The organism is Polynucleobacter finlandensis (genome assembly GCF_018881755.1).
Classification (GTDB): Bacteria; Pseudomonadota; Gammaproteobacteria; order Burkholderiales; family Burkholderiaceae; genus Polynucleobacter; species Polynucleobacter finlandensis.
Genome location: NZ_JACVPS010000002.1, coordinates 225,615 through 283,045, shown reverse-complemented (window position 1 = coordinate 283,045; position 57,431 = coordinate 225,615). Strand labels below are relative to the sequence as shown.

Annotated in this window: 55 protein-coding genes and 1 tRNA gene (2 of these 56 cut by a window edge); 27 read left to right on the top strand and 29 right to left on the bottom strand. The window is 47.2% G+C overall.

Annotated elements, in window-relative coordinates:
• Positions 1-616 carry the 3' portion of a 3-deoxy-7-phosphoheptulonate synthase gene (locus ICN49_RS02055; RefSeq protein WP_216165173.1) on the top strand. The gene continues 509 nt to the left of window position 1, outside the view, so only the last 616 of its 1,125 coding nucleotides appear in the window; the start codon falls outside the window, past its left edge; the stop codon is at positions 614-616.
• A gap of 71 nt (positions 617-687) precedes the next feature.
• Here the strand turns inward: ICN49_RS02055 and ICN49_RS02050 are convergent, their stop codons facing one another.
• Positions 688-1,269 carry a cob(I)yrinic acid a,c-diamide adenosyltransferase gene (locus ICN49_RS02050; protein WP_216165169.1) on the bottom strand — a complete coding sequence of 194 codons (582 nt, stop codon included), beginning with the start codon at positions 1,267-1,269 and terminating at the stop codon, positions 688-690.
• Positions 1,270-1,310: 41 nt separating this feature from the next.
• Here ICN49_RS02050 and ICN49_RS02045 point away from each other — a divergent pair, with 41 nt between their 5' ends.
• From ICN49_RS02045 to proC, 5 genes are read left to right on the top strand one after another with little or no spacing between them, the layout of a single operon-like run.
• Entirely contained in the window at positions 1,311-2,801 is a 1,491-nt protein-coding gene (locus tag ICN49_RS02045; RefSeq protein WP_439650839.1) for an FAD-linked oxidase C-terminal domain-containing protein, read from the top strand.
• Positions 2,801-3,952 (top strand): glycolate oxidase subunit GlcE, encoded by a 1,152-nt coding sequence (glcE, locus tag ICN49_RS02040; RefSeq protein WP_216861068.1) that lies wholly within the window; start codon positions 2,801-2,803, stop codon positions 3,950-3,952. Before ICN49_RS02045 ends, glcE begins: the two co-directional genes overlap by 1 nt.
• A gap of 8 nt (positions 3,953-3,960) precedes the next feature.
• Positions 3,961-5,241: a glycolate oxidase subunit GlcF gene (gene glcF / locus ICN49_RS02035; RefSeq protein ID WP_216165166.1), complete on the top strand. Its 1,281-nt coding sequence runs from the start codon at positions 3,961-3,963 to the stop codon at positions 5,239-5,241.
• Positions 5,238-5,963: a YggS family pyridoxal phosphate-dependent enzyme gene (locus ICN49_RS02030; RefSeq protein WP_216165163.1), complete on the top strand. Its 726-nt coding sequence runs from the start codon at positions 5,238-5,240 to the stop codon at positions 5,961-5,963. The genes glcF and ICN49_RS02030 overlap by 4 nt, the downstream gene beginning before the upstream one ends.
• Complete coding sequence (proC, locus tag ICN49_RS02025) at positions 5,960-6,820, top strand: pyrroline-5-carboxylate reductase (protein WP_216165160.1); 861 nt, start codon at positions 5,960-5,962, stop codon at positions 6,818-6,820. The genes ICN49_RS02030 and proC overlap by 4 nt, the downstream gene beginning before the upstream one ends.
• On the opposite strand, the gene ubiA is transcribed toward proC, so the two are convergent.
• The 3 genes from ubiA to recG are packed head-to-tail and all read right to left on the bottom strand — an operon-like array spanning position 6,817 to position 10,695.
• Positions 6,817-7,686, bottom strand: coding sequence for a 4-hydroxybenzoate octaprenyltransferase (ubiA, locus tag ICN49_RS02020; protein WP_216165157.1), 870 nt, complete (start codon positions 7,684-7,686; stop codon positions 6,817-6,819). The two genes, proC and ubiA, sit on opposite strands and share 4 nt — an antisense overlap.
• Positions 7,686-8,612 (bottom strand): LysR substrate-binding domain-containing protein, encoded by a 927-nt coding sequence (locus ICN49_RS02015; RefSeq protein WP_216165154.1) that lies wholly within the window; start codon positions 8,610-8,612, stop codon positions 7,686-7,688. Before ICN49_RS02015 ends, ubiA begins: the two co-directional genes overlap by 1 nt.
• Positions 8,613-8,622: 10 nt before the next feature.
• Positions 8,623-10,695, bottom strand: coding sequence for an ATP-dependent DNA helicase RecG (recG, locus tag ICN49_RS02010; protein ID WP_216165151.1), 2,073 nt, complete (start codon positions 10,693-10,695; stop codon positions 8,623-8,625).
• 30 nt (positions 10,696-10,725) lie between these two features.
• Between recG and queA the strand changes: the two genes are divergently transcribed.
• From queA to secF, 5 genes are all read left to right on the top strand, one after another.
• Positions 10,726-11,772, top strand: coding sequence for a tRNA preQ1(34) S-adenosylmethionine ribosyltransferase-isomerase QueA (gene queA / locus ICN49_RS02005; RefSeq protein WP_216165148.1), 1,047 nt, complete (start codon positions 10,726-10,728; stop codon positions 11,770-11,772).
• On the top strand, positions 11,769-12,926 hold the full coding sequence (gene tgt, locus ICN49_RS02000) for a tRNA guanosine(34) transglycosylase Tgt (protein WP_216165146.1): 1,158 nt from the start codon (positions 11,769-11,771) through the stop codon (positions 12,924-12,926). The genes queA and tgt overlap by 4 nt, the downstream gene beginning before the upstream one ends.
• Before the next feature lie 133 nt (positions 12,927-13,059).
• Positions 13,060-13,386, top strand: a complete 327-nt coding sequence (yajC, locus tag ICN49_RS01995) for a preprotein translocase subunit YajC (protein ID WP_216165143.1) — start codon at positions 13,060-13,062, stop codon at positions 13,384-13,386.
• Between the two features lie 25 nt (positions 13,387-13,411).
• Positions 13,412-15,271, top strand: a complete 1,860-nt coding sequence (secD, locus tag ICN49_RS01990) for a protein translocase subunit SecD (protein WP_216165140.1) — start codon at positions 13,412-13,414, stop codon at positions 15,269-15,271.
• 3 nt (positions 15,272-15,274) lie between these two features.
• Entirely contained in the window at positions 15,275-16,249 is a 975-nt protein-coding gene (secF, locus tag ICN49_RS01985) for a protein translocase subunit SecF (RefSeq protein WP_216165137.1), read from the top strand.
• Between the two features lie 8 nt (positions 16,250-16,257).
• On the opposite strand, the gene ICN49_RS01980 is transcribed toward secF, so the two are convergent.
• On the bottom strand, positions 16,258-17,619 hold the full coding sequence (locus tag ICN49_RS01980) for a 3-deoxy-D-manno-octulosonic acid transferase (RefSeq protein WP_216165134.1): 1,362 nt from the start codon (positions 17,617-17,619) through the stop codon (positions 16,258-16,260).
• Positions 17,616-18,995 carry an adenylosuccinate lyase gene (gene purB, locus ICN49_RS01975; protein ID WP_216165131.1) on the bottom strand — a complete coding sequence of 460 codons (1,380 nt, stop codon included), beginning with the start codon at positions 18,993-18,995 and terminating at the stop codon, positions 17,616-17,618. Before purB ends, ICN49_RS01980 begins: the two co-directional genes overlap by 4 nt.
• Positions 18,996-19,089: 94 nt before the next feature.
• Between purB and ICN49_RS01970 the strand changes: the two genes are divergently transcribed.
• The gene (locus ICN49_RS01970; protein ID WP_216165292.1) at positions 19,090-19,704 is read left to right on the top strand and encodes a glutathione S-transferase N-terminal domain-containing protein; all 615 of its coding nucleotides are present in this window, start codon (positions 19,090-19,092) and stop codon (positions 19,702-19,704) included.
• Here ICN49_RS01970 and mnmA read toward each other — a convergent pair whose 3' ends face one another.
• Positions 19,705-20,820 carry a tRNA 2-thiouridine(34) synthase MnmA gene (gene mnmA, locus ICN49_RS01965; protein ID WP_255535359.1) on the bottom strand — a complete coding sequence of 372 codons (1,116 nt, stop codon included), beginning with the start codon at positions 20,818-20,820 and terminating at the stop codon, positions 19,705-19,707.
• Between the two features lie 175 nt (positions 20,821-20,995).
• On the opposite strand from mnmA, the gene ICN49_RS01960 reads away from it, so the two are divergent.
• The 4 genes from ICN49_RS01960 to ICN49_RS01945 all read left to right on the top strand — a co-directional run bounded on the left by ICN49_RS01960 (position 20,996) and on the right by ICN49_RS01945 (position 24,983).
• Complete coding sequence (locus ICN49_RS01960; RefSeq protein WP_216165128.1) at positions 20,996-22,126, top strand: Re/Si-specific NAD(P)(+) transhydrogenase subunit alpha; 1,131 nt, start codon at positions 20,996-20,998, stop codon at positions 22,124-22,126.
• A 25-nt stretch (positions 22,127-22,151) separates the two neighbouring features.
• On the top strand, positions 22,152-22,490 hold the full coding sequence (locus tag ICN49_RS01955) for a proton-translocating transhydrogenase family protein (RefSeq protein WP_216165126.1): 339 nt from the start codon (positions 22,152-22,154) through the stop codon (positions 22,488-22,490).
• A gap of 33 nt (positions 22,491-22,523) precedes the next feature.
• The gene (locus tag ICN49_RS01950) at positions 22,524-23,891 is read left to right on the top strand and encodes an NAD(P)(+) transhydrogenase (Re/Si-specific) subunit beta (RefSeq protein ID WP_216165123.1); all 1,368 of its coding nucleotides are present in this window, start codon (positions 22,524-22,526) and stop codon (positions 23,889-23,891) included.
• Between the two features lie 111 nt (positions 23,892-24,002).
• Entirely contained in the window at positions 24,003-24,983 is a 981-nt protein-coding gene (locus ICN49_RS01945) for a Bug family tripartite tricarboxylate transporter substrate binding protein (RefSeq protein WP_216165121.1), read from the top strand.
• 62 nt (positions 24,984-25,045) lie between these two features.
• On the opposite strand, the gene oxlT is transcribed toward ICN49_RS01945, so the two are convergent.
• The 3 genes from oxlT to ICN49_RS01930 form a co-directional block, all read right to left on the bottom strand.
• On the bottom strand, positions 25,046-26,314 hold the full coding sequence (oxlT, locus tag ICN49_RS01940; protein ID WP_216165118.1) for an oxalate/formate MFS antiporter: 1,269 nt from the start codon (positions 26,312-26,314) through the stop codon (positions 25,046-25,048).
• Between the two features lie 210 nt (positions 26,315-26,524).
• Entirely contained in the window at positions 26,525-28,174 is a 1,650-nt protein-coding gene (gene groL / locus ICN49_RS01935; RefSeq protein ID WP_216165115.1) for a chaperonin GroEL, read from the bottom strand.
• Between the two features lie 27 nt (positions 28,175-28,201).
• The gene (locus ICN49_RS01930) at positions 28,202-28,492 is read right to left on the bottom strand and encodes a co-chaperone GroES (protein WP_216165112.1); all 291 of its coding nucleotides are present in this window, start codon (positions 28,490-28,492) and stop codon (positions 28,202-28,204) included.
• A gap of 315 nt (positions 28,493-28,807) precedes the next feature.
• Between ICN49_RS01930 and ICN49_RS01925 the strand changes: the two genes are divergently transcribed.
• The 4 genes from ICN49_RS01925 (at position 28,808) to ICN49_RS01910 (ending at position 34,310) form a co-directional block, all read left to right on the top strand.
• Complete coding sequence (locus ICN49_RS01925; protein WP_216165109.1) at positions 28,808-29,644, top strand: diguanylate phosphodiesterase; 837 nt, start codon at positions 28,808-28,810, stop codon at positions 29,642-29,644.
• On the top strand, positions 29,641-30,264 hold the full coding sequence (locus ICN49_RS01920; protein ID WP_216165106.1) for a response regulator transcription factor: 624 nt from the start codon (positions 29,641-29,643) through the stop codon (positions 30,262-30,264). The genes ICN49_RS01925 and ICN49_RS01920 overlap by 4 nt, the downstream gene beginning before the upstream one ends.
• A gap of 7 nt (positions 30,265-30,271) precedes the next feature.
• On the top strand, positions 30,272-32,719 hold the full coding sequence (locus tag ICN49_RS01915) for an ATP-binding protein (protein ID WP_216165103.1): 2,448 nt from the start codon (positions 30,272-30,274) through the stop codon (positions 32,717-32,719).
• A gap of 82 nt (positions 32,720-32,801) precedes the next feature.
• A complete protein-coding gene (locus tag ICN49_RS01910; protein ID WP_255535358.1) occupies positions 32,802-34,310 on the top strand; it encodes a D-alanyl-D-alanine carboxypeptidase/D-alanyl-D-alanine-endopeptidase in 1,509 nt (502 codons plus the stop codon).
• On the opposite strand, the gene ICN49_RS01905 is transcribed toward ICN49_RS01910, so the two are convergent.
• From ICN49_RS01905 to ICN49_RS01875, 7 genes are all read right to left on the bottom strand, one after another.
• Complete coding sequence (locus tag ICN49_RS01905; RefSeq protein WP_216165100.1) at positions 34,256-35,350, bottom strand: L-threonylcarbamoyladenylate synthase; 1,095 nt, start codon at positions 35,348-35,350, stop codon at positions 34,256-34,258. The two genes, ICN49_RS01910 and ICN49_RS01905, sit on opposite strands and share 55 nt — an antisense overlap.
• A gap of 3 nt (positions 35,351-35,353) precedes the next feature.
• Positions 35,354-36,538 carry a 5-(carboxyamino)imidazole ribonucleotide synthase gene (locus ICN49_RS01900; RefSeq protein WP_216165097.1) on the bottom strand — a complete coding sequence of 395 codons (1,185 nt, stop codon included), beginning with the start codon at positions 36,536-36,538 and terminating at the stop codon, positions 35,354-35,356.
• A gap of 4 nt (positions 36,539-36,542) precedes the next feature.
• Complete coding sequence (gene purE, locus ICN49_RS01895; protein ID WP_216165094.1) at positions 36,543-37,037, bottom strand: 5-(carboxyamino)imidazole ribonucleotide mutase; 495 nt, start codon at positions 37,035-37,037, stop codon at positions 36,543-36,545.
• Positions 37,038-37,117: 80 nt separating this feature from the next.
• Positions 37,118-38,014: a phosphoribosylaminoimidazolesuccinocarboxamide synthase gene (locus ICN49_RS01890; RefSeq protein ID WP_216165091.1), complete on the bottom strand. Its 897-nt coding sequence runs from the start codon at positions 38,012-38,014 to the stop codon at positions 37,118-37,120.
• A gap of 7 nt (positions 38,015-38,021) precedes the next feature.
• On the bottom strand, positions 38,022-39,086 hold the full coding sequence (fba, locus tag ICN49_RS01885) for a class II fructose-bisphosphate aldolase (RefSeq protein WP_216165088.1): 1,065 nt from the start codon (positions 39,084-39,086) through the stop codon (positions 38,022-38,024).
• A 62-nt stretch (positions 39,087-39,148) separates the two neighbouring features.
• Positions 39,149-40,585 (bottom strand): pyruvate kinase, encoded by a 1,437-nt coding sequence (gene pyk, locus ICN49_RS01880; protein WP_216165085.1) that lies wholly within the window; start codon positions 40,583-40,585, stop codon positions 39,149-39,151.
• Between the two features lie 2 nt (positions 40,586-40,587).
• Entirely contained in the window at positions 40,588-41,799 is a 1,212-nt protein-coding gene (locus tag ICN49_RS01875) for a phosphoglycerate kinase (protein ID WP_216165083.1), read from the bottom strand.
• A gap of 203 nt (positions 41,800-42,002) precedes the next feature.
• Here ICN49_RS01875 and ICN49_RS01870 point away from each other — a divergent pair, with 203 nt between their 5' ends.
• Genes ICN49_RS01870 through ICN49_RS01850 form a run of 5 tightly spaced genes read left to right on the top strand, consistent with a single transcriptional unit; the run spans position 42,003 to position 45,333 of the window.
• On the top strand, positions 42,003-42,926 hold the full coding sequence (locus tag ICN49_RS01870) for a branched-chain amino acid transaminase (RefSeq protein WP_216165080.1): 924 nt from the start codon (positions 42,003-42,005) through the stop codon (positions 42,924-42,926).
• Between the two features lie 26 nt (positions 42,927-42,952).
• Positions 42,953-43,141, top strand: coding sequence for a zinc-finger domain-containing protein (locus ICN49_RS01865; RefSeq protein WP_216165077.1), 189 nt, complete (start codon positions 42,953-42,955; stop codon positions 43,139-43,141).
• 51 nt (positions 43,142-43,192) lie between these two features.
• Positions 43,193-44,236 carry a lipopolysaccharide heptosyltransferase II gene (gene waaF / locus ICN49_RS01860; protein ID WP_216165073.1) on the top strand — a complete coding sequence of 348 codons (1,044 nt, stop codon included), beginning with the start codon at positions 43,193-43,195 and terminating at the stop codon, positions 44,234-44,236.
• A 28-nt stretch (positions 44,237-44,264) separates the two neighbouring features.
• Positions 44,265-44,699 carry a YybH family protein gene (locus ICN49_RS01855; RefSeq protein WP_216165070.1) on the top strand — a complete coding sequence of 145 codons (435 nt, stop codon included), beginning with the start codon at positions 44,265-44,267 and terminating at the stop codon, positions 44,697-44,699.
• Positions 44,700-44,706: 7 nt separating this feature from the next.
• Positions 44,707-45,333 carry a DUF2946 family protein gene (locus tag ICN49_RS01850; protein WP_216165067.1) on the top strand — a complete coding sequence of 209 codons (627 nt, stop codon included), beginning with the start codon at positions 44,707-44,709 and terminating at the stop codon, positions 45,331-45,333.
• 3 nt (positions 45,334-45,336) lie between these two features.
• On the opposite strand, the gene ICN49_RS01845 is transcribed toward ICN49_RS01850, so the two are convergent.
• Positions 45,337-47,067: a M48 family metalloprotease gene (locus ICN49_RS01845; protein ID WP_216165064.1), complete on the bottom strand. Its 1,731-nt coding sequence runs from the start codon at positions 47,065-47,067 to the stop codon at positions 45,337-45,339.
• A 23-nt stretch (positions 47,068-47,090) separates the two neighbouring features.
• Here ICN49_RS01845 and moaC point away from each other — a divergent pair, with 23 nt between their 5' ends.
• Positions 47,091-47,567 (top strand): cyclic pyranopterin monophosphate synthase MoaC, encoded by a 477-nt coding sequence (gene moaC / locus ICN49_RS01840; RefSeq protein ID WP_216165061.1) that lies wholly within the window; start codon positions 47,091-47,093, stop codon positions 47,565-47,567.
• 73 nt (positions 47,568-47,640) lie between these two features.
• Here moaC and ICN49_RS01835 read toward each other — a convergent pair whose 3' ends face one another.
• The 10 genes from ICN49_RS01835 to ICN49_RS01790 all read right to left on the bottom strand — a co-directional run bounded on the left by ICN49_RS01835 (position 47,641) and on the right by ICN49_RS01790 (position 55,746).
• The gene (locus ICN49_RS01835; RefSeq protein WP_216165060.1) at positions 47,641-48,159 is read right to left on the bottom strand and encodes a pilin; all 519 of its coding nucleotides are present in this window, start codon (positions 48,157-48,159) and stop codon (positions 47,641-47,643) included.
• Positions 48,160-48,295: 136 nt separating this feature from the next.
• Positions 48,296-49,003, bottom strand: coding sequence for a TerC family protein (locus ICN49_RS01830; protein ID WP_216165057.1), 708 nt, complete (start codon positions 49,001-49,003; stop codon positions 48,296-48,298).
• Positions 49,004-49,078: 75 nt separating this feature from the next.
• Positions 49,079-49,972, bottom strand: a complete 894-nt coding sequence (gene sucD, locus ICN49_RS01825) for a succinate--CoA ligase subunit alpha (protein ID WP_216165053.1) — start codon at positions 49,970-49,972, stop codon at positions 49,079-49,081.
• A 15-nt stretch (positions 49,973-49,987) separates the two neighbouring features.
• The gene (gene sucC / locus ICN49_RS01820; protein ID WP_216165051.1) at positions 49,988-51,157 is read right to left on the bottom strand and encodes an ADP-forming succinate--CoA ligase subunit beta; all 1,170 of its coding nucleotides are present in this window, start codon (positions 51,155-51,157) and stop codon (positions 49,988-49,990) included.
• Positions 51,158-51,344: 187 nt separating this feature from the next.
• Positions 51,345-51,869 (bottom strand): regulatory protein RecX, encoded by a 525-nt coding sequence (locus ICN49_RS01815; RefSeq protein WP_216165048.1) that lies wholly within the window; start codon positions 51,867-51,869, stop codon positions 51,345-51,347.
• Between the two features lie 4 nt (positions 51,870-51,873).
• Positions 51,874-52,965: a recombinase RecA gene (recA, locus tag ICN49_RS01810; protein ID WP_216165045.1), complete on the bottom strand. Its 1,092-nt coding sequence runs from the start codon at positions 52,963-52,965 to the stop codon at positions 51,874-51,876.
• A gap of 119 nt (positions 52,966-53,084) precedes the next feature.
• A complete protein-coding gene (locus ICN49_RS01805) occupies positions 53,085-53,618 on the bottom strand; it encodes a DUF2878 domain-containing protein (protein ID WP_216165041.1) in 534 nt (177 codons plus the stop codon).
• Between the two features lie 60 nt (positions 53,619-53,678).
• Positions 53,679-53,755: transfer RNA gene (locus tag ICN49_RS01800), tRNA-Met, on the bottom strand.
• Between the two features lie 43 nt (positions 53,756-53,798).
• Positions 53,799-55,250 carry an MmgE/PrpD family protein gene (locus tag ICN49_RS01795; RefSeq protein WP_216165038.1) on the bottom strand — a complete coding sequence of 484 codons (1,452 nt, stop codon included), beginning with the start codon at positions 55,248-55,250 and terminating at the stop codon, positions 53,799-53,801.
• 88 nt (positions 55,251-55,338) lie between these two features.
• Positions 55,339-55,746 (bottom strand): hypothetical protein, encoded by a 408-nt coding sequence (locus ICN49_RS01790; protein WP_216165035.1) that lies wholly within the window; start codon positions 55,744-55,746, stop codon positions 55,339-55,341.
• Positions 55,747-55,795: 49 nt separating this feature from the next.
• Here ICN49_RS01790 and ICN49_RS01785 point away from each other — a divergent pair, with 49 nt between their 5' ends.
• Positions 55,796-56,407, top strand: a complete 612-nt coding sequence (locus tag ICN49_RS01785; protein ID WP_216165033.1) for an MOSC domain-containing protein — start codon at positions 55,796-55,798, stop codon at positions 56,405-56,407.
• Between the two features lie 65 nt (positions 56,408-56,472).
• Here the strand turns inward: ICN49_RS01785 and ICN49_RS01780 are convergent, their stop codons facing one another.
• Positions 56,473-57,431 carry the 3' portion of an MFS transporter gene (locus ICN49_RS01780; protein WP_216165030.1) on the bottom strand. The gene runs 712 nt beyond the window's last position, so only the last 959 of its 1,671 coding nucleotides appear in the window; its start codon lies beyond the right edge, outside the window — the gene reads right to left on this strand; the stop codon is at positions 56,473-56,475.

Below are 57,431 nucleotides of genomic sequence, written 5' to 3'. Positions count from 1 at the left end.
TGCTGACCTGATTTCTTGGGGCGCCATCGGCGCGCGTACAACTGAGAGCCAAGTTCATCGCGAACTTGCTTCTGGTTTATCCGCACCTATTGGCTTTAAGAACGGTACTGATGGCAATATCAAAATTGCTACCGATGCTATTCAAGCAGCAAGTCGTCCACATCACTTCTTATCTGTTCATAAGAATGGTCAAGTATCGATCGTGGAAACAAAAGGTAATAAAGATTGCCACGTCATTTTGCGCGGCGGCAAAGAGCCAAATTACGAAGCCAGCTTTGTCGATGCAGCATGCGCAGAGCTTGCAGCAGCAAAGCTTCCAGCCAGTCTGATGGTCGATCTATCCCATGCAAACTCGAGCAAGAAGCATGAGCGTCAAATTGTGGTTGCTGACAATATTGCCGAGCAAATTGAATCTGGCTCACGCAAAGTGTTTGGTGTGATGATTGAAAGCCATCTCAATGATGGGGCTCAGAAATTCACGCCAGGCAAAGATGATCCAAACAAACTGGAATACGGCAAGAGCATTACAGATGCCTGCATTAACTGGGAAGACTCCGTTAATGTATTGCAACGCTTGGCTACTGCCGTGAAAGCTCGTCGTAAAAACAAGAAGTGATCTAAAAATAAGTTCAGAAATAAAAATGGCGCCCTAAGGCGCCAACGCTGTATCAAACAAATGAGGCTAAATTACTTGGCCTCATTTGTTTTGTCAGCCTTTTGATGGTTCCAAAGAATATCTGTGCCGCCAGCTGCCCGATTTAAAACTCGTGACAATACAAATAACAAATCCGATAGGCGATTAACGTATTGACGTGGGGCATCATACAAAGGCTCAGCCCAGCCAAGTCGCACAATAGAGCGTTCTGCTCTTCTGCAAACCGTTCGACATACGTGGGCTTGTGCTGCAGCTCGCGTTCCACCGGGCAGAATGAATTCAGTCAGCGGGGGCAAAGTCTCGTTGTATTTCTCAAGCCAAACATCGAGCTGTGCAACATGCTCTGGTTTGAGCAAGGTGTAATTCGGGATGCAAAGTTCACCACCCAAATCAAAAAGATCATGCTGCACCTGCAAAAATAGTGCTTGCAGCTCTTGGGCAACGCTCTCAGGCAGGTTTTCAGTCATCAGAACGCCAATTTCAGAGTTCAACTCGTCCACGTCGCCCATGGCGCAGATCCGCAGATGGTCCTTCTCCACGCGGCTGCCATCACCCAATCCGGTCATTCCAGCGTCACCAGTTCTGGTGGCAATTTTTGAAAGTCGATTTCCCATGAAGTCATTATAGGTAAATGGCTAAAATGAATCATATGAACATGGTTACCACGCCCCCAGATCAAGCAGCTATTAGCGCCCTGCAATCAAAGCTCGTAGCTGCCCTTAAGCCCATCCTCCCTGAGCATGCCTTACTTTGGGAGCCTGAAGATACTATTCCTTATGAATGTGATGGCTTAGCAGCCTACCGCCGAATGCCTTTAGCGGTTGCCCTGCCTGAAACCGAAGAGCAGGCAGCCCAGATTCTGAAGATTTGTTACGCCATGCAGGTGCCGGTAGTTCCCCGCGGATCTGGCACCGGCTTATCCGGTGGTGCAATGCCCATAGCGCAAGGATTAGTGCTCTCACTTGCCAAGCTCAAAAAGATAGTCAGCATTGATCCATTTACCAGGACTGCAGTAGTCCAGCCCGGCGTTCGCAATTTAGCCATTTCTGAAGCGGTTGCCCATCTCGGCCTGTATTACGCTCCTGATCCCTCTTCGCAAATCGCCTGCTCCATTGGCGGCAATATCAACGAAAACTCAGGTGGCGTTCATTGCCTTAAGTATGGCCTTACCTTACACAATGTTTTAAAAGTACGCGGTCTTCTCATGAATGGCGACGCCGTTGAATTTGGTAGCTTAGCGCCAGACTCCCCAGGTTTAGATTTATTGGCCATCATGATTGGTAGCGAAGGCATGCTCGCCGTCGTTACTGAGGTCACCGTGAAGTTGGTTGCCAAGCCAAAATTAGCACGCGTGATCATGGCAAGTTTTGATGACATTGAAAAAGGTGGTGATGCTGTTGCTGCAATCATTGCAGCCGGCATTATTCCCGCTGGTCTTGAGATGATGGATAAAGCGACAACGCGCGCTGTTGAAGAGTTTGTGCATGCTGGTTATGACCTCAATGCTGAAGCAATTTTGTTATGCGAGTCCGATGGCACGCCCGAAGAGGTTGCTGAAGAAATTGAACGCATGACCAAAGTTCTTGAAGAGGCTGGTGCTAGCGGCATTCAGATTTCTCAAGATGAATCTGAGCGCCTTAAATTTTGGAGCGGCCGAAAGAATGCCTTCCCAGCTGCAGGTCGTTTAGCAGCTGACTACTACTGCATGGATGGCACCATTCCCCGCAGACATATTGCAACTTTGCTAAAGCGCATTCAGGTGATGGAAAAGAAATATGGTCTTGGTTGCTTAAACGTATTTCATGCGGGTGATGGCAATATGCACCCACTAATTCTCTTTAACGGTGCAGATCAAGATGAATGGCATCGTGCCGAAGACTTCGGTACTGAAATTCTGGAAGCCTGCGTTGAGTTAGGGGGCACGATCACTGGAGAGCACGGAGTTGGCATTGAAAAAATTAATTCCATGTGTGTGCAATTTGGTGAAGGTGAACGTGAAGCATTCTGGGGCGTAAAAGAAGCATTTGATCCAGAGCGCCTACTGAACCCCGATAAAGCGATTCCCACATTGCATCGCTGCGCCGAATATGGTCGCATGCGAATTAGCGGTGGCGCTCTGCCTTTTCCAGAATTGGAGCGCTTCTAATGATCCATCTACCAAATTCAAATATTGATGTATTCCGCGAGCAAATTCTAGGAGCCTCTAAAGCTGGCACGCCTCTATCTATAGAAGGTGGCGGAACAAAATCTTGGTATGGCAATCCTAATAACTTTGCAAAGCTAAACACTCATACCTATTCTGGCATTTTGGAATACCAACCTGAAGAATTGGTCATTACCGCTTGCGCTGGCACTCCCTTAAAAGAAATTGAAGCGGCTCTAGCAGAAAAGAATCAGATCTTGCCTTTTGAACCACCACACTTTGGCGATGGCGCTACTTTTGGTGGTGCCGTTGCCGCTGGTCTTGCTGGGCCTGGACGGATCAGTGCCGGCAACCTCAGAGACTTTGTTTTAGGCGCGCGCGTCATGGATGGCAAAGGTCAAGATTTATCTTTTGGCGGTCAGGTCATTAAGAATGTCGCTGGATATGACGTCTCTCGCTTAATGCCGGGCTCCTTGGGAACTCTTGCCCTTCTCCTAGAAGCCTCAGTCAAGGTCTTGCCAAAGCCAGCTGCGACAGCTACTCTGCGTTGCCACATTTCTCAAGCTCATGCACATCAACTCCTGAATGAATGGGCTGGACAACCATTACCCTTATCTGCAAGTTGTTGGATTGGCGTCGCCAATTCTGAAGAACATGGTGAGCTAACCATTCGACTATCTGGTGCAATTGCTGCAGTTCGTGCGGCAATACCTTTGATGAGCGCAGCCATTAATGCAAAAGAACTTGACCCAATAACAGCCGAAACATTTTGGAAGAATTTACGCGAACAACAACTTAATCCATTTACGAATTTGGGTGCTGATGAAACGCTTTATCGCTTAGCGCTTCCTGCAGCATGCGGCCCAATTGGCTTGCCAAACATGTCTAATGAAATTGTGCTGGAGTGGCACGGTCAGCAACGTTGGTGGAAAGGTTCTAGCGATGACGCCACTTTTGCTGCGTTGAAAGCATTAGCTAGCGCCAATGGCGGGCACGCAATCCGTTTTCGACAGGGAAGCAATGTCGACCCAGCAAAAGAGCGCTTCACAAAATTAAGTGAGCAAGCCCACTCGCAAGCCTTGGAAGCAGTCCAAGCACGTCTCCGGGCAGCATTTGATCCAGCAGGTGTTTTTGCCACTAACCGACTACCTTAAGTTTCTATATGCAAACTCAACTTGCCCCTCAATTTATCAATACACCTGAAGGTATAGAAGCCGCTCGCATTTTAGAAAAATGTGTTCACTGCGGCTTCTGTACAGCAACCTGTCCAACTTACCAACTCCTCGGCGACGAATTAGATGGCCCACGCGGACGCATCTATCTCATTAAACAAATTGCTGAAGGCCAAAAACCTACAGAAAAAACACGTACTCACTTAGATCGCTGCCTGACTTGCCGCAATTGCGAGAGCACCTGTCCTAGCGGTGTGCAATATGGCAATCTTGTAGACATTGGTCGCAAATGGACGGAGGACAATACCCCAGCCCGCCCACTAGCTGAGCGTATTACTCGTTGGGCGCTTAAAGAAGGCCTAACTAAGCCAGCATTATTTAATTCGGCAATGGCACTAGGACGTTTTGTGCGACCTATCATGCCATCTAGTATCAAACGCAAGATTCCAGAGGCGAAAAGTAAGGCTTTAGCAAAGACTACTGACCCCTACGCGCGACCTCAAGCAAGCCACACACGCAAGATGCTCTTGCTAGAGGGTTGCGTACAACCTGGCATGCTTCCCAACATCAACTCTGCAACTGCGCGCGTCCTGGATGCACTCAAAATTCAGTTAATTAGCGCACCCAATGCAACTTGTTGTGGTGCTTTACGCTACCACCTGAATGACCAAAATGGTGGCCTTCAGAATGCCAAGCAAAATATTGATGCTTGGTGGCCCCTGGTTGAGCAAGGTGTAGAAGCAATTGTGATGACGGCATCTGGTTGTGGCGTGATGGTAAAAGACTATGGCCATCTCTTTACCCATGATCCAAGCTATTCCATCAAAGCAAAGAAAATTTCCGAATTAACTAAAGATATTGCAGAAATACTTCCCACACTCCAAAGTGAATTGATAAGTCTCATCGGCACAGATCCCAAGCCAGGGGTGGTGTATCACCCACCATGCACTTTGCAACACGGTCAGCAAATTCGTGGCAAGGTTGAGGGCTTATTGGGCAGCATTGGTGTTGGCGTTAATCTCTGTGCCGATAGCCATCTCTGTTGCGGTTCTGCAGGCACTTACTCGGTTACCCAACCTGCATTATCTGAGCAACTCCGCAAAAACAAATTAACCCATTTGCAAACTGCTTGTGAAGAGTCTGGCGCTGAAACGATTGTTTCTGGAAATATTGGCTGCATTACACACTTGCAACAGGATGACACGCCGGTTTTGCATTGGATTGAGATCGTTGACAAACTCATTACCCAAAAAAATTCAGCTACTCAATGAGTCAGATTACCAATAACTTAATGCGGGTGAAACAGCGTCTTGAGTTAGCTGCCCAAGCGAGCAAGCGTGAGCCCGAAGAGATTGAGTTGCTTGCCGTCAGTAAAACCTTCCCTACGCAAGACATTGAAGAAGCGATGCACGCAGGACAAACTGCTTTTGGTGAAAACTATGTCCAAGAGGCAGTTGAAAAGATTACCTTGCTTGCCAAGCTCCGCCCGTGGCTTGTTTGGCATTTCATTGGGCCGCTTCAGAGTAACAAGACTAAAGAAGTGGCAGAACACTTTGACTGGGTTCATAGCGTTGACCGCCTTAAAATTGCAGAACGACTTTCTGCTCAACGTGGCGAGTTCCCTGATGTTGCGGATCTACAAGTGTGCATACAAGTCAATGTCAGCGAGGAAGATAGCAAGAGTGGTATTCCTCTGAATGAGGCTGAGGAATTATGCAGCGCGATTGCCAAACTCCCCCACCTCACCCTCAGGGGGTTGATGGCCATTCCAGCGCCAAGCCCAAACCCTTCTTCACAGCGCCAGGCTTTTGCTACCGTGCGGGAATGTTTTAATCAGATCAAAGCAAAGCATCTGAACGATATCGGTTATGAATTTTTTGACACTCTATCGATGGGCATGTCAGATGATATGGAGTCGGCGATTGCCGAAGGTAGCACCATGGTTCGAGTAGGAACGGCCATATTTGGGAAGCGCGATAAGATAAACGTATGAGCACAAAACAGTTAAATCAAAATACCCGCATCACCTTTATTGGTGGTGGCAATATGGGTCGAGCTTTAATTAGCGGTCTTTTAGCTAACGGCTTTGAAGCCAATCAACTTACCGTGGTGGAGGCCAATGCCGAGACCGCCATTGGTTTACATCGCGATTTTGGTATTCAAGTAATTGGCGCTTTAGATCAAATTGCTTTTGACTTCACCAAGAACAATGCTGTGGTCATGGCTATCAAGCCCCAAGACTTTAATGTGGTTGCTAAAGGATTGAGTGCCAAACTAAAACATGCGACAGCGCCAGGCCCACTGATTCTGAGTATTGCTGCTGGAATTCGTCTTAAGGATATGAGTCGCTGGCTTGATCATGCGCGTTGCGTGCGTGCGATGCCGAACACCCCCGCCCTGATTGGCAAAGGGATTACGGGTCTCTTTGCAGATGCTGCTGTGAATCAAGATGATCGCGTACTCGCAGAAACTATTTGCCATGCCATTGGCCAAGCAGTTTGGGTGGCTGAAGAAAAATTGATGGATGCTGTCACTGCAGTTTCAGGTAGTGGCCCGGCTTACGTCTTTGCTTTTTTAGAGGCTATGCAATCCGCTGGTGAAAAGTTAGGCTTAGATGCTACTACTGCACGTCAGCTTGCTTATGCAACGCTTGAAGGTGCAACACAGCTGGCACATAACTCGGATGAGCATGCTGGCGTATTACGCGAACGCGTGACATCCAAAGGTGGAACGACTGCTGCTGCACTTGAAGTTATGAAACAACATGGTTGGCATGACATTCTGGAAAAAGCCATTGATGCCGCAAGTCAGCGTGGCAAAGCGATGGGCGATGAACTAGGTAAAAGCTAATTCAGCGCTAGACCTAGGACGATTCCAAAAAAGAGGAATCCACCCAACCAGTTGTTGTGACGAAACGCCTTAAAGCACTCAGCCCTGCCACGAGTCAAAACTAATTTGAGGTGATAGATGGCGCATGCCAAAGCACCTAACCAGCCCAACCAAAAATAAGCGCTCAGGTGAGCGAGCTGCGCTACCCAGATTTGACTCAGAAGTAACACGCCGTAGCAAACTCCAATTGCTAAAACATCAAAGCTGCCAAAGGTGATTGCGGATGTTTTTAAACCTAAACGAATATCGTCATCTCGATCAACCATGGCATAGGCAGTGTCATAGGCAATCGCCCAGAAAATATTACCTACAAACAGAATCCATGCCTCTGGTGGAATGAAATCCAGCACAGCCGCATAAGCCATTGGAATACCAAAACCAAATGCAATCCCAAGAATGGCTTGAGGGATGGCGAAGAATCGTTTGGTAAATGGATAAACAATGGCGACTACCAAAGCAAAGACCGAGAGTGCTTTAGTAAAAGCATTCAGTGGCTGAATCAGTAAAAAAGCCATCAGTGCCAAGACGCTTGCTACTCCGAGCGCTTCTTTGCCAGAGATCCTGCCACTTGTCACTGGACGCCCTTGCGTTCTTTGCACGTGACGATCGAAATCTCGGTCCGCATAATCATTGACAGCGCAGCCAGCACTTCGCATCAGGAAAGTGCCAACAGTGAAAATGATGAGGATGTTCCACTCGGGAAAGCCGCCGCTTGCCAGCCACAATGCCCACCAAGTAGGCCACAGAAGTAGTAATGTACCAATCGGCTTATCGAGACGAATCAGATAGCCGTACGCAACAAGACGGGCAATGGCGGGATGACGCATTAAATAAAGCTCACTCCTGGCAAATCACATTTGCGAATAATCTGAGCAAGCTTTTGCATCACTTCAGCGCGAGGGTAGCTCTTGCGCCATACCAAACACACCTTGCGGGTTGGCACAGGTTGATCTAAAGGAATATAACGAATCAACCCCTCATGGGTTTTTGGATCGAGCACTGAGGTTCTAGGCAGGACTGAGATACCAATGCCACCCGCTACCATTTGACGAATCGTTTCTAAAGAAGAACCTTCGAAACTACGCTGCTCGCCAATCGTAGATCCGGAACCAAAACGATTTAACTCAGGACACACACCCAAAACGTGGTCGCGGAAGCAATGCCCAGCACCGAGTAATAAGGTGTTTTGCTCTCTTAATTCTTGATGGGCAATCGACTTACGCTGCTCCCACACATGTCCTTTAGGAACTGCAACCAAAAAGGGTTCTTCATACAAGTCCACTACATCTAGACCAGCACTTGGAAAAGGGTCAGCCAAGACAGCGCAATCCAATACACCTTGACGCAACATTTCTAGTAAACGAACGGTGAAGTTCTCTTCTAAAAATAAGGGTGCATTTGGAATGTCTTCACGTGCAACCCTCACCAAACTGGGCAATAGATATGGGGCAATTGTGTAAATCGCACCCAAACGAATGGGGCCAGATAAAGGATCCTGTCCATGCTTAGCTAAATGCTTTAAGGAATTAGCCTCTTCTAAAACCCGTTGCGCTTGCTCAACAATCAGTACGCCCAAGCTAGTCATCGCCACTTCAGCACTGGTTCTCTCGAAGATCTGTGTGCCAAGCTCTTCTTCTAATTTTTTAATCGCTACAGATAAGGTCGGCTGAGAAACGTGACAGGCCTCAGCTGCGCGCCCAAAGTGGCGCTCGCGAGCAACAGCAACAATGTAACGAAGTTCCGTAAGTGTCATGGTTTAATTATCACGCCTTTAGAAATTCTGTGCGAGACCCGAGCCAGCGTTCAAGATGGCGCTCTACTAAATCAGCATGATCGACCAATAAGCGTTCAGCAACCTGCTGGGCTAGCTCAATCAACCAAGCATCACGCTGCAAATCTACAAAGCGCAACATAGCATCGCCAGACTGCTTGGCCCCCAATAACTCACCTGGACCCCGTAGCGATAAGTCACGCTCCGCAATCACAAAGCCGTCAGAAGTTTCTCGTAAAGTTTGTAAACGCTCTTTTGCCGCCATGGAAAGTGGCTCGGCATACATCAAAATGCATACTGAGTCAGCAGAGCCACGACCTACCCGTCCTCGTAATTGATGAATCTGTGCATAACCAAAACGCTCTGCATGCTCGATCACCATCAATGCAGCATTCGGCACATCCACCCCGACTTCAATGACCGTAGTGGCTACTAAAAGCTGAATCTCATTCGCTTTAAAAGCAGCCATCACTGCTGCTTTCTCATCAGACTTTAGGCGGCCATGCACTAGACCCACCTTAAAGTCGGGCAAGGCAGTTGTCAGCTGTTCAAAACTCTCTACTGCCGTTTGCAATTGGAGCACTTCTGATTCTTCAATCAATGGGCATACCCAATAGGCCTGCAAACCTTTACTCAACCAATCTCGCAAACCACCAATCACTTCGTCACGCCGGGTAGCCTTCACCACTTTAGTCACGATGGGCTTACGCCCTGGAGGCAACTCATCAATTACCGACACATCTAAGTCAGCGTAGTAAGTCATTGCTAGCGTTCGTGGAATAGGAGTGGCTGACATCATAAGTTGATGGCAGTAAAACAATTCAGATCCAACACGTTGCTGAATTTCTAAACGCTGTCTCACACCAAAACGATGTTGCTCATCAATCACCGCCAGTCCCAGTTTGTAAAAACTCACCGATTCTTGAATCAGCGCATGCGTACCAATAATGAGTTGTGCTGTACCGTTTTCAATGATTTCTTGTGCCAGTCTTTTTTCTTTTGCTTTCAGGCTGCCATACAACCAAGCCACCTTGATACCCAAAGGCTCAAACCACTCCTTCATTTTGAGGTAGTGCTGCTCTGCCAATATTTCAGTAGGGGCCATCACTGCGGCTTGATAGCCATGATCCATAACCCGAGCGGCTGCGAGAGCAGCCACCACCGTTTTGCCACTACCGACATCGCCCTGCAATAAGCGGTTCATCGGAAAAGTATTGGAGAGATCGCCGCCAATCTCAGCCCATACGCGCTCTTGTGCGCCTGTTAATTTGAAAGGTAATACCTTTAGCAAACCATCTTCTATCTTGGAACCTGTCTTAGATTGAGTTTTTGCAAAACTCGGTGCACGTCTTTGTCTACGAATCGAATGCGCACGCTTCAAAGAAATTTGTTGAGCCAACAATTCTTCAAACTGCACACGACGCCATGCGGGATGAGTCCGTTCCAATAAGGCTCGTGTATCGGCATCGGCAGGTGGTTGATGAAGATAAGTGATTGCGGCTTGTAAATTCGGCCAATCATGACTTGGTAATAATTGGGCTAATAACTTTGTAGGCAAAAACTCCGCCAAACTTTCTTTTAAGCTTGGCTCACGCAATGCCTGAGTTACAGCCTTACGAATAATAGTTTGAGAAATACCAGCACTAGCCGGATAGACCGGCGTTAAGCTACTGGGCAATGGGGCATCCGGTGTAACAGCACGAACTGTCGGGTGCACCATCTCAGCGCCCTGGAAGCCCTCGCGCACATCACCCCGGACCCGCACATGAACACCAACAGCCATTTGCTTTTGCTGACTGGGGTAGAAATTCAAAAACCGGAGTTGTAATACCGCAGTGTCATCTTCAATCGTGACTAATAACTGCCTTCTGGGTCTAAATAGGACTTGATTGCGAATGACGATACCTTGGGTTTGCACGGAGGCAAATCGACCTTGACTGAGCGCATCCTCGATACTAAATAACTCAGTTTCATCTTCATAACGGGATGGCAGGTGCAAAGCAAGGGCCATAGGGCTGTTCAAACCCATCTTTTCCAGTGCTGTTGGCGGTTGCTTAGTCGTCATCGTTAAAATCCAATACCTGATGGTAATGCTATGCAACTCTCCGACTTTAATTACGACCTCCCTCCTGATCTAATCGCCCAGCATCCCTTGGCGAATAGAACCGACAGCCGCCTCCTAGAGGTGTGCCCTTCGGGGCTGGAGGCTGCCCAATTGATTGATCGGCAATTTAAGGCAATTCTTGACCTTATTAAGCCCGGGGATTTGCTGGTCTTTAATGACACCAAAGTGATTCCCGCTAGACTCCATGGCAAAAAAGAGACTGGTGGCAATGTAGAGCTACTAATTGAGCGTATTAGCGGCGACAAGCAGGCCTGGGTACAAATCAGAGCCTCCAAGGTTCCCAAGACTGGGTCCATCGTTCATGTGTACAACCAAGCGGGCGAAACCTTCCCAGTCGAAATGATTGGCTATGACGGTCGGTTTTATGAAGTGCGCTTTCCAGAAAATGTCTTTACCCTGTTAGAGCGTTTTGGTGAACTGCCCCTACCACCCTATATCGAACATCAGCCAGATGGTGAGGATGCCCAGCGCTATCAAACAGTTTTTGCAAAAAATCCTGGAGCAGTAGCGGCACCAACTGCAGGACTACATTTTGATGAAGCGATTCTGAAGCAGCTGAGCGACTTAGGTATTCAACGCGCGACAGTTACCCTGCACGTTGGCGCCGGCACCTTCACGCCAGTGCGCGAGGAAGACTTAAGTAAGCACAAAATGCATCATGAGTGGTTTTCCATTCCCGAAGAAACCCTGCTAGTGATTGAGGAAACCCATAGCAAAGGTGGCAGAGTCATTGCGGTAGGTACAACCAGCCTACGAGCCTTGGAGAGTCAAGCGCTAACGCAGAAAACCCGTGGCGAAACTAACCTGTTTATTACCCCTGGATTTCAATTTAAAACCGTAGACTGTCTGCTCACCAACTTTCATCTGCCAAAATCCACCTTATTGATGTTGGTAAGTGCTTTTGCGGGAATGGATAATATCCGTGCCGCCTATCAACATGCTATTCAAGAGAAATATCGCTTCTTCAGTTATGGTGATGCGATGTTCTTAAGTCGACTCGAAAATACACACTCATGACCAAGCCTATTCACTTCAATATTTTGGCGCGCGATTCAGCAAGCCCAGCACGACTAGGTCAACTGGATCTTCCGCACGGCAGTGTGCAGACGCCCATCTTCATGCCAGTCGGCACTTACGGCACAGTAAAGGCGATGACGCCACGCGATCTTGAAGAGGCAAAGGCACAAATCGTTTTAGGCAACACCTTTCATCTTTGGCTCAGGCCAGGTTTAGATGTCATCAAGAAACATGGTGGCCTGCATCGCTTTATGGCCTGGGATAAACCAATCCTGACAGACTCAGGTGGTTTTCAGGTCTTTAGCTTGGGTGCTCTGCGAAAAATTTCCGAAGAAGGCGTCACCTTTGCATCACCCATTAACGGCGATAAGCTATTTATGTCCCCAGAGGTTTCCATGGAAATCCAAGCGGTGCTCAATAGCGATATCGCGATGCAGTTTGATGAATGCACCCCTTATGAGGTGAAGGGTCAGCCCACCACTGAAAAAGCAGCACGCCAATCTCTGGAACTCTCTTTGCGCTGGGGTGAGCGTTCGCTTAAACGTTTTCGTGAGCTGGAAACAGGTAATGGTCTCTTTGGCATCGTGCAAGGCGGCATGTTTGAGAGCTTACGTGAATTCTCCTTAGAGGCAGTGAGCCAACAGGGCTTTGATGGTATTGCTATCGGCGGCCTATCCGTTGGCGAACCTAAGCCTGAGTTTGAGCGCATTCTGAGCTTTACAGCCCCTAAACTGCCAGAACACCTGCCCCACTACCTCATGGGCGTAGGCACTCCAGAAGACCTTATCCTTGGTGTGAGTATGGGCATCGACATGTTCGATTGCGTCATGCCCACCCGCAATGCCCGCAACGGCTGGCTCTTTACCCGCTTTGGCGACCTCAAGCTACGTAATGCGGGGTACAAAGACGATGACCGCCCCGTAGACCCTACTTGCGCTTGCTATACCTGCCAAAACTTCACGAGATCCTATTTAAATCACCTCCAAAAGGCGAATGAAATCCTCGGCTCTCAGCTCAATACGATCCATAACCTCTCCTATTACCTGCAGTTAATGGCAGAAGTCAGAGAAGCCTTGAGCAAAGATCGCTTTAGCGCCTATCGTGAGGAATTTCGTCGGGATCGCCAACGTGGCGTAGAGCCAGGGCAGGATTAATAGCCCTAGAGGAGGCCAGACCCCTTCAAATCGCCTCCAAAACCCCACACAGTTTAGAATTGCGGGTTTACGGCTTTACTTTCAAAGCCTAAAACTAAAGCAGTTTCCAATTGGTCATTAACGGAGGTTTTGTATGTGGATTAGTAACGCTTTTGCCCAGGCTCCAGCTGCGGGCGCAGATGCAGGTGGCTTGATGAGCTTCCTCCCCTTAGTTTTGATGTTTGCTGTTTTGTATTTCATCATGATTCGCCCACAAATGAAGCGTGCTAAAGAAACCAAAGCCATGCTTTCCGCATTGTCAGTTGGTGATGAAGTGGTTACTGTTGGTGGCATCGTTGGCAAAGTCACTGCATTGAAAGAAGATTTTGTTACTGTAGAAATTGCTGCCGGCACAGAAGTGCAAATGCAAAAAGGCGCCATCACTACTGTATTGCCTAAAGGCACTCTGAAGTCCGCTTAATACGTTTGCTTAAAAGTATCTCAATATGAACCGCTACCCTCTCTGGAAATATATAGTCATTGCCGCTGCATTGCTGATCGGTGGGCTCTATTCATTACCCAATTTCTTCGGAGAGGCACCTGCGGTTCAAGTCTCGTCCGCCAAGCCAACCATCAAGGTTGATTTGGCGACACAGGCTCGTGTTGAAAAAATTCTGAACGATGACAGCATTAGCAATACCGGAATGTTCTTTGAAGCTACAGGTCACGTAGGCTCCATCAAGATTCGTTTTAACAATACTGATATTCAGTTGCGTGCACGTGATCTCCTTCAGCAAAAACTGAATGCAGATCAAACCGACCCTAATTACACAGTTGCTTTAAACCTCCTCTCGAATACGCCAGGATGGCTTAATGCAATCAATGCACTACCGATGCCCCTTGGTCTTGACTTACGAGGTGGCGTCTACTTCCTATTGCAAGTAGATATGAAGGGTGCCGTACAAAAGAAAGTGACTTCTTTAGCTGGCGATATCCGCAGTCAATTGCGTGATAAATCGATTCGCCATCAAGGCATTGATCGCAGCCCTGACTCTCTCTCAATTAATTTTGGCAGCACTGATGAAGCCGAACAGGCTCGTACTCTTTTAAATAGCAGTCAGCCTGAACTGCTTTGGCAAGTGCGATCTTCCGGTAGCTCCACCAAGCTGCTTGGTGAATTTAAGCCGGCTGCTTTAAAAGCAATTCAAGATAACGCCGTTAAACAAAATATCATCACCCTCAATAAGCGTGTGAATGAATTGGCTGTTAAAGAACCCGTCATTCAACAGCAAGGTGCCGAGCGCATCGTTGTTCAATTGCCGGGTGTTCAAGACACTGCGCGTGCTAAAGATATTATTGGTCGTACTGCCACCCTAGAATCTAGACTTGCTGATCCATTGGTATCAACCATTGGCATCGGTGAAGTTCCTCCTCCGGGCATGGATACATTCCGCTTTGGTGAAAACCGTTTAGGCGTATTTAAGAAGTCTGTCATTTTCAGCGGCGATCGCATTACCGACGCAAGCGCAGGCTTTGATCAGAACCAACGTCCAGCTGTCAATATTTCTCTTGATGCTGCTGGTGGCCGTGTCATGCAAGAAGTCACCCGTGAAAACATTGGCAAGCCAATGGGCATGATCTTGTTTGAAAAAGGCAAAGGTGAAGTATTGACCATTGCAACCATTCAAGGTGAGTTTGGCTCGAAGTTCCAGATCACTGGTCAACCCACAACCGAAAGCGCAAATGACTTGGCACTCTTATTGCGCGCAGGCTCTTTAGCAGCGCCAATGGAAATCATTGAAGAACGTACGATTGGCCCAAGTCTAGGCGCAGAAAATATTGAGAAGGGCTTTAAATCACTCTTAATTGGCTTTGCCTGTATCGCTATCTTCATGATGGCTTACTACCTCTTGTTTGGTACGTTCTCTGTAATTGCATTAGCAGTGAACTTGCTCTTATTGATTTCAGTCTTATCGATGTTGCAAGCCACCCTCACCCTTCCAGGTATCGCTGCGATGGCCTTGGCGCTGGGTATGGCGATTGACTCCAACGTGTTAATCAACGAACGGATTCGTGAAGAGTTACGTAATGGTGCTGCGCCACATACTGCGATCTCCGTTGGTTTCGATAAAGCTTGGGCAACCATTTTGGATTCAAACGTAACAACCTTGATTGCTGGCCTAGCATTGCTAGCCTTTGGATCAGGCCCTATTAAAGGCTTTGCTGTAGTGCATTGCCTCGGTATTTTGACTTCCATGTTCTCCGCCGTCTTCTTCTCACGCGGTCTCGTCAACCTTTGGTACGGTAGACAGAAGAAGATTCAGAAACTCGCTATTGGCCAAGTTTGGCGCCCACAGGAGAAATAAGTCATGGAATTTTTCCGGATTAAAAAAGATATTCCATTCATGCGCCATGCATTGGTGCTGAATGCAATTTCATTTATTACCTTTTTAGCAGCAGTTTTCTTCCTCTGGCACAACGGCTTACATCTTTCCATCGAATTTACTGGTGGCACTGTGATGGAGGTGACCTATCCACAGACCGCACCTCTGGACTCGATCAGAGCCAATGTAGAAAAACTGGGCTACGCAGATACGCAGATCCAGAATTTTGGTAGCTCGCGCGACATTATGATTCGCCTGCCTTTGCAAAAAGATGCTGAAGGTAAACTCATTTCTTCTGCTGATCAAAGTGCTGCAGTCATGCAAGCACTCGAACCTGCCACCACTGGTGCCAAACTACAGCGTGTGGAGTTTGTAGGGCCTCAGGTAGGCCAAGAATTAGCTCTTGATGGCTTGAAGGCATTAGTGTTCGTGATCATTGGTATCGTGCTTTATCTCTCATTCCGTTTTGAATGGAAATTTGCGCTTGCCGGCATCATTGCGAACTTGCATGACGTCGTGATTATTCTGGGCTTCTTCGCATTTTTCCAGTGGGAGTTTTCACTCTCAGTATTGGCAGCGGTGCTGGCTGTACTTGGATACTCTGTAAACGAGTCTGTGGTGATCTTTGACCGTATTCGTGAGAACTTCCGCAAATATCGCAAGATGAACACCCGCGAAATTATCGACAACGCTATTACTAGCACCATCAGCCGCACCGTCATTACCCACGGCAGTACTGAAATGATGGTCTTAGCGATGCTGATCTTTGGTGGCGCAACACTCTTCTACTTTGCTTTGGCACTCACCATCGGTATTTTGTTTGGTATTTACTCTTCTGTATTCGTTGCAGCAGCCTTAGCTATGTGGCTGGGTGTTAAACGCGAAGATTTAGTCAAGGGCGATAAAAAGCCTGAAGACAATACCCGCAACGACGACCCAAACTTTGGGGCGCAAGTCTAAGTTCGACTTCAGTTCAAAGTGAAGTTTTGATGATCAAGGGCGGCTAATAACTTTTTAGTCGCGCCCTGATGCTCTTCTGAGTAAGTCTTTGCAGCAAGCGCCATCTTTGCCAACTCTTCAGTGTTAAGCAACAAAGACTTCAAAGCCTCCATCAGAGCAATTGGCTCGCTTAAGAGAAAATCCCCATGAATGCGTTTTGCTGCGCCCATCTCTAGCGCATCTAAAGCTGCCTGTTGAAAGTTGTAAGTATGTTCACCCAATAAGACTGGGCAACCAGCAGCGCAGGCCTCAATCAGATTCTGACCACCAAAAGGTAAAAGGCTACCGCCCATCACCACCAGATCGGCGGCACTGTAATACATTGGCATCTCACCCATCGAGTCACCCAAAATCACTTCCAAGTGATTAGTCTCTTTTGGAGTTCCAACCCACTCACTACGACGATGGAAATTCAGTCCAGCATGATGAATTTGATCCGCCACCTCAGAAAAACGCTCCGGATGCCGTGGAACTAGACACAGTAAAGGCGCAACATTAAATGCATTACTAAGCAAAAGATCTTTCCAAGCCTGGAGGATGATCGCCTCTTCGCCATCGCGTGTACTGGCTGCACAAACCATGAGGCGCTGGGTTGCATGGAGCTCTTGTTTCCAAGCTCGTCCTTGCGCAACTAAGCTCTGATCAAGCGGCACATCAAACTTGAGGTTGCCAACAATCTCAACACGCTTCACACCAAGACTTTGATAACGCTCGGCATCAAATGCGGTTTGGGCCAAAATCCCAGTGAATGCCTGAAACAAAGCGCGCCCTGCTTTACCAAAACGATTCACACGACGCGCACTTCTTTCGGAAAGGCGTGCATTGACTAAAAACAGTGGCAGGCCAATCTCGGCACAACGAAACACTACCGTTGGCCAGGCCTCAGTCTCCATAAATAAACCCAGCTTAGGCTTAAAGACTTTTAAAAATCGATCTACTGACCAACACAAGTCGTAAGGTAAATACACCTGACATATTTTTCCACTCGCAATCGCCTTGGCAAATAATTGCGCACCAGTACGGCGGCCATTCAGAGTCATGTGCGTTAATAGGATGGATTCACCACGAGCCAGATAGGCTTCGATCAATGGCTGAGCTGCACGCGTCTCACCCACTGACACCGCATGTATCCAAACCGCTTTTTGCGAAATGGGTTGCTTGTAGCCAAAGCCCAAGCGCTCAGGCAGATAACTTAAGTACTGAATCGAGTGGCGTGCACGCCAAGCAAGGCGCACAAAAGCCAAGGGCAGCAAGAGGTGCCAAAGTAATTGGTATGCAGCAAACCAGACTCGGGGACGCGCCCCGTATTCTGAATTCGGAGTCAAACTCACTTTTTGAGACGTTCGGTCAATTCGACCGCCTTACCTAAATAAGAAGAGGGCGTCATCTCCAGCAAACGCGCCTTGGCGTCTTCGGGAATCTTCAAGCCACGAATAAATGCTTGCAAGTCAGCTTGGTTAATGCCCTTGCCGCGCGTGAGTTCCTTCAACTGCTCATAAGGATTTTCGATGCCATAACGGCGCATGACGGTTTGTACTGGCTCAGCCAATACTTCCCAGCAATGATCTAAATCCGCAGCAATCGCCGCATGGTTTACTTCAAGCTTGCTCAAGCCACGCAATGCGCTGTCATAAGCCAATACGCTATGGCCAAATGCTGGGCCAAGATTACGCAATACGGTTGAGTCGGTCAGGTCGCGTTGCCAACGAGAAATAGGTAACTTCTCAGCTAAGTGACGTAGCAGTGCATTCGCCACGCCCAAGTTACCTTCAGAGTTTTCAAAGTCAATCGGATTGACTTTATGTGGCATGGTGGAAGAACCAATTTCACCGGCTTTGGTGCGTTGCTTAAAGTAACCAATGGAAATATAAGCCCAGAAGTCACGATCCATATCCAACAAGATCGTATTGGCGCGAGCGATCGCATCAAACAACTCCGCCATACCATCATGGGGCTCAATTTGAATGGTGTAAGGATTGAATGTCAGGCCTAAGCGCTTCTCGACTACATTCTTAGAAAAGGCTTCCCAATCAAAATCAGGATAGGCGGAGATGTGCGCGTTGTAGTTACCAACAGCGCCATTCATTTTTCCTAACAGCGGTGCAGCAGCAATTGCTGCAATAGCACGTTCTAATCGTTTGGCAATGTTAGCCAACTCTTTACCTAGGGTGCTTGGGGAGGCAGGCTGCCCGTGAGTACGCGAGAGCAAAGGTACTTTAGCGTGCTCGATTGCCAGGTCGGTTAAGACGGTCAGAATCTTTTTTAATTGCGGCAACAACACTTCGTCACGTGCGCCACGCAACATCAAGCCATGTGAAGTGTTATTGATGTCTTCAGAGGTACACGCAAAGTGAATAAACTCACTCGCCTTCAGTAGATCTGGGCGGCCTGAGATTTTCTCTTTTAAGAAATATTCAACTGCTTTAACGTCATGATTAGTAACCGCTTCAATATCTTTAATGCGTTGGGCATCAGCATCCGAAAAGTTTTCAGGAAGCGATAAAAGAAAGGCTTCATCCGCAGCGCTAATTTTTGGCACTTCTGCTAAGCCTGCTGCGGCCAGAGCTAATAGCCAATGAATCTCTACAAAGACCCGCTGGCGCATAAATGCGGCTTCAGACAACCAAGGTCTCAGTGCATCGAGTTTGCCGGCATAGCGCCCATCCAAAGGGGAAAGCGCATGAAGAGTAGAAAGAGGCTGACTCACGGATATTGCCTTTACATTGAAGATATCTATAAAACCTCATTTTAATGCGTTCTGGGCTCAAACCCACCCCATCAGAATAGCTATACTTATGCCTATGAAACTAATCGGATCCCTTACCAGCCCCTATGTACGTAAAGTACGCATCGTTTTCTCTGAAAAAAAGGTAGATGTCGCCCTTGAAGTTGAGAACGTCTGGGCTGCAGACACCAAAATTAACGCCTCAAACCCGCTTGGAAAGGTGCCGTGCCTACTTTTAGATGATGGCGAAGCTATTTATGACTCTCGGGTGATCGCCGAATATGCTGATACTTTGAGCCCTGTGGGCAAACTGATTCCGGCTGGTAGCCGCGAACGGGCCACGGTCAAGACTTGGGAAGCCCTGGCTGACGGTATCGTTGATGCATCTATTCTGGCGCGCCTAGAGGCGAGCTGGCGCCCTGCAGAGCTACAAAGCCAGGCTTGGATTGATCGCCAAATGGGCAAAATCGATGTCTCTTTACGTCAAATGTCAGAGCTACTTGGTGAAAATCCTTGGTGTCACAGCAATCAAATGACTTTGGCGGATATTGCAGTGGGATGCGCTTTGGGGTATTTGGCCTTCCGCTTCCCCAGCTTACAGTGGGCTAGCCAATACCCAAATCTCAATAATCTTTACCAAAAGCTAGAGCAACGCGCTTCGTTTATTGAGACGGCACCGCCAGCCGCTTAATTAACTAGAAATTATTCCGCCACCTAAACAAATATCTCCGTCATACAAGACGGCAGATTGTCCTGGTGTTACTGCCCACTGAGCTTCTGGGAAAGTCAACTCAAAACTCAGTGGACCTTCAGAGCCAGCATCGATTTCACAAGCGGAATCTGTTTGACGATAGCGCGTCTTGGCTGAATATTTACCGGGGACTGGTGCGACACCGTCGACCCAACTGGCATCCATTGCAGAGAGATGATTTGCTAAAAGCCAATGGTGCTCATGGCCTTGCGCCACATATAAGGTGTTGCTTGCTACATCCTTGCGAGCCACATACCATGCGTCTCCGTTGCCGTCTTGGCTGCCGCCCAAACCAATGCCTTTGCGCTGCCCAAGGGTAAAGAAAGCCAGTCCCATATGCTCGCCAACGGTCTTGCCCTCAGGGGTTTTAATGGGTCCTGGGGTACGCGGTAAGTAGCGGTTCAGAAACTCTCTGAATGGGCGTTCGCCGATGAAACAAATTCCGGTGGAGTCTTTTTTACGCGCATTGTGTAAACCAATTTCTTCAGCAATTTTGCGAACTTCCGTCTTTGGTATTTCACCCAAAGGGAAAAGAACCTTTGCTAATTGATCCTGAGTTAAGCGATGCAAAAAATAACTTTGGTCTTTACTGGCATCGACTGCTTTTAAAAGCTGCACTCTGCCACCTTCATGACGAACCCGCGCATAGTGACCCGTTGCAATCGCATCAGCACCTAAACTCATTGCGTGATCTAAAAAGGCTTTGAATTTAATTTCAGCATTACAGAGGACGTCTGGATTTGGAGTTCTACCTGCGGCATACTCCCGCAAGAAATCTGCGAATACGCGCTCTCGGTACTCTGCGGCAAAATTGACAGCTTCCACGTCAATTCCAATCATGTCTGCCACTGAAACGACATCCAGCCAATCTTGGCGGGCCGAGCAATATTCGTCGTTATCGTCGTCTTCCCAGTTCTTCATAAACAGGCCAATCACTTCATAACCCTGCTGCTTCAACATCCAAGCTGCAACCGACGAATCTACCCCCCCAGACATCCCAACAACGACTTTGGTAGGTTTTGAAGCAGAAAGCGGCATAGATTTGAGGTAGATCATTAAATAATGCGAGAATTCAATATAAGCTGACAAGTCATATTGTAGAAGTCTTAGGCCGATTCCACCGAGAAAAGGCTGAAACTACTTAAATGGCAGTAAGGGGAAGTAAATAGGCGCAACTTTGCCTATTTCACTAAAATAGATTTTTTGTAAATTTCGCTTTTGGAGACATGCCATGCGCATAGGAGTGCCGCTGGAAACAAGGCCCGGGGAAACTCGAGTAGCCGCTACACCTGAAACAGTTAAAAAACTGATTGGGCAAGGTCATCAAGTCGTCATCCAGAAGGATGCCGGCGTACAGGCTAGCCAACCGGATTCTGCCTATGAAGCTGTAGGCGCGACTATTGGCAGCGCTGCTGATGCATTTGGCGCAGAAGTTGTGCTGAAAGTGCGCGCACCAGAAGCTGACGAACTCAAACAGATTAAATCCGGCAGTGTGCTCCTTGGCATGCTCGACCCATTTGATAACGACAATATCGCCGCAATGGCAGCCCAAGGGGTTACAGCCTTCTCTTTAGAAGCTGCGCCTAGAACGACCCGCGCTCAAAGCATGGACGTTCTCTCCTCCCAGGCCAATATTGCTGGTTACAAGGCCGTGATGGTTGCGTCTAATGAGTACCAACGCTTTATGCCGATGCTCATGACTGCTGCTGGTACTGTTAAAGCTGCCCGCGTGCTCATTCTGGGTGTTGGTGTTGCTGGATTACAAGCGATTGCAACAGCTAAACGTCTGGGTGCTGTGATTGAAGCTTCCGATGTCCGTCCCGCTGTAAAAGAACAAATCGAATCACTGGGCGGCAAGTTTGTAGATGTCCCATTTGAATCTGATGAAGAACGCGAAATCGCTCAAGGCGTTGGTGGCTATGCCCGCCCCATGCCTGAGGCTTGGATGAAGCGTCAGGCAGCTTTAGTCTCTGAACGTGCTCAACAAGCTGACATCGTGATCACCACTGCTTTGATTCCGGGACGTAAACCGCCGGTGCTCTTACATAGTGATACCGTTGCCAATATGAAACCAGGTTCTATCGTGATTGACTTGGCTGCTGGTCGTGGCGATAACGGTTCTGGCAACTGCCCGCTGACTCAAGCTGACAAAATTGTTGAGGTAAATGGTGTGAAGATTATTGGTTACACCAATCTTGCCAGCATGGTCGCTGCTGATGCCTCTGCACTCTATGCCCGCAACTTGCTCGACTTTATGAAGCTGATCGTTGATGCAGATGCGAAGCTAGTCATTCCAGCTGATGACGACATCGTTACTGCTTGCTTAATGTGTCGTGATGGCCAAGCCGTCCGTAAAAACTAACAAAATCTAATACGAAGGAATCATCATGGATCTCGCTGCTTTTCAAAGCATCCTCACAGTCCAAAACATTACCGTGTTTGTATTGGCCATTTTTGTTGGCTATCACGTTGTTTGGAACGTTACTCCCGCACTCCATACGCCATTGATGGCGGTTACGAATGCGATTTCTGGAATCATTATTGTTGGCGCCCTCTTGCAGACCGAAGTCATTGGTGGCGATGAAATCACCCTCACCAGCGTCATCGGTGCAGTGGCTGTATTTCTAGCTTCCATCAATATTTTTGGTGGCTTCATGGTTACCCGTCGCATGCTTGAGATGTTCAAGAAAAAAGCCCCAAAGGCTGATGCGGCCGCAACCAAATAACACCAGAAAAAGACCAATACAGAGACCAAACTCATGTTAAACATAACCGCTATTTCTTATCTTATTTCATCAGTGTTGTTCATCCTCGCTTTGCGTGGACTATCTTCACCAACCACCTCACGCCAAGGCAATACCTTCGGCATGATTGGTATGTTGCTAGCAGTAATCACTACCTTCTTAATTCCCGATTTCAAGCCAGTCATCTCATTAATTGCTACTGCAATTGTTGGTGGCGCGATTATTGGAACCATTGCTGCTAAGCGCGTGCAAATGACCAAGATGCCTGAGCTTGTAGCTCTCATGCACTCCTTTGTTGGTTTGTCAGCTGTATTAATCGCTATTGCTGCAGTATTTAATCCGGCCCATGACCACACCGGCGCCCAGAAGATTGAACTCTTCATTGGCGCATTCATCGGCGCAATTACCTTCACTGCTTCTGTCATTGCTTTCGGCAAGTTGTCAGGTAAGGTTAGCGGTAAGCCGGTGACTTTTTCAGGCCAGCATTTACTCAATCTGATTTTGGCTATTGCCATGGTTGCTGGTGGCGTCGCTTACTTCATGACAGGTAGTCACGCCGCTTTCTTGGCGATGTGTGCAGTAGCTTTGGTTTTGGGTATCACTTTGATCATCCCCATCGGCGGCGCAGATATGCCCGTGGTTGTTTCCATGCTCAACAGCTACTCCGGTTGGGCAGCCGCTGGTATTGGTTTCACACTAAGCAACCCCGTATTGATTATTGCTGGTGCTTGTGTAGGTTCCTCAGGTGCGATTCTGTCTTACATCATGTGTAAGGCAATGAACCGTTCCATCATTGCGGTATTGCTCGGTGGCTTCGGCGCTGAGGCTTCTGCAGGTGGCGGCGATGATGGTGGTCCAAAGAACTACAAAACTGGTTCACCAGAAGATGCTGCTTTCCTCATGGAAAATGCTGACACTGTCATCATTGTTCCCGGTTATGGTCTTGCTGTTGCGCGTGCTCAGCATGCCCTTAAAGAATTAACTGAAAAGTTAACTCACCATGGCGTTACTGTGAAGTACGCCATTCATCCGGTAGCAGGTCGTATGCCTGGCCATATGAACGTACTCTTAGCTGAAGCTGAAGTGCCATACGATCAAGTATTCGAAATGGAAGATATCAATGGTGAATTCGGCCAAGCAGACGTGGTATTGGTTCTCGGCGCAAACGACGTTGTCAATCCTGCGGCTCGTACCCCTGGTAGTCCAATCTTCGGTATGCCAATCTTGGAAGCCTTCAAAGCTAAAACGATCATCGTTAACAAACGTTCGATGGCTGCTGGTTATGCTGGCTTAGATAATGAACTCTTCTACATGGATAAAACCATGATGGTCTTCGGTGATGCGAAGAAGGTCGTGGAAGATATGGTGAAATCCGTATCTTAAAACCAAGCCCTAACCGCCTGGTTTATCAACCGCCTACGGGCGGTTTTTTATTGCGCTAATATAAGGTCAAGCGTCACCAGAATGCTATCAAACAACTTATATCGAGACGTCATGAATATCAAATCATTGTTACTTTCCACTCTCCTGCTGGGCACGACAGGTTTGCTTTGCGTTGCACCTGTAAATGCACAAAACCCCTACCCTAGCCGCACCATCCAAACCATCATGCCCCTGCAAGCTGGCAGTGGTGTCGATTTGTTGATGCGACCTATTGCGCAGAAGATGGGCGAGAATTTAGGTCAAGCGATCACCATTGAAAATCTTCCTGGTGGTGCAGGGCTTATTGGTGCAGGTAAGGTTGCTCAGAGTGCGCCCGATGGTTATGTTTTAGGCGCCTTTAACGACAGCATCCTGACAATGCTGCCTAATCTCTATAAAAAGGTAGATTACGACCCAGTCCAAAGCTTTACGCCGATCTCTGAAGTGGCAGCTATTACCTTTGTGATGGTTGCCAATCCATCCTTCCCTGGAAACACTGCCGCTGATCTAGTGCGCATTGCCAAAGAACATCCTGGCAAGATTGATTACGCATCTGGTGGCAATGGCTCACCCCAACACATCGGTATGGAAATCTTTCGCCAATATACTGGTGCACCTATCGTTCACATCCCTTATCGTGGTGCCGCAGCTGCCGTGACCGATGTCATGGCAGGACAAGTTCCCGTCATGATTAGCGCCCTCTCAGTAGTGCTTCCCCACATCCGCGCTGGCAAGTTAAAGGTACTCGGCATTACGAGTAAAACTAGGTCACCTTTGCTACCAAACTCACCAACAGTAAGTGAGAGCGTTAAAGGTTATGAGTTCTCAACCTGGGGTGCGCTGGTTGCGCCTAAGGGTACGTCACCAGCAGTGGTGAGCAAGCTTAATGAATCTTTAGCTACGGCACTAAAGGACCCCAAGCTACGTGAGCAACTTATTCAGCAAGGCTTTGAATTTTTGCCACTAGGACCAGACAACTTAAAAGAGATGATTGCTCAAGGCTTGGTGAAGATGAAGAAGGTAATTAAAGATGGCGGCATTCAGCCAGACTAACTTACGCTTCCAGAAAACAAAAAGGCTAGCAATTGCTAGCCTTTTTATCTTTTCGAGCTATGTTATGCAGCTAAGGTTTTCATATACTTGGAACGCATAGGGCGTAATACAAAGAAGGCAAGTAATGCAGCGCTTGCATCCAAGGTAATCATGATGGCAAACACCGGCATCCAGCTATCTGTCACGCCATGGATGTAGGCAGCGATCGGGCCGCCAATGATTGAGCCTACGCCTTGAGCCATGTACAAGAAGCCATAGTTGGTTGTTGCATGCTTTTGACCAAATGTATCTGTCAAGGTTGATGGGAATAAAGAGAAGATCTCACCCCAACCAAAGAACACAATGCCTGACAAGATCACAAACATGACTGGGTCAGAACGGGTCATGACCCAAGCAAACATCGCAATTGCCTCAAGACCAAACGCAATCGTCATCGTGTACTCGCGACCAATTTTGTCTGATACCCAACCAAATAATGGCCGAGTTAAGCCATTCGTAACGCGATCAATGGTTAATGCCAACGGTAGTGCAGCCATACCGAACACCATGGCCCCTGTGATACCAAAGTCTTTAGCAAAAGCGCCCATCTGTGAGATCACCATCAAACCCGATGTGGACATCATGGACATCATCAAGAACATCAACCAGAAAACCGGTGTCTTGAGCATTGTTTTTGGAGCGATACCAGATGCTGCAGCTTCAACCTGGCTAGCAGTCTGAACACGATCCGCATGAGGTACGCGAATACCTTGCGCAGCCAATAAACCAACCGCACCAATGATGTAACCAAAGAATGTCAAAGTACCCTGCAAGCCAGACTCTGCCAAACTAGCAGCAATTGGGAAGGTAGTCAGCAAGGCGCCAATACCGTAACCAGCGGCAACCATACCGACTGCAAAGCCACGATTATTCGGGAACCAACGCACCATCAAACCAACAACGCCGATGTAGACAATACCGGTACCCAAGCCACCCAATACACCATAGGTGATATAGAGGTTAGAAACAGTAGTGAGGTTAGCGGAGAGCACCCAACTCAATCCTGTCAATGCTGTGCCAATAGACAACAAGAGACGTGGGCCAAATTTTTCTACCAAGAAACCTTGGAATGGTGAGAAGAAAGTTTGTAACACAATCAAAATTGAGAATGTCACTTGTAACTCAGTCAGCGTGACCCCAAGTTGACCCATGATGGGTTTGGTGAACAAAGCCCAAACATATTGCGGACTGGAAATCGACATCATGCAAATGACGCCGAGGGCTAATTGCACCCACTTTGACTTCAAGGGGTTGCTGCTCGCTGGCGCCCCACTCATTGTTGCTGAACTCATGTAAGTCTCCTTATTTTTATGACTGCAAATACCAAATATAATCTTGATGGTTCATTGTCGCTTCAGAATATCGGGTAAATACTCATAAGATCCCCTCTTTGGTGCAGAGCGCCTTCACATAACGCACCATTTTGGAATAAAAAAACGCCCGGTCTTTTGAACCGGGCGTCTTGATTTCTACAGCTTGATAGCTGATGAAATATCCGGCTATTACATCATGCCGCCCATTCCACCCATGCCACCCATACCGCCCATATCAGGCATACCACCACCAGACTCATCCTTAGGTGCTTCGCAGATAGCGCAATCAGTCGTCAACAACAAAGCTGCAACAGAAGCTGCATTCACTAACGCAGTTTTTGTAACCTTAGTTGGATCGATCACACCTTGAGCTACGAGGTCGCCGTATTCGCCAGTTGCAGCGTTGTAACCGTTATTGCCCTTGCTAGCCAATACCGCATTAACAACTACGCTTGCTTCATCACCAGCATTAGAAACGATGATGCGAAGTGGCTCTTCCATAGCGCGCAATACGATGCTGATACCAGCGTCTTGATCAGCGTTGTCGCCTTTCAAGCCCTTGATACCTTGCATAGCACGAATCAATGCTACGCCGCCGCCAGGAACAATACCCTCTTCAACTGCAGCGCGAGTTGCGTGCAATGCGTCATCAACGCGGGCTTTCTTTTCTTTCATTTCAACTTCAGTAGCAGCGCCAACACGAATCACTGCAACACCGCCAGCCAACTTGGCAACGCGCTCTTGCAATTTTTCTTTGTCGTAGTCGCTAGTCGCTTCTTCGATCTGAACGCGAACGTTCTTCACGCGAGCTTCGATCGCTTTAGCATCGCCAGCACCATCAATGATGATGGTGTTTTCTTTGCCGATTTCGATACGCTTAGCTTGACCCAAGTGCTCAAGAGTTGTTTTCTCGAGTGTGAGGCCAATTTCTTCAGCAATCACTGTGCCGCCAGTCAAAATCGCGATGTCTTCTAACATTGCTTTACGACGATCGCCAAAGCCTGGAGCCTTAACAGCACAAGTCTTGATGATGCCGCGGATGTTATTCACAACCAAAGTTGCTAAGGCTTCGCCTTCAACATCTTCAGCAATGATCAATAAAGGACGACCAGATTTTGCTACTTGCTCGAGTACTGGGAGCAAATCACGGATGTTGCTAACTTTCTTGTCGAACAAGAGAACGTATGGGCTTTCCAATACGGCAACTTGTTTTTCAGGTTGGTTAATGAAGTAAGGTGAGAGGTAACCGCGATCAAACTGCATGCCTTCAACTACTTCAAGCTCGTCTTCTAATGACTTGCCATCTTCAACAGTAATAACGCCTTCTTTACCTACTTTTTCCATTGCTTCAGCAATACGCTGACCAATGCTGTAGTCGCTGTTAGCTGAAATAGAGCCAACTTGAGCGATTTCTTTAGTGGTTGTACAAGGCTTGCTGATTTTCTTGAGCTCTTCGAGCGCAGCTGCAACAGCTTTGTCGATGCCGCGTTTTAGATCCATTGGGTTATGGCCTGAAACTACATATTTCATGCCTTCACGTACGATGGATTGAGCCAAAACAGTAGCGGTAGTTGTACCGTCACCAGCGATGTCAGCAGTTTTGGAAGCAACTTCCTTCACCATCTGAGCACCCATGTTTTGGAGTCTGTCTTTGAGTTCGATTTCTTTGGCTACGGATACACCATCTTTAGTGATGGTTGGACCGCCAAATGAACGCTCCATGACAACGTTACGACCCTTTGGTCCTAAAGTTGTTTTCACTGCGTTCGCGAGAATATTTACGCCTTCTACCATCTTGGTACGGGCGCTATCTCCAAATACAACGTCTTTTGCTGCCATGATTGAATTCCTTTCTTAGATACCGAATTACTTCTGTACTACAGCCATGATGTCGTCTTCACGCATCACGAGTAGCTCGTCAGCGCCGATTTTGACTGTCTGACCTGCATATTTGCCAAACAACACACGATCGCCAACTTTGACGTCTGGTGCATTCAACTTACCGCTGTCATCTCGTTTGCCCGGGCCAACTGCCAAAACTTCACCTTGGTCAGGTTTTTCAGCGGCAGCATCAGGAATAATGATTCCAGAGGCAGTTTTTGATTCTTGATCTAAACGTTTAATGATTACGCGATCATGTAAAGGACGCAGATTCATTCCTTCTCCTATGTTAGTAAGTGTTAACTAATTAAAATACCCATATAAATCAGTGCTTTATAATCTCTTCACACGGAAGCTAAAAAGAATTACTAGTTAGTAAGCCGCTTTAGCACTCGCGTGTAGGGAGTGCTGATTATATAGGTCTGATTCCCAAAATTTCAAGGGTAGCAACCCACAAATTATTTAAGGATTTAGCCTTTTCTATACTAGGTACAAGCGGGTAGGACGTTTCCTACACATAAATCAGCCTTAAGCCCTTACCGCTCCAATCTGTCCTGCCTAGACTGGATAGTCACCGATTGGAGAATGCTGATGAGCCCGAAATCCCGGCTGTACACGCTTGTAAAGGCATGGAAGAACAAACCCTTCCAAGAAGTACGAGACGCTTGTGGCGAGCAATGGCTTGGCCTGAGTAGCCAAGCTCTCGAAGAACACCAATCCTGGTCCCAGCGACAAGCGATTAGTCATGAACCCATTTTTAACGCGCAGGGGACAAAACTGACCGGCTCTTTATTTAGACCTTTGCTAACGGCAACCGACACTCAACTCCTACGTTTATTTATGGAGGGGCTAGATGCAAGCTCCTATTGGTATCGCAGTGGTCGCTTTATTCCAGGAATCCTGCCCGTCCCAGCTCACGCCTTAGCTTCAAGCGCCTACATCGATGCACTCAGTGATTTAGTTTTGAATTCACGTCTGCCAGTTGGCCTCGTATCTTTAGGAATTCAATCTCTACCAAATTCAGATGTATCAGCAGCTTGCAAAGAGGGTTTATTGCGCATGAGACGACTCGGCGTTTTGCTGCATCTCATGGAGTTTTCCGGCACCGCAAAAGAATTGCTCTTCTTAGAAGAAATGCAATTAGATGGCATCCACATTGAGATGGGGCAATTTCGTAATTGCCCATTACCAATAGAAGTCATTACTCAGGCCAAGAAAATGCAAACCGAGATCTATGCCAGCAATATCACCTTAGTGAAAGACTTAGAGAATGCCAACGCTCTAGGTTTGGAGCATTGCTATGGAGGGCTCATGATGCCTCTCGTCAGTAGACACCAAACATTACACATTAACGATAGCCGAATCGCTAAAGCCATTTTTTCGCTGCACCCTCATCAACACCTAAACCTAAATGGAGACAAGAAATGAGAAAACGCGTGATGTTGGTAGATGACCACCCAGCCATGTTGATGGCACTCAAAAGCATGCTGCAGGATCAATTGCTCTTTGAGATAGTGGGACAAGCCCAAAATGGAGAAGAATGTCTCAGATCCATAAAAGAGGTCAATCCTAATATGGTCATTCTAGATTTAGATATGCCAAAGACTGATGGCTTTGATGTCATTCGCAGAATTGGTCTAATGCATCCAGAGGTGCGGATGCTGGTGCTATCGAGCCTAGATGAAGCCGTCTATGGCGGCAGGGTTAGATCGCTTGGGGCACACGGCTTCGTTAATAAAACTGCCGGCGCCGATGTCATTCTTGCTGCTTGCGTTGCCATCTCGCAGGGCTACACCTTCTTTACCCACGGCAAGAAAGGTAATAGCTCGCTGACTGATAACGATAAGCTTGCCTTGATTTCTGATCGTGAACTCCAGGTAATGAAATATCTTGGCAAGGGCAATACCAATCAACAGATTTCAGACCTACTGCACATTAGCAATAAAACCGTTGCGACCTATAAAACCCGTGTATTTGATAAATTGGGCATCAACAATATTGCAGACTTGATCTTGTTCTGTCGCATTAATCACATCATCGAGAGTTAAGTTCGCAATGCATCGGTTCATCTCACGGGCAATCTTGCCCTTATGCTTATTAGGTCATGGGTTTGTTTGCGCAAGCTCTTTTAGTCCAAAAGAGCAATGGTGGATCGATGCGCATCCTGTGGTGCACTTTAGTATTCATGAAAAATATGCGCCATACCTGAATAGCGGCAAAGACGGTAAGCATGGCGTCTTCCAAGCCGTATTAACAAGCTTAGGTAAATTTACCCAGCAACAATATTTGCCTAGGTGGAGAAGCACAGATCAAGAAGGTTTACATCAACTTGCTAATGGCGAAGTAGATTTCATCATCGACCCACCCGCTATCGATGATCAAGCATTGAAATTTGGATCACTCTCTGAGGCCATTTTTTGGGGTCACGATGCCGTGATCGCCAAAGCCGCAAATGGCACTACCATTGACCAGGAAAAAATTGCTTACTTTGATCGAGGGTTTGAGAGCTCGCCGAGTAGCGCCAATCATCTGGCGAGCATTTCAAGCTACCCAGAACAACTCATCTTAGACCTACTGAAGAATGATATTGAAGCCCTAGTGATGCCGCTGCGCTTGGCGCAACAACTCATCAAGCAATTTGGTAATGAGGGCCTTCAAATAGATGGGCTATACGGGCGAGAACCCTTTGCATATCGCTGGCTGATTTCCCATGAAGACGCGCCCTTACATTCGGTCTTAGATCGTTTTATGACTGGGCTGGATCCGATTGAATCACGCCAACTTTTTGCTTTAGATACAAGCCCGGTCACCCTAACTTCACATTACTGGAAAACAGCACTCCCTTGGAGTCTGAGTATGGCTCTCTTGATTGGCGGGGGATTGTTCATTTGGCAGTTACAAATAAAACGTTACAAACAAGAACAAGAAACTGCCGACCTCATCAGCTCAAAAGAAGTTGCTGAAAAAGCCAATGCGGCCAAGTCTGCCTTTCTTGCCACCATGAGTCATGAAATTCGTACGCCCATGAATGCCATTCTGGGTGTGCAAGAGTTACTGCTCAATAGTCATAAGCTACCGCCTAGCGAAAAACCGCTTCTGAAGAGCGCCCATGCATCTGCAGAGTCACTCTTGGGTATGCTAAATCAAGTCTTAGACCTCTCCAAGATAGAGGCTGGAAAACTCACGCTGAATCTAGAGCCCTACTGCCTCAAAGATTTAGTGGATGATATTCACTCAACCTTCTCTACGGTTGCGACCAAACAAAAATTACTACTGCACACCTCAATCGATCCACGGGTTGCTAGCGTACTCATGATTGACCCTTTGAGACTCAGGCAGATCCTACAAAACCTCTTAAGCAACGCGATTAAATTCACTGATCATGGTGCGATCTATTTTTCCATCACCGTTCTAGCAGATGATCATGCTGGGCAATTGATTGAGTTTAGGGTGATTGATACGGGCATTGGCATGGGTAAAGAAGAAATTACTCGCGCACTTGAAGCCTTTGAGCAAGTTCCCAAACGGATGGATATGGGTGAACAGCAGGCCGGTACTGGGCTTGGTCTCACCATTACTAAACACCTCATTGACTCCATGAACAGTCACCTCTACTTTGATAGCGATCCTGGATTTGGAAGCAATGTGCATTTTTGCGTTGCCTTTCCCCGTACTAGCATGGCCGCATTGCGCACGAACTTATCTGACAACAATTCACCCAAGAAGCATCTTGCTAAAAAACAATCCGGCAATAAAGAAAATCCAAAAGGAACACTAAAGGCTCTCGTGGTGGAGGATCACCCCGCAAGCCGTCAAATCCTTTCTTTGCAACTCGAGGCGCTCGGCATCCAAGTATGGGTTTGCGAGAGTGCAGATGATGCATTGGCGTTGGTGCGAGAACATCGTTTTGATCTCATGCTGACAGACCAATCGATGCCAGGTATACAAGGATCCGATCTAGCAAAAGCAGTGCGCGCCATGGGTCATCGAGAGCTCATTATTATTGGCGTGACTGCAGATATTTATGCCCTAGATTCTCGCCATCAATTTTTATCTGCCGGTATGAACGGGGTACTGATAAAACCGCTTAGCCTCAGCGCCCTTGAGAATGAGCTCACCCGTTACTTTGCTGTGGTTGATGCTGATGCACAAAGGACCGTAAGAGAAGATTTTGAATATTCGTTCGAGGCATTCTCCAATCTTTTAAAAGATAATCCTGAACATGTTTCGCTTATCTTGGATGAGATTCGAAAAGTCCATGATGACATCTTGATTGAACTTGCAGAGATTACTGAAAACAATGGTCTTACAGAAAGTCAATTCAGAGCCATGGTGCATAAGGTTAAGGGTGGCGCCCAACTACTCAGCGCCAAGGCTTTCACCGAGCAATGTCAGAAGCTCGAACTCGATGGGCCGCTCCAAGAAAGAGTGCGCCTCTTTACTAAACTACTGGAGCAAGAAAACCAAGTCATTAAACGCTATCAAGGCAAATACGGTGGATAGGAATTGGTAGAGGGTTTATCCTTTGAGGGTGAGAGCCCAATACCGCCACCGTCTATTCCTACTATTTTATGCAAGCACAATATTGCTAGTCGTTGGCTTGGCTCATGCCGCAGATTTAGTCTCTCAAGAAACTGCCTTTCAATACATCCCCAAAGCAGTTGCAAGCAGTCTAGAAAAAAGCCAAATCCCCCAAGATGCCATTAGCATCTCCGTCATGGAAATTGGGCAAGCTCACCAAGGCAAAGAAATACAGTATTTCTCTAAAACTGCTCTGGACTGGCGCTCCACCGAAGCCATGAATCCTGCTTCAACTATGAAGCTAGTGACAACTCTTGCTGGCTTGGATATTTTAGGTCCACAGTATCGCTGGCGCACCAAGCTCTTTACTGATGGGGCTATTCGTCAAGGCGTTTTAAAAGGCAATTTGTATCTTCAGGGCAGTGGTGATCCAAAGCTTATCCCTGAAGAGCTCGCGCGGATGATGAAAGATCTGCAAGGTTTAGGAATCCAGAAGATTGATGGCAACCTCATCTTCGATCGAAGCGCCTATGCTCCTAGCGTCATGGAGCAAAACACCATTGATGGCGAAGCACTACGCGCCTACAACGTTACTCCAGATCCCCTCCTCTATGCCTTTCGGACCATATCGTTTCAGATGGGCAAATCCCGTACCGCTGACTTTATAGATATTAATTACACCCCTGCGCTTGCTAATTTCAAGATTAATAATGAGATGCAGCTCGTTGATCGCTCTTGTGACTCATGGAAGAAAGACATACGCTTTGAGATCAATCCTGAAAGTGGTAGCGCATCCCCCAATCAAAGTATTAGCGCTTCATTTTCTGGGGCATTTCCAAATGGATGCAAAGGGGTCGCTTATAACGTCGTTGCCTTAGATGCCAACACCTTCTTAACCCGGGGCTTTATTGCCGCCTGGGAGTTAGCTAGTGGTACTTGGGCGCAAACTCCAACAGGCAGCAATGGCATCGTGCCAATCACCGCTAGACCACTCCTGCAATTTGAAGGCATTAACTTAGCTGATGACGTACAAGATATTAATAAGTATTCAAACAATGTCATGGCTAGGCAATTGATGCTGACCTTAGCCCTGGAAAAAATGGGTAAACCTGCGACCACAGAAAATGGTGAACTAGTGATTCAGGGGTGGCTCAAAAAAATGGGCTTGCAGTTTCCAGAACTCATGATTGAGAACGGCTCCGGGCTATCGCGTAATGAAGCCATCTCGGCGCAGCATATGAATGAGCTCCTGGTCACCGCTCGTAAGCTCGCCGTTGCTGAGGCGTTTTATAACAGCTTACCCTTAGCAGGATCGGACGGAACTATGCGTAATCGCCTTATGACTCAGCTACGAAAGTTTTTACACCTTAAGAAAAAACCTGAAGCCAGAATTAAAACAGGCTCACTCTCCGATGTGCGAGCGATCTCAGGTTATGTGATTAGCAAATCTGGAAAAATGTACGCCGTCACTTCATTCATCAACCACCCCAATGCCTGGAGAGGCTTAGAAGCGCACGATCAATTACTAGCGTGGTTGCTGGAAGATGGTCCTGAGCCAAAACAGGCCCGCTGAAGTCGATCTCTCACCCCATCCCACTCTTCACCAGCAGGTGGCTCTGGGAACAAAAGCAAATCCCAGCCCAGTTGATCTAGGTCGCGCAAAGAACGATAGAGGCGACTCGCGAATGCAGCACTATCACTCGGTACAGTGACTTCTTCAAAGTACACTGAAGGATGCCCATCATGACCCAATGAAGAATCGGAATCCCACACTGCCACAGCCACACGCGACTTAATGTCAGGGAATTCGCTCAAAGCGTCTAAGACTCGCCCAGGTGGATAAAGTCGTAATGGAGTAGTTGGCGCGTAGTGCGCCTTCAGGCTTCCAGATACTCTAGGAATATTTTTTTCTGAATGAGTGGCCGTAACTTCTCCAGGCTGGGATACCTTGATACCAGTCTTAGCAAATATTTGACTTGGGGTAATGGCGCCAGGCCGAAGCAGCACTGCATGATCACCTGAAGATAAATCAATGATGGTCGATTCAATACCAACCTCACAATCACCGCCATCCAACACCATCAAGTCAAGCATGCCTTCGAATTCACTTCGGACATCAGCGGCACTTGTTGGCGAAACTTTGCCAAAACGATTGGCAGAGGGTGCCACAACGCCACCCTTAAATTTACGCAATAGGGTTTGTGCTAGCGGATGTGCTGGCGCCCGTATTGCTACCGTGTCTTGGCCACCAGTGATTTCATCTAAAACACTTTTATCTTTTTTAAAGACTAAGGTAAGTGGACCAGGCCAAAATGCATTAATGAGTTGCAGGGCATCCTCAGATAAATCGCGTACCCAAGGACTCAGCAATGCAGCCCAATCCACTTGTGGAGCATCATATTTTTCTGGTGCTGCTAAATGCACAATCACCGGATGATTTGAAGGTCTACCCTTAGCAGTAAAAAGTTTCTGAATGGCCTCAGGATTTCTGGCATCAGCGCCCAAGCCATAAACTGTCTCGGTCGGAAACGCTACCAAACCACCATCACGTAAGGTTTGTACTGCTTCGTTAATCACTGCAGATGTTTGCAGTGCTGTACTGTTAATGGACATTGCCTAGGGCTCGAGACCTAACTCAAGCGCAACTGCTGCACAGGTTTGACGGGCGCCACCTAAAGACTCACCTAAACAATTCACGTGGCCCATCTTGCGACCGATGCGTGGCTCAGACTTCCCATAAAGATGCAACTTCGCATCAGAGTGCCCAAGCACCTTATTCCAAGCTGGTTCTCTAGGCTTATCTTCGCTACCCTCAAACCAAAGGTCGCCCAATAAATTGAGCATTGAAACTGGAGCAAGCAAACGGGTATCGCCCAGCGGCAAACGCGCCATCGCTCTTACTTGTTGTTCAAACTGGCTGCTGACACAAGCATCCATGGTGTAGTGGCCGGAGTTATGTGGACGTGGCGCAATCTCATTAGCGACGATATCACCGCTTTTAAGCACAAAGAATTCCACGCACAGCACACCCACATAATCAATCTTCCGAATCAGCGCTTTGGCTGCAGCAATAATTTTCTTCTCTTGCTCAGGCTTGAGTGATGGGGCTGGCACAGTGGAGGTATGCAAAATACCGTCACGGTGAATATTCTGAGAAACCGGGTAAGCCACCACAGAATCATCATAACCACGCACTACTAAGGCTGAGACCTCGAAGTCCAAGTCCATCCGCTTCTCAAGTACGCAAGGTACTCGACCAAAATCATTCCATGCAGTCGTTAAGCCTTCTGCGTCATAAACAGTAGCCTGCCCTTTGCCGTCATAGCCCATACGAGCAGTTTTTAAAATGCCAGGAAAGAGGTCGTTTGGCACATGTGCAATATCCGCATCGTGCTCAATGACAAAGTTTGGGGCCGGTCCAATATTGGTTTCTGCTTTCCAGGTAGCTAAGAATTTTTTCTCAGCAATACGGTTTTGCGCCAAAGAGACACAGCTACTTCGTGGAGCAACAAACACGCCCAAAGACTCTAGCTCATCTAAAGCTTGGGCTGGAACATTCTCAAATTCAGTACTGACTGACGAGCAAATTGACGCCATCTCTTTCAGAGCAGCAGAGTCGGTGTAATCAGCTTGAATGAATTTTTCTGCAATCGAGCCTGCAGGGCTATTGGATCCAGGATCTAGAACGCAAACCTTGTATCCCATTGCTTGGGCAGCCTGGGTAAACATCCGCCCTAACTGACCACCACCTAATATTCCTAAATACGAACCCGGCAAAATGGGTTCCATGCGATCCGCCATGTAATTAATATCCCGGCAAATTCATTGAACGTGCAGTTTCAGATTGCTTCAGGCGGAAATCTTCCAAGCGCTTAGCCAAATCAGCATCATGCAAAGCCAAACCAGCGATCACATGTAAAGCAGCATTGGCGGCACCAGCTTCGCCAATGGCAAAAGTTGCCACCGGAATGCCTTTGGGCATTTGCACGATAGAGTACAAAGAATCTTCACCGCGAAGGTATTTGCTAGCTACAGGAACACCATAAACAGGAACAATTGTTTTGGAGGCAAGCATGCCTGGTAAGTGAGCCGCGCCACCTGCACCAGCAATGATGGCCTGCAGGCCATTGGCTTTCGCCTTTTCTGCATACTGAAACATATCATCAGGCATACGATGGGCAGAGAGGACCTGTGCTTCATGAGGAATACCGAATTGCTCGAGCATTTGAGCAGCGTGCTGCATCGTGTCCCAATCTGAATTGGAACCCATCACTATTCCCACTACTGGCTTCTTGCTCATTGCCTCTCCAAAAACCCTGAATTCTTTAATAGGACTCTATTATCCCAGCCTTTTAGGGCTTTGGAAAATCAAGCCTGAGTTTAGATCTGAGTGAGACGAGTTAAGGCCTCACGGTACTTCTGAGCGGTCTTTTCAATAACATCTACTGGCAATGCTGGGGCTGGGGCAGTTTTAGGCCATAACTTGCCATCTACTTGGGCAGTTTCAAGCCAATCTCGCACGAACTGTTTGTCATACGACGGGGGGTTGGCACCAACGTAATACGTTTCAGCAGGCCAGAAACGGGAAGAATCGGCTGTGAGGATTTCATCCATCAGCACCAATTGACCAGCATCGTCTAGACCAAACTCAAACTTGGTATCAGCAATGATGATCCCGCGAGTCGCTGCGTATTCTGACGCTTCTTTATAAAGACGAATACTCACTTCACGAATCTGCTTAGCCAACTTTTCACCGATGAGCTCAATGACTTTTTCAAAAGAAATATTTTCGTCGTGCTCGCCTACGTCCGCTTTAGCCGCAGGAGTAAAAATAGGCTCAGGTAACTTTTGGGCATTTTCCAAACCAGCCGGTAATGCAATCCCGCAAACCTTGCCACTTTCTTTGTAATCCTTCCAGCCACTACCCGCTAAATAACCACGCACAACAGCTTCTACTAAGATCGGCTTGAGACGCTTTGCTACTACCGCACGACCTTTGACTTGCGATACTTCCTCGGGACTTACTACTGTCGTTGGATCAATTCCAGTGAGATGATTAGGGATGACTGCAGCTAATTTATCGAACCAAAAGTTAGCCATTTGATTGAGAACAATGCCCTTCTCAGGAATTGGTTGACCCATCACCACATCAAAGGCAGATAAGCGGTCAGTGGTAATCATCAATAACTTGTCGTCACCGAGCGCGTAGACGTCACGCACTTTTCCTTTGGACAACAAAGGCAAAGACTGAATAGAAGTGGCGTACAAAGCAGACATATTCAACTCACTTCACGATCTGAGCTAACTTACCGCTCTTATACAACTCAGCCATCTTTTCCAACGAGATAGGTTTGATTTTTGAGGCTTGACCAGCAGAACCAAAGGCTTGGAAACGCGCAATACACACTTTCTTAGCTGCTTCACGCGCCGGCTTCAAATAATCACGGGGATCAAATTTACCTGGATTCTCAAAGAGGTAGCGGCGTATTGCGCCTGTCATTGCCAAACGAATATCGGTGTCAATGTTGATCTTACGGACGCCATTCTTAATGCCCTCTTGAATCTCTTCAACAGGCACACCATAAGTCTCTTTCATATCGCCACCAAATTCACGAATCTCAGCGAGCAATTCTTGTGGAACGCTAGATGAACCATGCATCACTAAGTGAGTATTCGGAATGCGTGCATGAATCTCTCTGATGCGATCAATTGCCAAAATATCGCCTGTAGGCTTTTTAGTGAACTTGTAGGCGCCGTGACTAGTGCCAATTGCAATCGCCAAGGCATCACACTGAGTGGCCTTAACAAAATCAGCAGCTTGTTCAACATCGGTAAGCAACTGTTCGCGTGTCATCGTGCCATCAGCACCATGTCCGTCTTCCTTGTCGCCCTTCATGGTTTCTAAAGAACCTAACACGCCAAGCTCAGCTTCAACAGTCACTCCGATGGAGTGTGAAAATTTCACAACCTCTCTAGATACATCTACGTTGTATTCATAGCTAGCCACTGACTTACCATCAGCCTCCAATGAGCCATCCATCATCACACTGGTGAAGCCACTCTTGATTGCCGCCATACAAACTGCAGGACTCTGACCATGATCTTGATGCATGACAACCGGAATATGCGGATAAGCCTCAACAGCAGCTGAGATCAAATGACGGAGAAATGCTTCGCCTGCGTACTTGCGGGCTCCAGCGGATGCTTGCATGATGACCGGAGAATCTGCCTCACTTGCAGCCTCCATGATGGCCGTCACTTGCTCTAAGTTATTAACATTAAATGCTGGCAAGCCATAACCGTTTTCAGCGGCATGATCCAAGAGTTGTCGTAAAGATACTAAGGCCATGGTGTTCTCTTAAGTCTAGGTTGTTAAATGAATAGTTAAATCTGAATAGGTTTTTAATGCGCTTATTTCACATGAATAATCTTGAGAGTATTAGTTCCGCCTGGTTCGCCCATGGGCTCGCCAGAAGTTAATACAACCGTATCACCCTTTTTCACCGCGCCTAATTTCTTCAAGCAGTCTTCCACTTCTTGCAAAGCGGTATCGCGGTCCTTGGTGTAATCCAAGCCGATTGGGGTGACATTGCGATATGTGCTTAAAGCACGTTGAGTACTAATCTTCGAAGTCAAAGCAAAGATGGGCACATGAATATTATGGCGACTCATCCAGATTGGGGTTGAGCCTGAATCCGTCAAAGCGGCAATCGCATTGGCATTCAAATGGTGGGCAGTAAAGAGCGCGCCCAAAGCAATCGTTTGATCAATGCGTGTAAAGGTTTGATCTAGAAAGTCGGTATCAAGCTTCACACGGTCGGATTTTTCTGCTTCTACACAAATCTCAGCCATGGCTTTGATGGTTTGCACTGGATACATACCAGCTGCAGATTCAGCAGAGAGCATCACCGCATCGGTGCCATCCAATACTGCATTAGCAACGTCGCTTACCTCTGCGCGTGTCGGTACGGGTGCATTAATCATCGACTCCATCATTTGAGTCGCAGTGATCGTAAATTTATCAGCCTCAAGTGCCAACTTAATCATGCGCTTTTGCAAAGCAGGTACAGCTGGATTGCCAACCTCAATTGCCAAATCACCACGTGCAACCATGATGCCGTCGCTCTCGGCAATGATGCTCTCTAAGGCGCCAGGCATAATGGCTTCGGCACGCTCAACCTTTGCAATGGTCTTCACCTTGCCAACACCGTGCTTCGTACTTGCTGCATCTGCCAACTGGCGAGCGTATGCCATATCAGCGCCATCTTTTGGAAAGCTAATCGCCAAAAAGTCTACGCCCATCGCAATCGCCGCATCTAAGTCAGCAATATCTTTTTCAGTTAAAGCTGGTGCAGTTAAGCCACCGCCAGCGCGGTTAATCCCTTTGTTATTAGAAAGCGGGCCACCCTGCTCTACACGGGTAAAGATTTCTCCACCCTTTACATTCTCTACGCGCAACACCACTAAACCATCATTGAGTAAAAGACGGTCTCCTGGTTTAACGTCAGTTGGCAATTCTTTGTAATCAAGGCCAACACGCCCTTGATCACCAAGCTCGCAATCCACATCCAAAATAAATGACTCGCCTTCTTTGAGCAAAATTTTGCTATCGATAAATTTACCGACGCGAATTTTTGGGCCTTGAAGGTCGGCCATAATGCCAACTTCTTTGCCAACTTCAGCGGAGATAGCGCGCACTAAATCATGGCGCGCTTTGTGATCAGCAATAGTTCCATGAGAGAAGTTCATTCGCACAACATCAACACCCGCACGAATCATGTCACGCAACACTTCGGGCTTTTCAGAGGCCGGCCCTAAGGTGGCAATGATTTTTGTTGCTCTCAACATATTTAGTCTTTCGCTCTTTCAGCAAGTACTGCAAAGGCTGGTAAGGTTTTTCCTTCCAAAAATTCAAGAAAGGCACCACCGCCAGTAGAGATGTAATCCACTTGATTCTGAATTCCGTACTTAGCAATTGCTGCCAAGGTATCACCACCACCAGCAATAGAGAATGCTGGTGAATGTGCAATAGCTGCAGCCAACATCTTGGTGCCGCCGCCAAACTGATCAATCTCAAATACGCCGAGAGGGCCATTCCAAACAATCGTGCCAGCGTGAGCCAGCATAGTTGATAAACGCGCTGCGGTCTTTGGACCGATATCCAAAATCATGTCATCTTCAGCTACTTGATCTGCGGCGACTCGGTTAGCGCGTGCCAAAGGTGAGAGCTCATTGGCGACCACCACATCTTCAGGAATAGGTACATGCGCGCCGCGCTTTTCCATAATCTCCATGATCTCCCGAGCTTCATCAACTAAGTCTGGTTCAGCTAAAGACTTGCCAATTGGAAGACCCTTTGCCAACATAAAAGTATTGGCAATACCACCGCCAACGATTAACTCGTCTACTTTGTCGGCCAATGCTTTCAAGATGGTTAATTTAGACGACACCTTAGAGCCAGCAACAATCGCAACTAGCGGGCGCTTAGGACTTGCCAAGGCACGACTCAAAGCATCAAGCTCAGCAGCCATCAATGGACCAGCGCAAGCAATCGGTGCAAACTTAGCTACGCCATTGGTGGTTGCTTCAGCACGATGGGCTGTACCAAATGCATCATTTACATACACGTCACAGAGTGCAGCAATCTTTTTCGACAGCTCATCGGAATTCTTTTTCTCGCCTACATTCAAGCGACAGTTTTCAAGCAAAACCAATTCGCCAGGATTGAGCTCAAACCCACCATCCACCCAATTACTCACCAGCGGCACCTTGCGATTGAGTAATTCGGCCATCCGATGCGCCACTGGAGCAAGGCTGTCCTCCGACTTAAATTGACCCTCGGTTGGACGCCCTAGATGAGAAGTCACCATGACAGCTGCGCCAGCATCCAAACACATCTGCACTGCTGGCATGGAGGCCCTAATCCGAGTGTCCTCAGTAATATTGCCCGCCTCGTCTTGCGGCACATTCAGGTCAGCACGGATTAAGACCCGCTTTCCTTTAAGTAGGCCTGCAGCGGCTAAATCACTTAAGCGTTTGACTTTAAATAAGGTGTCCGGCATAGGGGGATATTCAGTGAAATAAGGCGATTTATTGGGAATCCTCCATTCTAAATCGTCTAGCCCCGAAAGCCCCAAAGGAAGCAAATAACTTAGGCGCTCCCTGCTCTACAATAAAGACTTGGACGCATCTCAGTCTCAGCCAAAGGGCTAGCTGTGGGGTCGCCCCGATTAACCCGATTTATCAGACACAAAAGGTAGAGAAAATGTCGATGTCCGACCGCGATGGCTTCATTTGGTCCGATGGGAAGTTAGTTCCCTGGCGTGAGGCTAATATTCATGTGCTAACCCACAGTCTCCATTACGGAATGGGCGTTTTTGAAGGTATTCGCGCCTATAAAACCCCTCAAGGCACAGCGATTTTCCGCCTCCCAGAGCACGTTAAGCGCTTATTTAATGGCACTAAGATCTTTCAAATGGCGATGGAATACACCCCAGAGCAGATCTCCAACGCCATTATTGAGGTAGTAAATAGCAATAAGCTCGAAGCTTGCTATATCCGCCCCATCATCTTTATTGGCTCTCAAAAACTGGGAATTTCGCCTAAAGGCAACACTATCCATATAGCCATTGCTGCTTGGGAATGGGGTGCCTACTTAGGTGAAGATGGCCTCAATAAAGGGATTCGCGTAAAAACCTCATCCTTTACCCGTCACTTTGTGAACTCCTCACTAGTGCGCGCCAAAGCATCCGGCTATTACATCAACTCCATTTTGGCCAACCAAGAAGTGACCGCCAATGGATATGACGAAGCCTTGCTTCTAGATACAGAGGGTTATGTTTCTGAAGGCTCCGGCGAAAATATGTTCATGGTTCGCAATGGCATCGTCTACACGCCTGACCTAGCTTCTTGCCTAGACGGCATTACGCGTGACTCGATTATTCAGATCGCCAAAGATCTCGGCTATGAAGTTCGTGAGAAGCGCATTACTCGAGATGAAGTGTATTCAGCTGACGAAGCTTTCTTCACCGGCACTGCTGCTGAAGTAACGCCTATTCGCGAACTGGACGACCGCATTATTGGTGATGGCACACGTGGCCCAATCACCACCCAGATTCAAGCAACGTATTTTGATGCTGTCTACGGTAGAAGCGATCAATACAAGTCTTGGCTCACCTACGTTAAGTAATCACTACAGTAATTAGGAACCGGAATATGACTCAAGCTCAAGTTGTAATGGTGGATGGTAAAGATTTGCCATTGCATTGCCCAACCAATAACACTCCCGGCTGGAACTCGCATCCACGCGTCTTTCTAGATATTACTAAAACAGGTGAAGCGAAGTGCCCGTATTGTGGCGCTGATTACAAACTCATCCCTGGCACTGCGCCACACGGGCACTAAAGCTCATCAGCACCCCTCAGCAATCTGGGGTGCTGCATCGGGATACATTACATGCGCCGTATTCTGATCATCGCCCCCAACTGGATTGGGGATGCCGTTATGTCTCAGCCGCTACTAGCAGAGCTGAAAGCCTCATACCCTGATTCACAGATTGATGTTCTGGCAAGCAGTTGGGTTGCTCCAATCTATCGAGCCTGTTCAGAAGTCAATGAAGTTATTGAAGCCAAGTTAGAGCACAAACAACTGCAGTGGAATCTACGTCAGCAACTAGCCAAGCAACTGCAAGCTAATCAATACACCATCTGTTTTATATTGCCTAATAGCCTGAAATCAGCCCTCATACCTTGGCTAGCCAATATTCCATTTCGCATTGGGTATCGTGGCGAACTGCGCTTTGGTTTGATTAACTTCTCACTGCCTAACCCAAGCAAAGTAAATCGCCCACCAATGGTGGAGCACTACTTAGCATTAGCAAGTCTTCTAGATGAAGAGTCCACACCAGAAAAAGTGCGGAATAACTCCAATATACCCACGCTCAATGTTTTAGAACAAGCAAAACAATCCGTTACAAAAAAACTTCGGAACGTCAATATCAACCCGCAGGCAGTCTACGTGTTTTGCCCCGGTGCGGAGTATGGCATTACGAAACGCTGGCCTACCGAGCATTTTGCAAAGCTTGCACAAGAACTTTCTGAAAATAACCCAGATAGCCACATCATTTTGCTAGGCAGTAAAAGTGATCACGCCTTGGCTGAAAATATTCAACTGCACGCACCTAACTTGTCGAATATTCATAACTGGTGCGGCAACACTTCTTTAGATGAGGCTATTGCCTTGATCAACATGAGCCAGGCCGTGGTTAGCAATGATTCTGGTCTAATGCATATTGCTGCAGCGCTAAGAACTCCTCAGGTAGCCATCTTTGGATCCAGCGACCCACATCACACGCCGCCACTCTCCGATCAAGCAAAAGTGCTCTGGCTTAATCTACCGTGTAGTCCCTGTCATAAAAGAGTATGCCCACTAGGCCACTTAAAGTGCTTAAAAGACATCACACCAGAACAAGTATTTAGTACTATCAAGACGCTATATTAATTACTAACTTTTCCCCAGAAAGTAAGCCATGTCAAAACTTGCAAGACTCTTTCACAATGCTGATGAAGTAGTAGATGCTTGGAGAGATGCTTTGCGGCTCCGCGACGTTAAGGGTGCGCTAGATATTTGGCTAGATGATGACTCCATCACTTGCGTATTGCCTGAAGGCCATAGACTTAGTGGTCATGCTGAAATCCGCAAAGGCTTAGAACGTTTACTTGCAAAGCAAGCTCTGTTTCTGGAACCTATTGCTTGCATTAGCCACACCATCTTAGGCGCAGCAATCTATGACACTACAGAGGCGGTTCACCTGGGACCGGATCAAATAGAAACTGCCTTCTTCTTGAATATCACCCTCGTATTGCTTCAAGATAGTCAAGGTTGGCGCATTGCTCACCTACATGCCAGCCATTCAACCGATGAAACCTTTGATGCACCCTCCACACCTCACGGACTGCACTAAATAAATAATGGATGAGCAAGTTCTTCGCTCGCTCATCAAGTGGCCCAATGTGCCACATTGCTTTGGTTGGCTTGCCTTAGATCGTCGCGGTCAGTGGCGCATGCGTGATGAGTTCGCACAAGCAAACAACTTACCTGGAAACGCTATTCAGCATACAGCCTTGAACGAGTTCATCGCACGCAACTACGCCTGCGATACAAAGGGAAGATATTTTTTTCAGAATGGACCACAGCGCGTCTTCATTACTCTAGATGCGACACCATGGATTGTGCGCATCATTCCAACAGATGCAGAACCAAATCTTCTGACTCAGTGTCAATCTTCCTTTAAACCACAGGGTGCATTAAGCGATGAGTCTGGAAATATTTACATCACCGGGCTAGTAAAGAACACTGTTGACGAAAGTGCTAATGCAGAAAATACCTCAAATGACTTTATCCAAATAGAATGTCCAAGCATTGCGCTCTTACATGATCACGACTTAGATTTGTTTGCAGATCTAGCCAAACTACGCGAGGAAGCCTGCAGCTTTGGAGGTTCCTGGAGTTGGCATGGAGAGACGCTTCCTCTAGATCCCATTCACTCCGATGAACTGAGTGAATGCTTTGGCTTTGTTAAAAAACCAAAGGAATAGGGTCTAGCCCATTGGGCTTTTTTTCGCCTGCTCCCTAAGCTCTTCTTGATACTGTCTTTGCATCTCTCTTAAGCGTGCATCAATGGTGGAGTTCTGATAAAAATCAGAACCACCAGAAGACCTAGCAATTTTAAGTTGTTCGATTGCAGCAGGCCACGCACCTTCAAGCGCATATTTCTCACCCAGGGCGTAATGGCGCATTGGCACATTCTTGGCTTGATCGTAGGCATTCGATAACATGCCCCACCAAACCACTTCATTAGCTTGAGATCTGGTACGGGCCTTTAGCCAAGCAATCGCATCATTGGTACGACCCAATTTAAGATAGGCATTGACCATCGCAGCTCCCGCCGCATAGGACAGTGGATAAGCCTTCAAAGTGGCTTGTGCAATTTGCAGTGCCTCTTCATTTTTACCTTTCGCCAAAGCTAACTCAGAAGAGGTGATATCTAAAGACAAGCTCTGTCTCTGAATTGGGGATCCTGGCGCGCTCGATGCATGTGCGATGTTTCGAGCCTGCTGCAAATAGACTTCAGCTTGATCGATCTTACCTTGGCGCTGCGCAATCAAAGCTAGGCCATAAAAACCTTCCATCTGCTTTCCAGGTTCAGTTTGCTTGCTCAAACTTTCAAATTGATTTTTCAGGTCATACATCCCACTGGTTGTGCCTGACTGTTCCATGCGGGCACGCGCTTTAATAAAATAAAATTCAACGGCTGTTGGCACGGTTCTTGGCGCCACAGTGCGCGCCCGGTCTTGCATGTCCGCAATCCGGTCTGTTGTTAAAGGGTGAGTGCGCACATAGGCTGGAACGCCGTGATCCATAATGCCGGTGGCTTTTTGTAAGCGCTGGAAGAAGCTAGGTGCGCCATTAACGTCATAACCGCTGGTATCTAGAATCTGAAAGCCGACGCGATCCGCTTCTCGCTCAGCATCTCGTGAGTAGGACAATTGGTTGCTAATTGCTAATGCTTGACCTCCCTGCATTAAACCAGCGGCAGCACTAGGATTTCGAGAGGCAGCCAATGCACCGAGAAGCACTCCTGCAAGCGCAATCATGGTGTTCATCCCTTGCTTATCCATTTGGCGAGCCAAATGGCGTTGCAGAACGTGGCCCGTTTCATGGCCCATTACAGATGCCACTTCAGAGTCTGACTCTGCATTCACAATCAAACCTGTATGAAAGCCAATAAACCCACCAGGTAAAGCAAACGCATTAATACTGCTGTCTTTAACAGCAAACACTTCAAAGTTATAAGCGCCACTACCTTGCTCATTTGCACCACCCAACTGTGCCTTCTTGGCCGCTTGCAATAAACGGCGCTCCATCTGGTTTAAAAAGTCATAAATAGGCAAGTCATTGGAATAATCTGCATCCGGCCGAATCTGGCGCATGATCATTTCGCCATATTTGCGCTCATCTACTCGACTTAAAGAATCGCCACCTGGGTCGCCCATATCCGGCAATACAATCGTTGGCTGACTCTGGAGGGTATTGCGATTTGGCAAATTTGAAGAACGCGCCTCTGGGGACTGCATTGCTCTACCAATATTTTGCTGAGCAGCTGAATCGCCTTGGACAGAAACATCTCCAGCCACTACCGGCGTAGCTGAAGCAGCAAAAGTAGTGCCAATTCCAGACCAAGCTAGCGCTAGAATCAGCTGATACGCCAAAATACGCTTAAATACTGAAGGCCGAGATACCGGCAAATCTGATGTCTTTATGACTTCCATCCCTATATGGTAAAACTTATCCCATGAACAAACTAACTCATTTTGATTCTAGCGGCCAAGCCCATATGGTAAATGTTGGCGATAAACCCAATACCCATCGCATTGCTATTGCTACAGGCAGGATTACGATGCTCCCAGAAACCTTCAATATGGTTGATGCTGGAACTCATAAAAAGGGCGATGTTCTCGGTATTGCCCGTATTGCTGCCATTCAGGCGGCAAAAAGGACTTCAGACCTTATTCCACTGTGCCATCCACTAGCCCTCACCCACGTTAGCCTAGAGTTCCAACTCAACAAAGCGGAAAGTAGCATCGCTTGCCAAGTGAGAGCAGAAACAACTGGCCCTACCGGCGTGGAAATGGAAGCGCTCACCGCAGTCCAGGTCGCCCTCCTCACAATTTATGACATGGCGAAAGCCGTTGATCGAGGAATGGTGATGGGAGAAATAAAACTCTTAGAAAAAAGTGGTGGGAAGTCCGGAGAATGGAAGTCTGGATGAACTAGGCTTGTGTCTGCTCCATTAAAAAGCCACCCTTGGGTGGCTTTGTGCTTTTCTTATTCCTTGTTTTTGCTTACTTACTAATCCTGCACTCGGACGGCAGTAGCTGAGATAAGAGATTGGTTTCGGTAGATCTGCATGACCAACCACCAGCCCAGGTTGAGCCCTCTGGTTTAGATAGATCAAGTGGCTTAGGCACATTAGCATCAGGCTCATTTGTTGGCACAAGATGTAATGTGTTTTTACCTTCTGGCGCTACGCTAATTTGATAATCAATTGCTATAACGCCTGATGGAGTTACTTCAATTAATTTCACGCTACGAGTAGGTGCGAAGGTAAACGAACCACTGGTTGCCTCATCCATAGGAACGGTGCCACGACTCGCAAAAGCTTCCGTTACGGCTAGCTTTGCACTGGAGGATAAATTCATGCCCTCAACCACACGACTGCGTGCGATGTAATCTTGATATTGTGGAACGGCAACAGCCACCAAAATTCCAATGATGGCAACTACCACCATCACTTCAATTAAGGTAAAGCCAGCATCTTGCTTTGCCAGCTGATCTTGGTCTTGTTTCGGATTGATTTGCATTATTTCCATTCCTAGCTCCTGAGGGGTTAAATCCTCATACTCCAGTCTATACCTTCATTAATCTAGAGTGTTAGGCATAAGAAAAGCCGGCTTTAGAGGCCGGCTTTTCTGATTCAATTGGATGTAGAAGCTGGCTTTATGCAGCCTCTTTTTTGGCATTCTTTTTCTTAAGATAGGTTCCCAGCAAGAGAACAATAGCAACGCCAATACCCTCAAAGATCATATGTGCATCTTCCATTGCCGCTTGCATGGAATCTTTGATTGCAGGATCCTCAACAAGCATGCCACCAGCCAATAAACCGAGCAGCCCAGCGCCCAAAGTAATAATGATCGGAAAGCGATCCATCACCTTAAGTAGCAATGTGCTACCAAAAATAATTAAAGGAATAGATAAGCCGAGACCAACAATCAACAGAATTAAACGTGTTTCTTCTGGGCCCTTTTGTGCGGCGGCAGCCACAGCAATCACGTTATCCAAACTCATGACTAAATCAGCAATCAAGATTGTACGGATAGCCCCCCAAATATTGGAGTGGCCATGCATCTCAGCTTCATCCCCACTATCAGCCAGCAACTGAACGCCGATATATACCAAGAGAATGGCACCAATAATCTTCAAATACGGCAGAGTTAATAACTGAACCGCAGTGACAGTTAGTATCACGCGCAAGATAATAGCGGCAGCACTACCCCAGAATATTGCTTTCTTTTGTTGAGATGCCGGCAAGTTGCGCGAAGCCATAGCAATGACAACTGCGTTATCGCCTGACAACAAAATATTGGCAACAATAATTGAAAGCAATGCCCCCCAGAATGCCGGTCCAGAAAATATTGATAAATCCATATCGTCTCCTACTTTTTTATGTTTTAACTACAGGGTAATACAAAAGGGCACCAAATGATCGGCGCCCTTGTTTTATTACAGCATTGCTTTCAACAAAGCAGCCATTTCCGATGGGTTTCTGGTGACAGTGAAGCCACACTCTTCCATCACAGCAAGCTTGGCATCAGCAGTATCAGCACCACCAGAAATCAAAGCGCCTGCATGGCCCATTCTTTTTCCAGGAGGCGCTGTAACGCCAGCAATAAAGCCAACTACAGGCTTTTTCATATTGTCTTTACACCAACGCGCTGCTTCAGCTTCATCTGGTCCGCCGATCTCACCGATCATGATGACTGCATCCGTTTCAGGATCATCATTAAACATTCTCATGATGTCGATGTGCTTTAAACCATTAATTGGGTCGCCGCCAATACCAACAGCAGTTGATTGACCCAAGCCGATTGCCGTCAACTGGCCAACTGCTTCATAAGTCAAAGTACCAGAACGACTAACAACGCCGATACGGCCTTTCTTATGAATATGCCCTGGCATGATGCCGATCTTGATTTCGTCTGGAGTAATGATGCCTGGGCAGTTAGGGCCAAGTAATAAAGTCTTTTTACCGCCAGCAGCTTCTTTTGCCTTCATCTTATTGCGCACTTCCAACATATCGCGCACTGGAATACCTTCAGTAATACAGATGACAAAGTCAAGATCAGCTTCTACAGCTTCCCAAATCGCAGCAGCAGCTCCAGGAGGTGGAACATAAATAACCGAAGTAGTTGCACCAGTTTGCTGAGCAGCTTCTTTAACAGTGCCGTAAATGGGGATATTAAAAATGGACTCGCCAGCTTTTTTAGGATTTACACCAGCAACAAAACAATTTTTGCCGTTAGCGTATTCCTGACATTTTTCAGTATGAAACTGACCAGTCTTACCGGTAATACCTTGTGTAATGACCTTGGTGTTTTTATTAATCAAAATAGACATATTGAAATTCCTTGATTATTTATTTTTGGCAACAGCAGCAACTACCTTAGTAGCAGCTTCAGCCATTGAATCGGCGCTAATAATTGGCAAACCAGAGTCAGCAAGAATCTTCTTGCCAAGTTCTTCGTTTGTACCCTTCATGCGCACAACCAAAGGCACAGTTAAGTTCACTGCTTTACATGCTGTAACCACGCCATCGGCAATCACGTCACATCGCATAATGCCGCCGAAGATGTTAACCAAAATTGCTTCTACACTTTTGTTCTTGAGCATGATCTTGAAAGCTTCAGTGACCTTTTCTGCTGTAGCGCCACCACCTACATCCAAGAAGTTAGCTGGCTCGCCGCCAAACAACTTAATCGTGTCCATAGTTGCCATCGCCAAACCTGCACCGTTCACCAAGCAGCCAATGTTGCCATCTAAAGAGATGTAAGCGAGGTCAAATTTCGAAGCTTCAATCTCTGCTGCGTCTTCTTCATCGATATCGCGATAAGCAACGATCTCTGGATGACGATACAAAGCATTGGGATCAAAGTTAAATTTAGCGTCAAGGGCCTTGATCTTCCCATTACCTTCGAGAATCAATGGGTTGATCTCGACCAATGATGCGTCGGTATCCCAATAGGTCTTGTACAAGTTTTTAAATACATCACGCGCCATCGGGATTGAAGCATCTGGAACGCCTATGCCTTTAGCTACGATGTCGCAATCAGCATCTGTTAAACCAATCAATGGATCAACAAATACTTTAATAATTTTTTCTGGATGGGACTCAGCAACTTCTTCGATATCCATTCCACCTTCGCTAGAAGCCATGATCACATTCTTCTGTGTTGCACGGTCCGTAACGATACTAAAGTAATACTCTTTTTTGATATCTGCGCCATCTTCAATCAAGAGGCGATTTACTTTTTGACCTTCTGGTCCTGTTTGATGCGTCTTGAGCTGCATACCCAAAATTTCAGAAGCATATTTTTTCACTTCATCCATGCTCTTGGCTAATTTCACACCGCCACCTTTACCGCGACCACCTGCATGAATCTGCGCTTTGACAACCCAAATTGGACCGCCTAGCTTTTCGGCAGCCTTTATTGCCTCATCAACACTAAACGCAGGAATGCCATTTGGAACAGGCACATTAAATTGGCGCAGAAGTTCTTTGCCTTGGTACTCATGAATTTTCATAATTACTCCAGAAACGGTATCTTTTTAGCAAGCGATGAGGATAAATAAAGCCGATTTGACCTGAATCTCAGATTTACCCTTTATGCGCTAAACCTAGCTTTTTTGTATAAATGAGACCGGTTTTACCGACTCTGTAAGTCTAGCATGCTGCAACGCGGCAATTACGCCTCACTAATCCGTACTTGCCCTAGTCAAAACGCCCGCCGAGGACTTTTGACACCACCTCAGAGCTAAATCCCTTGGAAGCCAAGAAGCGATATTGCCTTGCCCGCTCTTTTTGCTCTTGACCTAGTGTGCCAAATTTTTTTAGCCAAAGCTCTTTGGCCCGCTGATATTCAGTTTCCCGCAACCCTTGGATCAACTCAGCTGCCTTATCGCTATCGACCCCAGCTCTTTGCAGTTCATCTTGTATCTTGCGCGCTCCGTATCGCTCACTCCTGCGTCGCACTAGCGCCTCGGCAAAGCGCTCATCTGAGAGCCAACCTCTAGCCTCAAAGTCATCTAACACTTCTTGAATTTGCAGAGTCACGGGCTTACCAATGACATCTGACTCTTGTTTATCCTCTTTTGATGAAAGCTTGGCATACCTTGCGGCAGATTCTTCTAATTTTGCTGCCAAGCCTTTCCGGCTGTATTCACGTAAAGATAAAAGACGCAAAGCCCGAGCTTTAAGACTCGGGCTTTGTTTAGTTTTACTACCTAGTTCTGACATCGAACTATTCGACTTCCTCTTCTGCGCTCAGCACATCACTCACTACGGCTGACCCGGCTTTCACGCCTAACTTTGCACGAATTTTTGCTTCGATATCTTGAGCGATTGCTGGATTCTCTTTTAAGAACTCACGCACATTGTCTTTACCTTGACCAATACGGTCGCCGTTGTAGCTATACCAAGAGCCTGATTTCTCAACGATATCGGCCTCAACGCCCATATCGATGATTTCGCCTTCTCTTGAGATACCAGCGCCATACATGATGTCAAAGATCGCTTCGCGGAATGGTGGAGAAACCTTGTTCTTCACAACCTTGACGCGGGTCTCGTTGCCAACAATCTCATCGCCCTTCTTGATGCTACCAATGCGGCGAATATCTAAACGCATAGACGCGTAGAACTTAAGGGCGTTACCGCCAGTCGTGGTTTCTGGGGATCCAAACATTACACCAATCTTCATACGAATCTGGTTAATGAAAATCACAGTTGTGTTGGTACGCTTAATGGCACCAGTCAACTTACGCAAGGCTTGACTCATTAAGCGGGCCTGCAAGCCTGGCAATGAATCACCCATATCACCTTCAATCTCCGCTCTTGGAACCAAGGCGGCTACTGAGTCAATCACGATTAAATCGATCGAACCTGAGCGCACCAATGCATCCGCAATTTCTAATGCTTGCTCGCCAGTGTCTGGCTGAGAAATCAATAAATTATTGACGTCCACACCTAAGCGGGAGGCATATTGAACATCTAGTGCATGTTCTGCGTCAATAAATGCGCAGGTTCCGCCTAGCTTTTGCATTTCTGCAATGGCATGCAAAGTTAATGTTGTTTTCCCCGATGACTCTGGGCCGTAAATCTCAATGACACGGCCACGCGCTATACCGCCAACTCCCAAAGCTATGTCCAAGCCAAGAGAACCGCTAGAGACTACCTGAACATCTTGATTAATTTCAGCATCGCCCAATCTCATGATTGAGCCCTTGCCAAATTGCTTCTCAATTTGCGCCAAGGCCGCCGTTAATGCTTTTTGCTTATCTCCGCTCATTCCCTCAAATTCTGAGGAGGCTGATTTTCTTTTTTCATCCAAGGCCATTTTTTGATTCCTTTTCGCTATGTATTGGGCTTATTTCCGAATTTTCTTCTACTGTCTAACATCTTAGAAGTTACTGTATATAAAAACAGTACTCTTTGCAAGTAACTTTTTTGAAGAAATTACGGATTTTTGACGAAACCTTGTTCCAAAGGCGTTTTATCCCAATAAAAGAACAGTGGTATTGCAACACCCCAGATAACCCCAATGATGATGAATCCCATTATTTGGCCGCCAGGACCCCAGGATCCTGCTCCCATGCGTATCCCAGCCTCATAAGACATTGGGCCACAAATTGCCCCCAGGACCGCCCCAAGAATCGGTCGACCCCTGAGCCAGGAAAGCGATCCATTGATAGTGCTAGCGACTAGGGCCCATAGAACCCACATCCATAAGGGAGAGACAAAGGGGCTTGGCCACTCGTCTTTAAAGTCTAGTAAGCCTAAATGCATAACAAGTGTGTCAGCGCTCACTCCATATATAACCGCCTTAATTAAAAGGCTTGTTTCTACCTTAGGTAAGGGTGATCGCCAAATATGAAAAATAATATAGGCCAAGGTGCCCGCCACAGCCCACAGTACCTTTTGATTAGCCGCGCCCCATACACAGGCAAACCAGCCAAGCTGAAAAAGGACAAAGTTCCAAAATTTAGCCATATTGAAGACTCGAGAGACCTAAGAAAAAGGCCACTGCCGCTTGGCAATGGCCTTTTGATTTGGTGGCGATTCAGGGATTCGAACCCCGGACCTGTGGATTATGATTCCATCGCTCTAACCAACTGAGCTAAATCGCCGAACGTATGATTGTATCAAAATCAGCTTGATATGACACCACCCTTAAACCGGCTTCTTTAGTAATGGGCTAATGGTTTTGATGCTCTTGACGCTCTCAAGTGTCAAGCTTGCCTCTATCAAGGCATTGGATTGTCTCTTGCCCAAAACTGGCCCCATCAGGTCTTGGCATTTTGCTATGACCTCATCCCTGCCCATTGGATTGCGAGGGGTGCCGCGCACGGCATCAACGCGCTCAGTCAGAATTGATCCGTCCTTTAATTCAATCTCAACAATGGCCACCCTGACAGGCAAAAACTGCGAAAGCGCTGAGTCGGGAATTAGCTGAACTTTTGAACGCACAGCCAAGACTTCTGGATTTTGCATCCTAGCAATGTCATGCGCTGCTTTGAATGAAGCTGTTTTATCCAACAACATGACGGCTGCCATATATTGCAGACAGATATCGGGCATGTCGCGGTTATCAACTACCTTAGCTACAGCCGGCTCAAGCCTTATGCGTACCGCTACAACTTGGGAAGAATCAAAAGGATGTTTGCGACGAATGCTCTCAATTGCATCAAGGGGGCCTTGTATTGGTGAGCCAACTGACCACTTTTTAATATCTGTTTGTGTAATCTCAAAACGCTCACCTAATTTCTCAGTCAACTGTGCACGATCTGCACTAGGTGCGGTGGCTAAAAAATAATTATCAGGGCCAGAAAAAACATCATTCACACCATTCCATCCCGAGTGAACTAGTAGCGCAGAAATCACACCATTTTTGGCGGGCATTCCCCCAAAGACAAAGGCCTTCTCAATATGATCTGTATCTCTTCCCCAGGATGCAATTCCAGAAGACTGTTGGGCCGTGTAATCCAATAACCAACGCATCTGTTGCGCATTCAGGCCGGCTGCACAACCTGCGGCGGCGGCTGCTCCAAAGACGCCTGCAATGCTATGAGAACTTTTATGACTCTCATAGCTAAATTTGGGGCCGCCCATCGCCATCAGCAAGCGTGTACCAATGTCATAACCCAGTGTGACTGCGCGCAAGAAATGGGTTCCACTAATATTGAGCTCCTCACCAACAGCAAAAGAAGCAGGAATCACAGCGCACCCAGGATGGGAACGGGAGCGACCATGGGAATCATCAGTCTCATCAGCATGACCCATTACGCCATTCACCATTGCAGCATCAGCAGCGCCGGAGGTAAATGGTGATGCCATCACAGTTTGACTTCCCCTACTGCCGTGTAGCTTGATATATCTCAGCGCTGCTTGACCTGGCAAAAGCTCTGAGCCAGAAATAATGGCGGCAAAGGTATCGAGCACATGTAGCTTAGCTTGCTCCAACACCTCAGGCGGCAAAGCTTGATTCTCTGCCGCACCCATATAACTACTCAATACAAGCATCTCGGAACTCAAAATATTATTTTGGGCCCGCGCAAAGTTCGCTGGCATTAATAAGCTTAAGGGAGCCAAGCTTGCGCCACCCAGAAAGTTTCTTCTATTCATGATTGGAGTCTCTTTTTTTATTTCATACTAGCCCAAAATAAAGCATTGGACCCTTCTTGATCTAGCGAAAAAGTTGCACGCCCTATAGCTACTTAATTTGAAAGATGCTCACTCCAGGCTCTCTGCCATACCGAACATAAACTTCCACTTTCTTGGCTAGAAATAGCTTTTTAAGAACCTCATCCTTGTTTTCAAAAGTAATCGCTGTTTGTTCCGGGTAATGTGAGAAGGTATCACTCATCACCTCCAGATCCACGCCATCAATTTTGATTTGGTTGATAGTGCGTTTAAGAAGACGATCCTTTTGGATAAAAATCAGGCGTTTGATATATTTATCCAACACTAGCTTGTGACCTTGTTCATTGGTCTTGTAGTAGTAGATAAACTCTTCTTTGCCATTGGTGGTGACATCGCGCTCCTCGTCCCACTTGGCATATACAAGATGGCCCATCGCCATGCAAAGCAATCCCACCACAATCCTGATATATAAACTCATCATTCACTTTCTTCGACTTATGATGTGATCTTATCAGGCGAAAACCTTCATGCGACTCTTATCCATCTCTTCTGGCAAAGTTACCCCACTCTTTGGTGACCATCACCCCAATTACAAAATAGTAGCGTCAGCTATTCGCAAGCAAGCGATTAGCACCTTAAATAGTCCTGAGTCTGTAGAAATCACCAGGCTAGGTGTTCAGGGAGATGAACAAGCAGATCCCTCAGTGCACGGCGGACTTGAAAAAGCAATCTATGTATACCCAGCAGAGCACTATGCCTTTTGGAATGCGCTGCTGACGCGAGAAACTAAAAAATCAGTGCAACTTCAGTACGGCGCCATCGGAGAAAATTTTACGATTGAAGGCTTACTAGAAACAGACGTATATGTTGGTGACAAGCTCATCATTGGTGGCCTAGAGTTTTCTGTGGTCAAGTTACGCGAACCCTGCTTCAAATTTAATGCCGCTATGGGCTACAAGGGTGCTGCAAAAGCCATGTTGCAATCTGGCTTTAGCGGCTGGTACTTAAGAGTGCATCAAGCCGGAAGTCTGACTGCTGGCGTGGACATCAAACATGTTTCTGGGCCCAAAGACATCTCTATAGACGCACAAAATCGAGCACTCCTGAATCGCAGCAATCAACACAATTTGTGGGAATAAAAAAACCCGACCACTCAGTGATCGGGTTTCAAATGTATCGCACTAAAACTACTTAGTGCAGATCTTTAATCACGTGCATAGATATCTACGTCTTTTGTTTCTTTAACAAAGAGTACGCCGATTACCAATGTCATTGCAGCAATGATGATTGGATACCAGAGACCGTAGTAAATATTACCGTTTTGCGCTACCAAGGCAAAGGAGATCGTTGGCAACAAGCCGCCGAACCAACCGTTACCAATATGGTATGGCAAGGACATTGATGTGTAACGAATGCGGGTTGGGAACATCTCAACCAACATAGCCGCGATTGGGCCGTAAACCATCGTTACCAAGATCACGAGGTAGAACAAGAGAAGGAACACGGCAAAATAATTAATCGCAGCTGGATCAGCTTTAACTGGATAACCCTCTTTATTTAACGCCTCACGAATAGCTTTCTTAAACTCAGCATCTTTCGCTTTTGCATCAGCTGGATCCAAACCTTTGGCTGTATAGCCAGGGATTTCGAGATCGCCAATTTTCACAACAGCTACTGTGCCAGCAGGAGCGGCAACAGTGGTGTAGCTAGCAGAGTTAGAAGCCATCACTTGTTTTGCAATATCGCAAGAACTTGTGAACTTAGCTGTACCCGTTGGGTTGAACTGGAACGTACATTCATTTATATCAGCAGTAATCGTTGCTGGTGCAGTTGCCATAGCTTTTTCTAACGCTGGGTTAGCAAAGTGGGTCAAGGCATTAAATACTGAAACTGGAGTATTTGGAATGTAAGTAATAACAGCCAACAACAAGCCAGCCATGATGATGACCTTACGGCCAATCTTATCTGACAAGCTACCAAATACTACGAAGAATGGTGTGCCGACTACTAATGAAGCGGCAATCAACAAGTTCGCTGTCTTAGCATCTACTTTCAATACCTGAGTGAGGTAGAACAAAGCATAGAACTGACCTGTGTACCAAACCACCGCTTGACCTGCAACCAGACCAAACAATGCCAAGATAACAATCTTCAAGTTCTTCC

What these genes read in the sequence shown, in the direction of transcription:
- ICN49_RS02050 (WP_216165169.1), bottom strand. Translation starts at nt 1,269, where the DNA reads ATGGGAAATCGACTTTCAAAAATTGCCACCAGAACTGGTGACGCTGGA.
- ICN49_RS02045 (WP_439650839.1), top strand. Translation starts at nt 1,311, where the DNA reads ATGGTTACCACGCCCCCAGATCAAGCAGCTATTAGCGCCCTGCAATCA.
- glcE (WP_216861068.1), top strand. Translation starts at nt 2,801, where the DNA reads ATGATCCATCTACCAAATTCAAATATTGATGTATTCCGCGAGCAAATT.
- glcF (WP_216165166.1), top strand. Translation starts at nt 3,961, where the DNA reads ATGCAAACTCAACTTGCCCCTCAATTTATCAATACACCTGAAGGTATA.
- ICN49_RS02030 (WP_216165163.1), top strand. Translation starts at nt 5,238, where the DNA reads ATGAGTCAGATTACCAATAACTTAATGCGGGTGAAACAGCGTCTTGAG.
- proC (WP_216165160.1), top strand. Translation starts at nt 5,960, where the DNA reads ATGAGCACAAAACAGTTAAATCAAAATACCCGCATCACCTTTATTGGT.
- ubiA (WP_216165157.1), bottom strand. Translation starts at nt 7,686, where the DNA reads ATGCGTCATCCCGCCATTGCCCGTCTTGTTGCGTACGGCTATCTGATT.
- ICN49_RS02015 (WP_216165154.1), bottom strand. Translation starts at nt 8,612, where the DNA reads ATGACACTTACGGAACTTCGTTACATTGTTGCTGTTGCTCGCGAGCGC.
- recG (WP_216165151.1), bottom strand. Translation starts at nt 10,695, where the DNA reads ATGACGACTAAGCAACCGCCAACAGCACTGGAAAAGATGGGTTTGAAC.
- queA (WP_216165148.1), top strand. Translation starts at nt 10,726, where the DNA reads ATGCAACTCTCCGACTTTAATTACGACCTCCCTCCTGATCTAATCGCC.
- tgt (WP_216165146.1), top strand. Translation starts at nt 11,769, where the DNA reads ATGACCAAGCCTATTCACTTCAATATTTTGGCGCGCGATTCAGCAAGC.
- yajC (WP_216165143.1), top strand. Translation starts at nt 13,060, where the DNA reads ATGTGGATTAGTAACGCTTTTGCCCAGGCTCCAGCTGCGGGCGCAGAT.
- secD (WP_216165140.1), top strand. Translation starts at nt 13,412, where the DNA reads ATGAACCGCTACCCTCTCTGGAAATATATAGTCATTGCCGCTGCATTG.
- secF (WP_216165137.1), top strand. Translation starts at nt 15,275, where the DNA reads ATGGAATTTTTCCGGATTAAAAAAGATATTCCATTCATGCGCCATGCA.
- ICN49_RS01970 (WP_216165292.1), top strand. Translation starts at nt 19,090, where the DNA reads ATGAAACTAATCGGATCCCTTACCAGCCCCTATGTACGTAAAGTACGC.
- mnmA (WP_255535359.1), bottom strand. Translation starts at nt 20,820, where the DNA reads ATGATCTACCTCAAATCTATGCCGCTTTCTGCTTCAAAACCTACCAAA.
- ICN49_RS01960 (WP_216165128.1), top strand. Translation starts at nt 20,996, where the DNA reads ATGCGCATAGGAGTGCCGCTGGAAACAAGGCCCGGGGAAACTCGAGTA.
- ICN49_RS01955 (WP_216165126.1), top strand. Translation starts at nt 22,152, where the DNA reads ATGGATCTCGCTGCTTTTCAAAGCATCCTCACAGTCCAAAACATTACC.
- ICN49_RS01950 (WP_216165123.1), top strand. Translation starts at nt 22,524, where the DNA reads ATGTTAAACATAACCGCTATTTCTTATCTTATTTCATCAGTGTTGTTC.
- ICN49_RS01945 (WP_216165121.1), top strand. Translation starts at nt 24,003, where the DNA reads ATGAATATCAAATCATTGTTACTTTCCACTCTCCTGCTGGGCACGACA.
- oxlT (WP_216165118.1), bottom strand. Translation starts at nt 26,314, where the DNA reads ATGAGTTCAGCAACAATGAGTGGGGCGCCAGCGAGCAGCAACCCCTTG.
- groL (WP_216165115.1), bottom strand. Translation starts at nt 28,174, where the DNA reads ATGGCAGCAAAAGACGTTGTATTTGGAGATAGCGCCCGTACCAAGATG.
- ICN49_RS01930 (WP_216165112.1), bottom strand. Translation starts at nt 28,492, where the DNA reads ATGAATCTGCGTCCTTTACATGATCGCGTAATCATTAAACGTTTAGAT.
- ICN49_RS01925 (WP_216165109.1), top strand. Translation starts at nt 28,808, where the DNA reads ATGAGCCCGAAATCCCGGCTGTACACGCTTGTAAAGGCATGGAAGAAC.
- ICN49_RS01920 (WP_216165106.1), top strand. Translation starts at nt 29,641, where the DNA reads ATGAGAAAACGCGTGATGTTGGTAGATGACCACCCAGCCATGTTGATG.
- ICN49_RS01915 (WP_216165103.1), top strand. Translation starts at nt 30,272, where the DNA reads ATGCATCGGTTCATCTCACGGGCAATCTTGCCCTTATGCTTATTAGGT.
- ICN49_RS01905 (WP_216165100.1), bottom strand. Translation starts at nt 35,350, where the DNA reads ATGTCCATTAACAGTACAGCACTGCAAACATCTGCAGTGATTAACGAA.
- ICN49_RS01900 (WP_216165097.1), bottom strand. Translation starts at nt 36,538, where the DNA reads ATGGCGGATCGCATGGAACCCATTTTGCCGGGTTCGTATTTAGGAATA.
- purE (WP_216165094.1), bottom strand. Translation starts at nt 37,037, where the DNA reads ATGAGCAAGAAGCCAGTAGTGGGAATAGTGATGGGTTCCAATTCAGAT.
- ICN49_RS01890 (WP_216165091.1), bottom strand. Translation starts at nt 38,014, where the DNA reads ATGTCTGCTTTGTACGCCACTTCTATTCAGTCTTTGCCTTTGTTGTCC.
- fba (WP_216165088.1), bottom strand. Translation starts at nt 39,086, where the DNA reads ATGGCCTTAGTATCTTTACGACAACTCTTGGATCATGCCGCTGAAAAC.
- pyk (WP_216165085.1), bottom strand. Translation starts at nt 40,585, where the DNA reads ATGTTGAGAGCAACAAAAATCATTGCCACCTTAGGGCCGGCCTCTGAA.
- ICN49_RS01875 (WP_216165083.1), bottom strand. Translation starts at nt 41,799, where the DNA reads ATGCCGGACACCTTATTTAAAGTCAAACGCTTAAGTGATTTAGCCGCT.
- ICN49_RS01870 (WP_216165080.1), top strand. Translation starts at nt 42,003, where the DNA reads ATGTCGATGTCCGACCGCGATGGCTTCATTTGGTCCGATGGGAAGTTA.
- ICN49_RS01865 (WP_216165077.1), top strand. Translation starts at nt 42,953, where the DNA reads ATGACTCAAGCTCAAGTTGTAATGGTGGATGGTAAAGATTTGCCATTG.
- waaF (WP_216165073.1), top strand. Translation starts at nt 43,193, where the DNA reads ATGCGCCGTATTCTGATCATCGCCCCCAACTGGATTGGGGATGCCGTT.
- ICN49_RS01855 (WP_216165070.1), top strand. Translation starts at nt 44,265, where the DNA reads ATGTCAAAACTTGCAAGACTCTTTCACAATGCTGATGAAGTAGTAGAT.
- ICN49_RS01850 (WP_216165067.1), top strand. Translation starts at nt 44,707, where the DNA reads ATGGATGAGCAAGTTCTTCGCTCGCTCATCAAGTGGCCCAATGTGCCA.
- ICN49_RS01845 (WP_216165064.1), bottom strand. Translation starts at nt 47,067, where the DNA reads ATGGAAGTCATAAAGACATCAGATTTGCCGGTATCTCGGCCTTCAGTA.
- moaC (WP_216165061.1), top strand. Translation starts at nt 47,091, where the DNA reads ATGAACAAACTAACTCATTTTGATTCTAGCGGCCAAGCCCATATGGTA.
- ICN49_RS01835 (WP_216165060.1), bottom strand. Translation starts at nt 48,159, where the DNA reads ATGCAAATCAATCCGAAACAAGACCAAGATCAGCTGGCAAAGCAAGAT.
- ICN49_RS01830 (WP_216165057.1), bottom strand. Translation starts at nt 49,003, where the DNA reads ATGGATTTATCAATATTTTCTGGACCGGCATTCTGGGGGGCATTGCTT.
- sucD (WP_216165053.1), bottom strand. Translation starts at nt 49,972, where the DNA reads ATGTCTATTTTGATTAATAAAAACACCAAGGTCATTACACAAGGTATT.
- sucC (WP_216165051.1), bottom strand. Translation starts at nt 51,157, where the DNA reads ATGAAAATTCATGAGTACCAAGGCAAAGAACTTCTGCGCCAATTTAAT.
- ICN49_RS01815 (WP_216165048.1), bottom strand. Translation starts at nt 51,869, where the DNA reads ATGTCAGAACTAGGTAGTAAAACTAAACAAAGCCCGAGTCTTAAAGCT.
- recA (WP_216165045.1), bottom strand. Translation starts at nt 52,965, where the DNA reads ATGGCCTTGGATGAAAAAAGAAAATCAGCCTCCTCAGAATTTGAGGGA.
- ICN49_RS01805 (WP_216165041.1), bottom strand. Translation starts at nt 53,618, where the DNA reads ATGGCTAAATTTTGGAACTTTGTCCTTTTTCAGCTTGGCTGGTTTGCC.
- ICN49_RS01795 (WP_216165038.1), bottom strand. Translation starts at nt 55,250, where the DNA reads ATGAATAGAAGAAACTTTCTGGGTGGCGCAAGCTTGGCTCCCTTAAGC.
- ICN49_RS01790 (WP_216165035.1), bottom strand. Translation starts at nt 55,746, where the DNA reads ATGAGTTTATATATCAGGATTGTGGTGGGATTGCTTTGCATGGCGATG.
- ICN49_RS01785 (WP_216165033.1), top strand. Translation starts at nt 55,796, where the DNA reads ATGCGACTCTTATCCATCTCTTCTGGCAAAGTTACCCCACTCTTTGGT.